The 57,671-nt window shown below is 62.9% G+C and carries 48 protein-coding genes (2 of these 48 cut by a window edge); 28 read left to right on the forward strand and 20 right to left on the reverse strand.

Annotation, left to right across the window (positions count from 1 at the left end; all coding sequences use genetic code 11):
* On the reverse strand, window positions 1-143 hold the 5' portion of the coding sequence (gene lpdA / locus MOD31_RS13830; protein ID WP_250820926.1) for a dihydrolipoyl dehydrogenase. Its footprint begins 1,240 nt before the window's first position; the window shows 143 of its 1,383 coding nt (coding positions 1-143); it begins with the start codon at window positions 141-143; its stop codon lies off the left edge, out of view.
* A 292-nt stretch (window positions 144-435) separates the two neighbouring features.
* Window positions 436-1,959, reverse strand: a complete 1,524-nt coding sequence (locus MOD31_RS13835; RefSeq protein WP_166842757.1) for a leucyl aminopeptidase — start codon at window positions 1,957-1,959, stop codon at window positions 436-438.
* 274 nt (window positions 1,960-2,233) lie between these two features.
* Between MOD31_RS13835 and MOD31_RS13840 the strand changes: the two genes are divergently transcribed.
* The 4 genes from MOD31_RS13840 to MOD31_RS13855 all read left to right on the forward strand — a co-directional run bounded on the left by MOD31_RS13840 (window position 2,234) and on the right by MOD31_RS13855 (window position 7,499).
* On the forward strand, window positions 2,234-3,172 hold the full coding sequence (locus MOD31_RS13840; protein ID WP_250820927.1) for a PAC2 family protein: 939 nt from the start codon (window positions 2,234-2,236) through the stop codon (window positions 3,170-3,172).
* 35 nt (window positions 3,173-3,207) lie between these two features.
* On the forward strand, window positions 3,208-4,563 hold the full coding sequence (locus MOD31_RS13845) for an MFS transporter (RefSeq protein WP_250820928.1): 1,356 nt from the start codon (window positions 3,208-3,210) through the stop codon (window positions 4,561-4,563).
* An 89-nt stretch (window positions 4,564-4,652) separates the two neighbouring features.
* Window positions 4,653-5,939, forward strand: a complete 1,287-nt coding sequence (locus MOD31_RS13850; RefSeq protein ID WP_250820929.1) for a DUF4192 domain-containing protein — start codon at window positions 4,653-4,655, stop codon at window positions 5,937-5,939.
* Between the two features lie 246 nt (window positions 5,940-6,185).
* Window positions 6,186-7,499: an RNA polymerase sigma factor gene (locus MOD31_RS13855; RefSeq protein WP_142939490.1), complete on the forward strand. Its 1,314-nt coding sequence runs from the start codon at window positions 6,186-6,188 to the stop codon at window positions 7,497-7,499.
* Between the two features lie 214 nt (window positions 7,500-7,713).
* On the opposite strand, the gene MOD31_RS13860 is transcribed toward MOD31_RS13855, so the two are convergent.
* Window positions 7,714-7,935 carry a hypothetical protein gene (locus MOD31_RS13860; RefSeq protein WP_018778705.1) on the reverse strand — a complete coding sequence of 74 codons (222 nt, stop codon included), beginning with the start codon at window positions 7,933-7,935 and terminating at the stop codon, window positions 7,714-7,716.
* A gap of 255 nt (window positions 7,936-8,190) precedes the next feature.
* Between MOD31_RS13860 and MOD31_RS13865 the strand changes: the two genes are divergently transcribed.
* Window positions 8,191-10,299, forward strand: coding sequence for a DNA topoisomerase IV subunit B (locus MOD31_RS13865; protein WP_166842761.1), 2,109 nt, complete (start codon window positions 8,191-8,193; stop codon window positions 10,297-10,299).
* A gap of 49 nt (window positions 10,300-10,348) precedes the next feature.
* On the opposite strand, the gene MOD31_RS13870 is transcribed toward MOD31_RS13865, so the two are convergent.
* Both MOD31_RS13870 and MOD31_RS13875 read right to left on the reverse strand, forming a co-directional pair.
* A complete protein-coding gene (locus tag MOD31_RS13870; protein WP_142939488.1) occupies window positions 10,349-11,371 on the reverse strand; it encodes a M56 family metallopeptidase in 1,023 nt (340 codons plus the stop codon).
* A 5-nt stretch (window positions 11,372-11,376) separates the two neighbouring features.
* Window positions 11,377-11,763, reverse strand: a complete 387-nt coding sequence (locus MOD31_RS13875; protein WP_142939487.1) for a BlaI/MecI/CopY family transcriptional regulator — start codon at window positions 11,761-11,763, stop codon at window positions 11,377-11,379.
* Window positions 11,764-12,044: 281 nt separating this feature from the next.
* Between MOD31_RS13875 and MOD31_RS13880 the strand changes: the two genes are divergently transcribed.
* From MOD31_RS13880 to MOD31_RS13895, 4 genes are read left to right on the forward strand one after another with little or no spacing between them, the layout of a single operon-like run.
* A complete protein-coding gene (locus MOD31_RS13880) occupies window positions 12,045-13,643 on the forward strand; it encodes a cytochrome ubiquinol oxidase subunit I (protein ID WP_142939486.1) in 1,599 nt (532 codons plus the stop codon).
* 18 nt (window positions 13,644-13,661) lie between these two features.
* Window positions 13,662-14,744, forward strand: coding sequence for a cytochrome d ubiquinol oxidase subunit II (gene cydB / locus MOD31_RS13885; protein ID WP_250820930.1), 1,083 nt, complete (start codon window positions 13,662-13,664; stop codon window positions 14,742-14,744).
* A 7-nt stretch (window positions 14,745-14,751) separates the two neighbouring features.
* Window positions 14,752-18,168, forward strand: a complete 3,417-nt coding sequence (cydD, locus tag MOD31_RS13890) for a thiol reductant ABC exporter subunit CydD (RefSeq protein ID WP_250820931.1) — start codon at window positions 14,752-14,754, stop codon at window positions 18,166-18,168.
* A 9-nt stretch (window positions 18,169-18,177) separates the two neighbouring features.
* Window positions 18,178-19,188: a GNAT family N-acetyltransferase gene (locus MOD31_RS13895; protein WP_142939483.1), complete on the forward strand. Its 1,011-nt coding sequence runs from the start codon at window positions 18,178-18,180 to the stop codon at window positions 19,186-19,188.
* 4 nt (window positions 19,189-19,192) lie between these two features.
* Here the strand turns inward: MOD31_RS13895 and MOD31_RS13900 are convergent, their stop codons facing one another.
* The gene (locus MOD31_RS13900) at window positions 19,193-19,711 is read right to left on the reverse strand and encodes a DinB family protein (RefSeq protein WP_250820932.1); all 519 of its coding nucleotides are present in this window, start codon (window positions 19,709-19,711) and stop codon (window positions 19,193-19,195) included.
* A gap of 128 nt (window positions 19,712-19,839) precedes the next feature.
* Here MOD31_RS13900 and MOD31_RS13905 point away from each other — a divergent pair, with 128 nt between their 5' ends.
* Window positions 19,840-20,223 (forward strand): VOC family protein, encoded by a 384-nt coding sequence (locus tag MOD31_RS13905; RefSeq protein ID WP_142939481.1) that lies wholly within the window; start codon window positions 19,840-19,842, stop codon window positions 20,221-20,223.
* A 127-nt stretch (window positions 20,224-20,350) separates the two neighbouring features.
* Here the strand turns inward: MOD31_RS13905 and MOD31_RS13910 are convergent, their stop codons facing one another.
* Entirely contained in the window at window positions 20,351-22,867 is a 2,517-nt protein-coding gene (locus MOD31_RS13910) for a DNA topoisomerase (ATP-hydrolyzing) subunit A (RefSeq protein ID WP_250820933.1), read from the reverse strand.
* A gap of 55 nt (window positions 22,868-22,922) precedes the next feature.
* On the opposite strand from MOD31_RS13910, the gene MOD31_RS13915 reads away from it, so the two are divergent.
* The 4 genes from MOD31_RS13915 to MOD31_RS13930 are packed head-to-tail and all read left to right on the forward strand — an operon-like array spanning window position 22,923 to window position 28,370.
* Window positions 22,923-25,610: a bifunctional GNAT family N-acetyltransferase/acetate--CoA ligase family protein gene (locus tag MOD31_RS13915; RefSeq protein WP_250820934.1), complete on the forward strand. Its 2,688-nt coding sequence runs from the start codon at window positions 22,923-22,925 to the stop codon at window positions 25,608-25,610.
* A gap of 57 nt (window positions 25,611-25,667) precedes the next feature.
* Entirely contained in the window at window positions 25,668-26,393 is a 726-nt protein-coding gene (locus MOD31_RS13920; protein ID WP_142939478.1) for a DUF5998 family protein, read from the forward strand.
* Window positions 26,390-27,619, forward strand: coding sequence for an alkaline phosphatase family protein (locus MOD31_RS13925; RefSeq protein ID WP_166842769.1), 1,230 nt, complete (start codon window positions 26,390-26,392; stop codon window positions 27,617-27,619). The genes MOD31_RS13920 and MOD31_RS13925 overlap by 4 nt, the downstream gene beginning before the upstream one ends.
* Window positions 27,612-28,370, forward strand: a complete 759-nt coding sequence (locus MOD31_RS13930; RefSeq protein WP_142939476.1) for a thymidine kinase — start codon at window positions 27,612-27,614, stop codon at window positions 28,368-28,370. The genes MOD31_RS13925 and MOD31_RS13930 overlap by 8 nt, the downstream gene beginning before the upstream one ends.
* Before the next feature lie 69 nt (window positions 28,371-28,439).
* Here the strand turns inward: MOD31_RS13930 and sepH are convergent, their stop codons facing one another.
* A complete protein-coding gene (sepH, locus tag MOD31_RS13935; protein WP_223942312.1) occupies window positions 28,440-29,777 on the reverse strand; it encodes a septation protein SepH in 1,338 nt (445 codons plus the stop codon).
* Window positions 29,778-30,078: 301 nt separating this feature from the next.
* Here sepH and MOD31_RS13940 point away from each other — a divergent pair, with 301 nt between their 5' ends.
* Window positions 30,079-30,378 (forward strand): DUF4193 domain-containing protein, encoded by a 300-nt coding sequence (locus MOD31_RS13940; protein ID WP_024820531.1) that lies wholly within the window; start codon window positions 30,079-30,081, stop codon window positions 30,376-30,378.
* Here MOD31_RS13940 and MOD31_RS13945 read toward each other — a convergent pair.
* Entirely contained in the window at window positions 30,375-30,872 is a 498-nt protein-coding gene (locus tag MOD31_RS13945; protein ID WP_142939474.1) for a DUF3093 domain-containing protein, read from the reverse strand. The genes MOD31_RS13940 and MOD31_RS13945 overlap by 4 nt on opposite strands.
* Before the next feature lie 142 nt (window positions 30,873-31,014).
* Between MOD31_RS13945 and dut the strand changes: the two genes are divergently transcribed.
* From dut to MOD31_RS13965, 4 genes are all read left to right on the forward strand, one after another.
* Window positions 31,015-31,554, forward strand: coding sequence for a dUTP diphosphatase (dut, locus tag MOD31_RS13950; RefSeq protein WP_250820935.1), 540 nt, complete (start codon window positions 31,015-31,017; stop codon window positions 31,552-31,554).
* A 116-nt stretch (window positions 31,555-31,670) separates the two neighbouring features.
* Entirely contained in the window at window positions 31,671-32,429 is a 759-nt protein-coding gene (locus MOD31_RS13955; RefSeq protein WP_250820936.1) for a DUF3710 domain-containing protein, read from the forward strand.
* Window positions 32,422-32,802, forward strand: coding sequence for a hypothetical protein (locus MOD31_RS13960; protein WP_208097145.1), 381 nt, complete (start codon window positions 32,422-32,424; stop codon window positions 32,800-32,802). Before MOD31_RS13955 ends, MOD31_RS13960 begins: the two co-directional genes overlap by 8 nt.
* Window positions 32,799-33,599 (forward strand): DUF3159 domain-containing protein, encoded by an 801-nt coding sequence (locus MOD31_RS13965; protein ID WP_250820937.1) that lies wholly within the window; start codon window positions 32,799-32,801, stop codon window positions 33,597-33,599. The genes MOD31_RS13960 and MOD31_RS13965 overlap by 4 nt, the downstream gene beginning before the upstream one ends.
* Here the strand turns inward: MOD31_RS13965 and MOD31_RS13970 are convergent.
* The gene (locus MOD31_RS13970) at window positions 33,566-34,303 is read right to left on the reverse strand and encodes a TrkA family potassium uptake protein (protein ID WP_142939469.1); all 738 of its coding nucleotides are present in this window, start codon (window positions 34,301-34,303) and stop codon (window positions 33,566-33,568) included. The genes MOD31_RS13965 and MOD31_RS13970 overlap by 34 nt on opposite strands.
* Window positions 34,303-34,974, reverse strand: coding sequence for a TrkA family potassium uptake protein (locus tag MOD31_RS13975; RefSeq protein WP_142939468.1), 672 nt, complete (start codon window positions 34,972-34,974; stop codon window positions 34,303-34,305). The genes MOD31_RS13970 and MOD31_RS13975 overlap by 1 nt, the downstream gene beginning before the upstream one ends.
* A 114-nt stretch (window positions 34,975-35,088) precedes the next feature.
* On the opposite strand from MOD31_RS13975, the gene MOD31_RS13980 reads away from it, so the two are divergent.
* From MOD31_RS13980 to MOD31_RS14015, 8 genes are all read left to right on the forward strand, one after another.
* On the forward strand, window positions 35,089-37,062 hold the full coding sequence (locus MOD31_RS13980; RefSeq protein ID WP_166842776.1) for an APC family permease: 1,974 nt from the start codon (window positions 35,089-35,091) through the stop codon (window positions 37,060-37,062).
* Window positions 37,063-38,445: a class I SAM-dependent RNA methyltransferase gene (locus MOD31_RS13985; protein ID WP_250820938.1), complete on the forward strand. Its 1,383-nt coding sequence runs from the start codon at window positions 37,063-37,065 to the stop codon at window positions 38,443-38,445. It abuts the gene before it with no gap.
* 243 nt (window positions 38,446-38,688) lie between these two features.
* Window positions 38,689-41,496, forward strand: coding sequence for an aconitate hydratase AcnA (gene acnA / locus MOD31_RS13990; protein WP_142939465.1), 2,808 nt, complete (start codon window positions 38,689-38,691; stop codon window positions 41,494-41,496).
* 200 nt (window positions 41,497-41,696) lie between these two features.
* Window positions 41,697-43,670, forward strand: a complete 1,974-nt coding sequence (gene dxs, locus MOD31_RS13995; RefSeq protein WP_142939464.1) for a 1-deoxy-D-xylulose-5-phosphate synthase — start codon at window positions 41,697-41,699, stop codon at window positions 43,668-43,670.
* Window positions 43,667-44,236, forward strand: coding sequence for a DUF402 domain-containing protein (locus MOD31_RS14000; protein ID WP_223942320.1), 570 nt, complete (start codon window positions 43,667-43,669; stop codon window positions 44,234-44,236). Before dxs ends, MOD31_RS14000 begins: the two co-directional genes overlap by 4 nt.
* The gene (locus MOD31_RS14005) at window positions 44,233-44,793 is read left to right on the forward strand and encodes a hypothetical protein (RefSeq protein WP_142939462.1); all 561 of its coding nucleotides are present in this window, start codon (window positions 44,233-44,235) and stop codon (window positions 44,791-44,793) included. Before MOD31_RS14000 ends, MOD31_RS14005 begins: the two co-directional genes overlap by 4 nt.
* Before the next feature lie 31 nt (window positions 44,794-44,824).
* The gene (locus MOD31_RS14010; protein WP_062068055.1) at window positions 44,825-45,043 is read left to right on the forward strand and encodes a hypothetical protein; all 219 of its coding nucleotides are present in this window, start codon (window positions 44,825-44,827) and stop codon (window positions 45,041-45,043) included.
* 67 nt (window positions 45,044-45,110) lie between these two features.
* A complete protein-coding gene (locus MOD31_RS14015) occupies window positions 45,111-46,088 on the forward strand; it encodes an aldo/keto reductase (protein WP_142939461.1) in 978 nt (325 codons plus the stop codon).
* Between the two features lie 136 nt (window positions 46,089-46,224).
* On the opposite strand, the gene MOD31_RS14020 is transcribed toward MOD31_RS14015, so the two are convergent.
* The 9 genes from MOD31_RS14020 to MOD31_RS14060 all read right to left on the reverse strand — a co-directional run bounded on the left by MOD31_RS14020 (window position 46,225) and on the right by MOD31_RS14060 (window position 56,394).
* Window positions 46,225-48,369: a 3-hydroxyacyl-CoA dehydrogenase NAD-binding domain-containing protein gene (locus MOD31_RS14020; protein WP_223942321.1), complete on the reverse strand. Its 2,145-nt coding sequence runs from the start codon at window positions 48,367-48,369 to the stop codon at window positions 46,225-46,227.
* Window positions 48,366-49,637: an acetyl-CoA C-acyltransferase gene (locus tag MOD31_RS14025; RefSeq protein WP_250820939.1), complete on the reverse strand. Its 1,272-nt coding sequence runs from the start codon at window positions 49,635-49,637 to the stop codon at window positions 48,366-48,368. Before MOD31_RS14025 ends, MOD31_RS14020 begins: the two co-directional genes overlap by 4 nt.
* Window positions 49,638-49,823: 186 nt before the next feature.
* Window positions 49,824-51,185, reverse strand: a complete 1,362-nt coding sequence (locus MOD31_RS14030; protein WP_250820940.1) for an HRDC domain-containing protein — start codon at window positions 51,183-51,185, stop codon at window positions 49,824-49,826.
* Between the two features lie 80 nt (window positions 51,186-51,265).
* Window positions 51,266-51,925, reverse strand: a complete 660-nt coding sequence (locus tag MOD31_RS14035; protein WP_142939448.1) for a DUF3000 domain-containing protein — start codon at window positions 51,923-51,925, stop codon at window positions 51,266-51,268.
* 67 nt (window positions 51,926-51,992) lie between these two features.
* Window positions 51,993-53,135, reverse strand: coding sequence for a low specificity L-threonine aldolase (locus tag MOD31_RS14040; protein WP_166842010.1), 1,143 nt, complete (start codon window positions 53,133-53,135; stop codon window positions 51,993-51,995).
* A gap of 30 nt (window positions 53,136-53,165) precedes the next feature.
* Complete coding sequence (locus tag MOD31_RS14045; protein ID WP_250820941.1) at window positions 53,166-53,933, reverse strand: SDR family NAD(P)-dependent oxidoreductase; 768 nt, start codon at window positions 53,931-53,933, stop codon at window positions 53,166-53,168.
* The gene (locus tag MOD31_RS14050) at window positions 53,933-55,300 is read right to left on the reverse strand and encodes a DUF6421 family protein (protein WP_166842012.1); all 1,368 of its coding nucleotides are present in this window, start codon (window positions 55,298-55,300) and stop codon (window positions 53,933-53,935) included. The genes MOD31_RS14045 and MOD31_RS14050 overlap by 1 nt, the downstream gene beginning before the upstream one ends.
* Before the next feature lie 129 nt (window positions 55,301-55,429).
* Window positions 55,430-55,888: a peptide-methionine (R)-S-oxide reductase MsrB gene (gene msrB / locus MOD31_RS14055; protein ID WP_142939444.1), complete on the reverse strand. Its 459-nt coding sequence runs from the start codon at window positions 55,886-55,888 to the stop codon at window positions 55,430-55,432.
* A gap of 14 nt (window positions 55,889-55,902) precedes the next feature.
* Entirely contained in the window at window positions 55,903-56,394 is a 492-nt protein-coding gene (locus MOD31_RS14060) for a hypothetical protein (RefSeq protein ID WP_026005514.1), read from the reverse strand.
* A 134-nt stretch (window positions 56,395-56,528) separates the two neighbouring features.
* On the opposite strand from MOD31_RS14060, the gene MOD31_RS14065 reads away from it, so the two are divergent.
* Window positions 56,529-57,671, forward strand: partial view of a S9 family peptidase gene (locus MOD31_RS14065; protein ID WP_250820942.1) — the 5' portion only. It continues 132 nt past the right edge of the window; only the first 1,143 of its 1,275 coding nucleotides appear in the window; it begins with the start codon at window positions 56,529-56,531; its stop codon lies off the right edge, out of view.

The raw sequence follows: 57,671 nt of genomic DNA on the forward strand, positions 1-57,671 counted from the left end.
AGGCAGGTTCCGCCGAGCTTTGCCTTTTCCACAAGGCCAACGGTGAACCCAAGCTGAACGGCCCGCAGGGCAGTGGCGTAGCCGCCGCTGCCGCCACCGAGTACCAGGATGTCGAATTCTTGCGCAGTTGCCTGATCGGCCACTAAAACGCTCCCTCGCGTGAATGATGACACGGGACTGCGTGCCATCTGGTCTTTGGAACTTGTTCTGCCGTGATTATGCCAGCACCTAAGTTCTCTTGCATTTGTGACTATCGAGTTCACCTTAGCGAACCACCTACCCATGCTCCACCCTCTGCGGGCGTTTTGGGGAGCGCTTGTGTCCAGACTCACGTTCACTTGTGACACAGCGCTACACCCCGCATAATTCCGGGGTTGCGCGGCCCTCGCCGGGGATCAGGCAGGGGCTCGCGCAAACCGGAGGTGCAGAGGGGTGCTATGCGGAGGCGGCCAGGAGATCCTCGGCGTAGGCAACCAGGGTGCGAACAGTGCATCCGGTACCCTGCTTGGGCGTGTAACCGTAGGGGGCTCCGTTGTTGAACGACGGTCCCGCGATGTCCACGTGGGCCCACGGGATCTGCTGGCCGGCGTCGTTCTTTCCCACGAATTCGCGGAGGAAGACCGCTGCTGTCATCATGCCGCCGTTGCGCTCACCGATGTTCGCAAGGTCGGCCACCTGGGAGTCCAGGCTGGGGCGAAGCTCCTCAGGCAGGGGCATGGGCCACACGAGTTCCCCGGCACGGTCCGCGGCACTCTTCAAGGCAGCAGTTACCGAGTCGGAACCCATGACGCCTGCAGTCCGCAGGCCCAGGGCGATCAGCTGCGCACCTGTAAGGGTAGCTACGTCGATGATGGCATCCGGCTTCTCCAGGCTGGCAGCGACGATGCCGTCAGCCATCACCAGGCGCCCTTCAGCATCCGTGTTCAGAACTTCAACTGTCTTGCCGCCGTAGATGGTGAACACGTCAGCGGGACGGGCTGCAGCGCCCGAGGGCATGTTCTCCGCGATGCAGAGCCAGGCGGTCGCCTTGAGGGGAAGCCCGAGCGATGCGATGGCCAGGACGGTGTTAAGTACGACGGCGGCACCGGCCATGTCGCTCTTCATGTCGCCCATGCCGAGGGCAGGCTTGATGGAAATGCCACCCGTGTCGAATGTGATGCCCTTGCCGACGAGGGCAATCTTCTTCGTGGCCTTCGCGGGGGCGTATTCGACTTTGACGAGGCGCGGCTGGCGGGTGGAGCCCTTGCCAACGCCGAGAATACCCCCGAAGCCTTCCTTTTCCAGGCGCTTTTCGTCCCAGACTGTGATCTTGACCGGCAGGCCCTTTGCCAGTTCCTTAGCGGACTCCGCAAAAGACTCGGGGAACAGGTGGCTCGGCGGTTGGTTGACCAACGTGCGGGTTGAGTTGACGGCACGAGCAAGCACAATGGCCCGGTCCAGCGCCGGCTGGGCGGACTTGGCATCGACATCCGTGAAAATCAGTGCCTTGGCCACGGGGGCCTTCAGCCCATCCTTGCTGGAACGGTGCTCCGTATAGGAGTACGCACCCAAGGCAGCTCCTTCGGCGACAGCCGTGACATCGGCAAGTGTCGCCGTCGGGAACGCCAAGGTCACCGAAGCGGTACCGGCGAGCTGGCGCACGGCGGATCCCGCAGCGCGTCGCAGGGCTTCTTCGCTCAGGCCGCCGTCATCGGAGAGCTTTCCTACTCCTGCAAGGACAAGAATCCCTGAGCCCGTCTCCGGCAGGCCTGGAAGCCGGTGTGCCTGATCGGCAGCGCCGGTGATCCCCAAAAGCTGCAGTGATCCTGCAACGGACTCCGCGGCTTTAGCGCTCAGCGGGTTGGACAGTAGTACCGGTCCGTCCGAGCCTTGGGCAACGCCAATCACAAGTGCGTCGCTAGGGGACTTTTTCAGGTCCTTGGCGATGATGCCCAGGATGATGTCAGTAGTCTTGACCACGAGGATGTGTCCTCACTTCTCTCTGCATTGCATGGCGGGGCCACATGTTTGGCGGCCCGCCCCGGTACGCGCCCGACGTCTTCTACGACGGCGGCCTTGGTCTTCGGGCCCAACGTCGCACAGGACGTCGGCCCGCTTCGATCGTAGTCTCTGGAAGGCCGCGGACAGCAATTAAATGAGAGCTGCGGCACATCGGGGGCAGGAATGCCTGTTGACCGTGCAGCGTTGTATGGAATAGCTCCAGAATTTTATATCTTTGCGAAAGGAACACGCCGTGTTTGAACGTATATCCGGCTCTCTCCTGGACCCCGAATCGCTGTATGCGCGAAACATTGAGACCTTTTACAGCCCTGAGCTCCGCGGGCTGAATATGGTCATGGGATTCACGGGTTTTGCCGATGCCGGTCAGGTAGTTCGGCAGATCAACGCGGAACTTCTGGATGAACTGGACGCTGAGGTGGTGGCCATGTTCGACGCCGACCAACTCATCGACTACCGCTCGCGGCGGCCGCACATCAGCTTTGTGGAAGACCATCTGCAGGACTACCAGGCACCAAAGCTCGGCCTGTACAAGCTAAACGACGGTCTCGGCCAACCCTTCCTCTTGCTTGCCGGCTTCGAGCCCGACCTGCAGTGGGAGCGCTTCTCGCGCGCGGTCGTCGGAATCGTGGAAGAGCTGGACATCAACCTGGTGACCTGGATCCATTCCATCCCCATGCCCGTTCCGCACACGCGGCCTGTCGGGGTGACGGTCCACGGCAACATGCCCGACCTCATTGAGGGAATATCGAGTTGGAAGCCCACCGTAGATGTTCCTGCCGCCATTGGGCACATCCTGGAACTCCGGCTCACCGAAGCGGAGCGCAACGTAGCCGGCTACGTTATCCACGTCCCGCATTACCTTTCCGAAGCTGAGTACCCGCCGGCCGCAGTCGCCGGCTTGGAATACCTGGGGGCGGCAACGTCCCTCATGCTGCCGACGGACAGGCTCCGGGAAGCCGGCCGTGAAGTGGGCCGCCAGATCGCCGAACAGATCGAAGCTTCCGAGGAAGTGCAGGCAGTAGTGACCAATCTGGAGACGCGCTACGACGAGAAATCCGAAGGCATTGTCCGCCGATCGCTGCTGGCTGATGAGAATGATGAGCTCCCCAACGCTGAAGACATTGGGGCTGCGGTGGAGGCCTACCTGGCTCGTAAAGACTCGCCTCAATAAATCAGCTTTGAGCCGCCGGCAGGCATAATTGTGGGGTGAATGCTCCCCGTGCCTGGCTGATTTGGACGATCGGCGTATTCGCCTACCTGGTGGCCGTGGCGCAGCGAACCTCGTTTGGCGTCGCAGGCTTGGAGGCCACTGACAGATTCCACGCCAGTGCCTCCGCCATCTCGTTTTTCACGGTGCTGCAACTTCTGGTGTACGCCGGCTTGCAGATTCCCGTGGGCGTCCTGGTGGACAGGTTTGGTTCGCGGGCCATGATTGCCGGTGGTGCCGTGCTCATGGGCTTGGGACAGCTGCAGCTGGCTTTTGCGGACAGTGTTCCCGGGGGCGTGCTGGGCCGGGTCCTGGTGGGGGCAGGGGACGCGATGACCTTTATTTCGGTGATCCGTCTGGTCCCTTTGTGGTTTGCCCCCGCCAAGGTTCCACTGGTCACCCAGCTGACGGGCATGTCTGGTCAGCTTGGTCAGCTCTTCAGTGTTGTGCCGTTCGCGCTGCTTCTCCATACCGCCGGATGGACCCCGGCTTTCCTCACTTTGGCAGCGATGTCAGTGCTGGCAGTGGTACTGGTCCTGGCGGTGCTCCGCGACGCCCCGCCCGGACACCCACCGCGGGAAGCCGGTCAGGGCCTGCGTGCCACCGGCATCTCCCTGTCCCGGGCTTGGAAACAACCCGGAACCCGTCTGGGCCTCTGGAGCCACTTCACCGTTCAGTTCAGCGGGAACCTGTTTGCGATGACCTGGGGGTACCCCTTCCTGTTGTCCGCCCAGGGACTGGATGCTGCAACCGTTTCCGGCCTCATGGCGCTGTTCGTGGCCACCGCAATAGTTGCCGGGCCAGGGTTCGGCCGATTCGTTTCCAAACACCCCATGCGTAGATCCGCCATGGTCCTGCTCATTGCGCTGGGGACGGCCCTGGCCTGGGCTGCTGTGCTCATTCTTCCCGACCGCGCGCCCTTGTGGCTCCTGGTGCTTTTGGTGGTGGTGCTGGCTGTGGGCGGGCCCGGATCCATGATCGGATTCGACTTTGCCCGGACCTTCAATCCCTCGCACCGGATCGGTACAGCCACGGGTATTGTCAACGTCGGCGGCTTCATTGCGGCGCTCATTGCCATCTACCTCATCGGCCTTGCGCTTGACCTTCTGTACGCCAGTGGTTTTTCCGGCGGTGATCTCTACGGTCTCGCGCCGTTCCGCATCGCCCTCAGCGTTCAGTTCGTACTGCTGGGCCTTGGTACGGTGCTCATCCTGGTGACGCGGCGGAAGGTGCGCCGGCAAATGGCAACCCAAGGTATTCACGTGCAGCCGTTGCTGGCTGCCCTTGCCAGGCAGCGCCGGGAACGGATTGAACGACGCCGGGCCGCGCGGCCCGCGTCGAAGGACAACGAGTAGGCCAATCCCTCGCCGGTTTCCTGTGTCGCTTATCCACATAGGCACGATGGTCGCTGTCTCCTCCGGCCGGCGTTGAGCAGGGTGGAACCATGACTTCCAACAGAACGCTCAGCATCCACCAACCCGAAGATATTCTTGGCTACATTCCCCACATGCTGGGTTACTGGCCCGAGGACAGCCTCGTGGCCATCACCATGCAGGGGAAAGTCCTCGGAGCCACGCTTCGCGTGGACCTGCCACGCCTGGGATCCCGGCAGGCCAACAAAGATTTCGCGGACCAGATCCGCAGCTTCCTGATTGCCGACGAGTACGCCAACGGAGTAGTGCTGGCTGTTTACACCGACTCCGGATGGGAAGACGGCATGGTGGTCCGGCAGGCAATTCCCCTGCTCGAAGCGCTGCAGGTGAGCCTTGACGAGGTTGACTTATCGGTTCGGGACGCGTGGATGGTGGGTTCCGAGTACTGGCGAAGCGCCTACTGCACGGACATTGAATGTTGTCCGTTACCGGGATTGTCCGTTGATCGGATCAAGAACAGCAGACTCAGCACAGAACTGGTGTACAGGGGGAGCTTCATAGGGCCTTCGCCCGGAAGCGAGCCTGGAAAATCCCGGACCGCCCGTCCCGGGGCGCTTGATCCTCTGGTGCTGGCCGCTGAGTCACGCTACGGCAAGCAGATCCTTGGTAGATGGAGGAGCGAGTATTGTCTGGACGCCGTGCTTGCCGTGTGGCGCAATGTGTTGAAGCGGGTCGAAGCCGGCCACCCGTTGCAGCCCGGCGCCGATGCACACATCATGGGCTTCCTCAGGGCAACGCTGCGGATCCCGGCGTGGCGGGACGCTGTGGTGGTCATGGCGGCTGCAGGCGTGGAATCTGCGAAGTCCGGCGCGATGGCGTTCGGTCTCTTCGATGACGACGGCAACTACAACGACAACGACACCGACATAAACGGCCGCGACACGCCGTTCGACCCTCAGGAACTGGGAGTGGCGGGCCCGGTTCTCCCTGCTGCCAAGGGTTCATCGGAACGAAATGCCGACGGAGACGTCTTCACCTACGGAGATGTCCTGCTTGGGATGCGACCATCCATGCCGTGCTGGAGCGCCCTCGATGCACTGCAGAAAGTTTTGGCCGCGTTGTGCGTCGAGGCCGAATCGGGCGTCGTGCCTGCAGCAGCACTGACCTTGCAAGGCTGGATCGCATGGTGCAAGGGGCGCGGATCAATTGCCCACGCCTGCCTCAGTGGGGCGGAGGCCGCCCAGCCGGGCTATCGTCTTGCCGAGCTGTTCATGGGTCTGCTGGGACAAGGGACCATTTGCCCGTGGGCGCGAAGTTCCAGCACCGCTTGGCGCGGGGTCCAGGGCACGGTCGCATAGAGGGTTTGAACATTCATCCGAAGTGCGTTTCGCAAAACCGTGAGACAATGGATGCCGAGACCCGGTTGGGTCCGCGTTCGAATGCCTGTATTGGTCCCCTTGCCGGGAACAATACAGTGTCGTTGGGAGTTCTCTATAGAGACTCTGCAGACGGCGATCGCATTTGAAATTGATCGCGGACTTGACAGGGTCATAGTGGTGTTGCCCGTATGGTGATTCCACAGACCGCCGCTAGAAAGGTTTTCTGTGACCCCGTCTTCCGTCGAGAAGGAACCCGCCGCCCAGGCCGAACTGTCCGCTGAGGAAAAGAAGGCGGCAACATCGGCAAAGCGCGCAGCGACACGTGCTGCCAACAAGGCCTCAGAGGGCGACTCTGACAAGCCGGCACCCAAGAAGCGTGGACCCAAGCCAGGTGCGAAGGCCGCCGCTGAGGCCGCGAGCAAGTCCTCAGGCTCCGATGCTGAGGACGCCAGCGGCGAGGATGAAGACTTTGATCCCGCAGCTGCCGAGGAAGTCGAAGTCGGAGACGACGACGTCGAGGACGGCGCCACGGCCACCAAGGACAAGGCTGCGCCGTCCGGAACGGGATTCGTTTACTCGGATGCCGACGACGACGACGCACCGGTCCAGCAGGTCATGTCGGCCGGCGCTACTGCCGACCCCGTCAAGGACTACCTCAAGCAGATCGGCAAGGTCGCGCTGCTGAATGCGGAGCAGGAAGTTGATCTCGCGCTTCGGATCGAGGCCGGCCTCTTTGCTGAGGAAAAGATCAACGCTGACGACGGATCCATGGATCCCAAGCTCAAGCGTGAGCTTGAATTCGTCATCCACGACGGCAAGCGCGCCAAGAACCACCTGCTCGAAGCCAACCTGCGCCTCGTCGTTTCCTTGGCAAAGCGCTATACCGGCCGTGGCATGCTCTTCCTGGACCTGATTCAGGAAGGCAACCTGGGCCTTATCCGTGCAGTGGAGAAGTTCGATTACACCAAGGGCTTCAAGTTCTCCACGTACGCAACCTGGTGGATCCGTCAGGCAATTACCCGCGCCATGGCAGACCAGGCCCGCACCATCCGTATTCCGGTGCACATGGTGGAAGTCATCAACAAGCTGGCCCGCGTACAGCGCCAAATGCTGCAGGACCTCGGCCGTGAACCGACACCTGAAGAGCTCGCACTCGAGCTGGACATGACCCCTGAGAAGGTTGTTGAGGTCCAGAAGTACGGGCGCGAGCCAATTTCACTGCACACCCCGCTGGGTGAAGACGGTGACTCGGAGTTCGGTGACCTCATTGAGGACTCGGAGGCCGTGGTTCCCGCTGACGCCGTCAGCTTCACACTCCTGCAGGAACAGCTGCACTCCGTCCTGGACACGCTGTCCGAGCGCGAGGCCGGAGTTGTGGCGATGCGCTTTGGCCTGACCGACGGCCAGCCGAAGACTTTAGACGAAATCGGCAAGGTCTACGGTGTCACGCGTGAGCGCATCCGCCAGATCGAAAGCAAGACCATGTCCAAGCTGCGGCATCCGTCCCGCTCGCAGGTCCTCCGGGACTACCTGGACTAAACAAGCAGAGTCAGGGAAAGTGGCCCGGCCGGATATCCGGCCGGGCCACTTTTTCTGTACGCCCAGCATGGGCATTCGCTTGGAGGTGTGAGTCCTCTGGAGGAGAAGGTGGGCTGACTTTCCTCGGTGCAACCAGTTATACGCAACAAGGCCCCTCCCGGATGGGAGGAGCCTTGTTATCTGATCAAAAAGGGTTTCCGGTGAGCCGGACTGCCTAGTCGACGGGGACGGGAGCCTTCTCGTTGAGGCGCTCGGTCTCATCGTGCCAGTCGGAAGTCATGGGCCGGAGCGTGGCTTCAACTGCACGGGCATGGTGGCCGCAGAAGAGCAGCTCACCGCCGGAGGACTCGAGTACAACGCGGACGTACGCTTGGGCTCCGCAACGGTCACAGCGATCAGCTGCGTTCAGCGTGCGGTCTGCAACTGCTGTTGTCATGTCGGCCTCCTTAGTAGTTCTGTACATCCATATAACCAGCATTCGATGCAGATCCATGGCAAGGATGGGTCACTTTCGCTGTCCGCGTATCACATGTCCGTAACGTCAGCGGGAAGGCTGCACCGATACTGGAGTGGCAAACGGTGCTTCGTGCCTTCCCCGGCTAGGCTGGTACGGGCAGTGTTTGCCTTGAATTACCAGCCAAACGCGGCTGGGAAGCACCCCTGAGATATACCCCGAAGGAGCACACCGCAAGTGGCACCGAGTTCTGAATACAACGCCCGGCATTTGTCCGTCCTTGAGGGCCTGGAAGCAGTCCGCAAGCGCCCGGGCATGTACATCGGCTCCACGGACTCACGCGGTCTTATGCACTGTCTTTGGGAGATCATCGACAACGCAGTCGATGAGGCCTTGGCGGGCTTTGGACATGACATCAAGGTCATCCTGCACGCGGACAACTCGGTGGAAATCCACGACGACGGGCGCGGCATTCCTGTGGACGTCGAACCCAAGACCGGTCTTTCCGGCGTTGAAGTGGTCTTCACCAAACTGCACGCCGGCGGCAAATTCGGCGGCGGTTCCTACACTGCCTCGGGTGGGTTGCATGGCGTGGGCGCCTCTGTGGTGAACGCGCTGTCCAGCCGCCTGGATGTCCAGGTGGACCGGGGCAGCAAGACGTACCAGATGTCTTTCCGGCGTGGAGAGCCGGGACGTTTCGTGGATTCCGGGGCCAAGCCAAGTCCCAACGCGCCATTTGAGCCGTTCGTGGAGAATTCGGTGCTTGATGTTGTGGGCAAGGCAAAGCGTGGTGTTACGGGAACCCGCGTGCGTTATTGGGCCGACCGCCAGATCTTCACCCCCGATGCCAAATTCTCCTATGACGACCTTGCCTCAAGGGCGCGTCAGACGTCCTTCCTTGTACCGGGCCTGAAAATCACCGTGCGCGACGAACGCAAGCTGGCTGGTACGCCGGGGGAGTCCGGTGTCCATGAGGAGGTGTTCCACCACGACGGCGGCATCTCCGAGTTTGTTGAGTTCCTCGCGGCCGATTCCGGAGTAACGGACGTTTGGCGCCTCCATGGCTCCGGGAAGTTCAAGGAAACCGTCCCCGTCCTTGACGAGAACGGCCACAGCCAGATCGCGGAAGTCGAACGCGATTGCGAAGTGGACATCGCACTGCGCTGGGGTATTGGTTATGAGACCACCATGCGCAGCTTCGTCAACATCATCGCCACACCCAAGGGCGGCACACACCAGTCCGGTTTTGAAGCTGCCCTGCTCAAGACGTTCCGTAAAGCGGTGGAGACGAATGCCCGCAAGCTCAAAGCCGGGAACGACAAGGTCGAGAAGGACGATATCCTCGCCGGCCTGACAGCCGTCTTGACTGTTCGTCTTGCTGAGCCGCAATTCGAGGGGCAAACCAAGGAGATCCTCGGCACCTCTGCCGTCCGGGCCATTGTTGCCAAGGTGGTTGAGAAGGAAATATCGGCGAGGCTGAGTTCGGCCAACCGCAACGATAAAGCCCAGTCTGCGCTCCTCTTGGAGAAGATGGTGGCCGAGATGAAATCGCGTATCTCGGCGCGTGTGCACAAGGAAACCCAGCGCCGCAAGAACGCACTGGAAACGTCATCGATGCCCACCAAGCTTGCCGATTGCCGAACGGATGACGTTGCCCGCTCCGAACTGTTCATCGTGGAGGGCGACTCGGCACTTGGAACCGCAAAGCTAGCGCGGTCCTCGGATTTCCAGGCCCTGCTGCCCATCCGGGGAAAGATCCTGAATGTCCAGAAGGCATCGGTGGGTGACATGTTGTCCAACGCGGAATGCGCGGCGTTGATCCAGGTGGTTGGGGCAGGCTCGGGTCGCAGCTTCGACCTTGACGTTGCGCGGTACGGCAAGGTGATCCTGATGACTGATGCCGACGTTGACGGCGCGCACATCCGGACTTTGCTGCTAACCCTTTTCTTCCGTTACATGCGGCCCATGGTCGAGGCGGGGCGCGTGTTTGCAGCTGTTCCCCCTCTGCACCGCGTTGAAGTCATCAACCCGGGCCAAAAGGCCAATGAGATGATCTACACGTACTCGGAAGCCGAGCTCCACGTGCTTCTGTCCAACCTGGCCAAGGAAGGCAAGCGGTACAAGGAACCCATCCAGCGGTACAAGGGCCTGGGGGAAATGGATGCGCAGCAGCTGGCTGAGACCACCATGGACCCGCGCCACCGGACTCTTCGTAAGGTGGGCATCGAAAGCGCCCAGCGCGCCGAGGAAGTTTTTGACCTCCTGATGGGCTCCGACGTCGCACCACGCAAGGAATTCATCATTGCCGGCGCTGCCACGCTTGACCGGGAGCGCATCGACGCGTAGCCCGGCCCCGCGGGACCGGGGGCATCGTCAGGGGTTGATGCTGGGGACGTTAGCCCAGCAATCCTGGAACAATGAGCAGCGCCGTGGGCACTGCAAGCAGCAGGGCCGAGGCCAAGAGGACCAGCACACGCACGGGCTTGGTGAGCGGCGGCTTGGGTGAGAGTAGGCGGCTGACGCGGGACGCCGTCGTGCGGGGTGAGTCGGCACCGCCGGTAGCGCTGACGGCATTGCCTTCCACGACGGCGCCGCCAGCGCTGAGTGCCGGGCTGCCACTGAGCGCCTGCCCGCCACTGAGCGCCGGTGTGCTGATGCCCGGCTGCGAGGTGCCGCTGGCAACAATGGCGATGGCCTTGATCAGTGTGCCTTTGCTTTCAGTGCGCAGGGCGACGTCATCGGCCAGCATCTCGATCAGTGAGTTCACGGCCGTCTGCGCCAGCCGGGTGGTGGGGAACCAGGGCAGTGCCTGACGCCAGGCAGCAAAGGCCCACAGCAGGAGATCGTGGCGCTGGGACAGGTGGGCATTTTCGTGAATGAGGACAGCCCTGAGCTCTGCCGGTTCCAGTGCTGCCATGAGGCCGTCGGATAGCACCGTTACGGATCGGGCGCCGCCGGGCAGGCAGTAGGCCACGGGAGAGTCGTGGTTGATCACCACGGTGCCCGGGCCGTCGTCGGACGGTGATGCCAGCAGGGCGAGTAGCTCGCGGTGGCGTCTCCGTTGGCGTTCAATCTTGTAGTAGGTCAGCAGCAGGGTGAAGACCAGGTGCGCGGTCAGCAGTGCTGCCGCCGAGAGCGCAAAGAGGTGCCAAAAGCCCAGGGCGGTGGTGGGTTCGTTGTTGAAGACCATCCCGGCAAGGCTCTTGAGCCCTGCTATGAGATTGTCCCCGATTGGTTCCAGTCCGTAGACGAGCATGGCCCCGATCATGGACAAGCCACCGGCAAGAGCGATCGCCTGCCACAGCACCATGGCGGTGAAAGGGGATCGTGCCGGCCACTGTGCACGGGACAGCAACACGGGTACCGGCCACGCCAGAATCAATGCCAGGACCGCAAGCAGGTATGAGGTCCAGAACATAGTGGCTAATTGTAGCCGAGCAGTTTGCGCAGGGTAGCGGCTTCACTTTCGGTGACGGAACCAATGAAGCGGGCAAGCACGGCCTCGCGGTCCGGTGCGGAGCCTAGGACCTCGTGCATGAGTTCGGCGGTGTGGTCAGCGCGGCTCGAGACTGCCTGGTAGCGGTGCGGCCGGGTTCCGCGTTCGCGTTCAACCAGACCCTTCTTCTCCAAGCGTGAGAGCACAGTGAGGACCGTAGTGACTGCCAGGTCCTTGCCCTGATGACCGGCGGTGCCGTCGCCGGCCGCGGAATCCTGCGCCAAAAGATCACGCAGTGTATTGGCGGTTGCAGCCTCCTGGCCTGCCCAGAGCAGATCCATCACTGCCCGTTCCAGTTCCCCAAGACTTGCCATCTATACGTCCCTACCTTCCGCTTCCCGGTGCAGGGTGGCTGCTGCCGGGGAGCGATGATTCAACATTCCACAATAAATCTACCGCTTTTCAGGCCTTCATTCTACGTGAGGTAGAACTATCGGCGCGCCGCGCCGCCGAGCGGACCCTTGCGCGTGGGTAAGGCCACTTGAAGAATGGGTTTTGGCGATCTCCATTTGTTCTACACTGTGTAGAAGAGAAGTTTTCTACGTGACGTAGAAGTAAGGTCATCGTACTTCGGTCCACCGCACAAAGGACAGCCATGGACGCCTTGGAAATCGCACGCTGGCAATTCGGTATCACTACCGTCTACCACTTCATGATGGTGCCGCTCACTATCGGCCTCGGCCTGGTGGTGGCCATCATCCAGACCATCTGGTACCGCACCGGCAAGCCGGAGTACCTTCGCATGACCAAGTTCTGGGGAAAGCTCTTCCTCATCAACTTCATCATGGGTGTAGCCACCGGCATCGTGCAGGAATTCCAGTTCGGCATGGCATGGAGTGAGTACAGCCGGTTCGTCGGAGACGTCTTCGGCGCACCACTGGCCCTCGAAGCCCTGTTGGCCTTCTTCGTCGAATCAACCTTCCTGGGATTGTGGATCTTCGGCTGGAAGCAGCTCAAACGCGGCGTGCACCTGGCCTGCTTGTGGATCGCCGTCATCGGCTCCGTCTTCTCCGCCTACTTCATCATTGTGGCCAACTCCTGGATGCAGCACCCCGTAGGCGTTGAGATGGTGGATGGCCGGCCCGTGATGACGGACGCCTGGGCAGTGTTTACCAACAACACGGCGCTGGTTGCCGTGCCCCACACCCTCTTTGGCGCACTGGCTGTTGCCGGCGCCTTCCTGCTGGGGATCGCCTGGTACCACCTGTGGCGTCGGCGCCACGACGGCATTGACGTCGTTGGCAAAGACGGAAAACTGATTCCCGGCGAAGCAGCCATCCCGGGCCGTGACAAGGCTGACTACACGGTCTGGATGAAATCCCTGCGGATCGGCGCTGTGGTGGCCATGATCTCCTTCGCCGGAACCGCCATCACCGGTGATCTCCAAGGCAAGCTCATGTTCGAACAGCAGCCCATGAAGATGGCCGCCGCTGAAGCTGCCTGCCACGACGGCACGGGCTTCTCGGTGCTGAGCGTTGGCAACCTGGGAGCGACCAACTGCGAGGACATCGTTGCAGTTATCGAAGTCCCCGGCATCCTCTCCTTCCTGGCCAAGGGCGACTTCACCACTGAAGTGAAGGGCGTGAACAGCCTGCTGGGCGAGTACAAGGAAAAGTACGGCACCCACCTGCCGGACAACCCGCTCTACGGTGAGCGCGCCGGACAGGAAATCCAATACGTGCCCGTCATGGAAGTCACCTACTGGGGCTTCCGCATGATGATCGGCTTCGGTGGCATCGCAGCCTTCGCCGCCCTGCTCGCGCTTTGGGTGACCCGCAAGGGCGTAGTTCCCGAATCCAAGTGGCTGATGCGCCTTGCTGTCTTTGGGATTCTCGCTCCCTTCGGCGCCAACGCCGCAGGCTGGATCTTCACCGAAATGGGCCGGCAGCCATTCGTGGTGGCGCCCAACCCGGACATGAACGGTATTGACCAGGTCTTCATGTTCACAGCTGCCGCGGTATCCCCGGGCGTCAGCGCCGGAGAACTCATGACCTCCCTGGTGGTCCTCACCGCCATCTATGCCGTGCTGTTGGTGGTGGAAGTGAAGCTCCTGGTCAAGTACATCCGCGGGGGCGTGGCCTCGGCGATGCCTGAACTGGCCCACGCCAAAGACACAGATAACCAACACGACAAGAACGACGACGGCGCCGGCCCGGACAAGTCCGGCGACGACGTCCTGGCATTCGCCTACTAAAGCCAAGGGGTACTGACAATGGAACTGTTGCCAACCATCTGGTTCGTGGCCATCGCGGTGTTGTGGACCGGTTATCTCTTCCTGGAAGGCTTTGACCTCGGGGTGGGAATGCTCATGAAGCTGTTCGCGCGCAACAACACCGACCGCCGCGTCCTGCTGAACACCATCGGCCCGGTATGGGACGGCAATGAGGTGTGGCTGCTCACCGCCGCCGGTGCCACCTTCGCTGCCTTCCCCCTCTGGTACGCCTCGCTGTTCTCCAGCCTCTACCTCCCGCTCCTGGCGGTCCTGGCTGCGCTGATCTTCCGGGCTGTCGCCTTCGAATACCGCGGCAAGGTGGACTCCGAGAGCTGGCGTAACCGCTGGGACTGGGCGATCGCCGTCGGATCCTTCGTGGCTGCTTTCGGCATCGGCGCAGCGCTGGCCCTCACCACCACGGGACTGCCCCTGAATGAGAACGGGGATCGCGTCGGTGGCCCCATGTCCTGGTTCAGCGGCTATGCACTCCTGGGTGGTTTCGGCGTGGTGGCATTCGCGCTGGTTCACGCCCTGGCGTTCCTGGCCCTGAAGACCGACGGCGACGTGCGGCACCGCGCCCGCCGCTGGTTCGTGCGATGGGTGCCGTTCGCGGTACTTCCGATGTTCGGCTGGATGGTGGCCGTCCAGTTCCTAAGCGGCAAGACCTGGACCTGGGCTTTGGTGGCAGCGGCGGTAGTCGCCGTCGTCCTGGCGTGGCGACTGGCCCGTACGGGGTCCGAAGGGCGGGCCTTCAGTGCCTTGGGTGCCTTCATTGTCTGCGCCACAGCGGCCATCTTTGGAGCGGCCTTCCCGGTAGTCATCCCCTCCACGATCGATCCTGCCTTCAATCTGACCATCTCCAACGCCTCGTCCTCGGACTACACACTGGGCCTCATGAGCATCGTCGCAGCCGTTGGACTGCCACTTGTGATTGCTTACCAGTCATGGACTTACTGGGTGTTCCGCCGACGCGTCAGCGCCGCACACATCCCGGAAGCCCACGGGTTCCTGCCCGCCATTGCTGCGAAAGTGATGGTATCCAAGGAAAGCCCCTCCGCCACGCGAAACCAAACGGGAGATTAGTCGATCCATGAAACCCGTGTTCCCCTCCGGCCCGGCAACGCGATCGGCGCTGTACGGTATCGGCCTCATGTCCGCCCTCAAGGCACTGTCCCTGGTGCTCATGGCGCAAGCCGTAGCGGGAATGCTGGCAGGGCTCGCCTCCGGATCAGGGGAGTGGCACATCGGACTTGTCTGGGGTGCGGCCGGTGCCGTTCTGCGATCGCTGACAGTGTGGGGCCAAGGCATCGCCTCCAGGCGGGCGGCCCTGGGCGTGAAAGAGGAACTGCGGGCGCGGCTGCTGAAGCGCTCACTGTCCGACGCCGGTTCATCGCCCGTGGCGGGAATGAACGACGGCGGGCTGGCGATCCTCGCGACGCGCGGACTGGACGCGCTGGACGACTACTACACCCAGTACCTGCCGGCAATAGTGAACTGCGCAACGGTCCCGCTGCTGATCGGAGCCCGGATACTCTTCGCCGACTGGGTAAGTGCCGTGGTGATCGTCCTGACGGTCCCTTTGGTGCCACTGTTCATGGTGCTGATAGGACGGCACACCGAAGACACTGTCAGGGAGGCGCAAAGCACGCTCCGGAAACTGTCCGGCCACATCCTCGAGCTCGCTAAAGGCCTTCCCGTCCTGGTGGGCCTTGGACGCGCCACCGAACAGCGCGCTGCTCTGGAAGATATCTCCGAGCAATACCGCACCCGGACCATGGGCACCCTCCGCACGGCGTTCCTCTCCGCCCTGGCATTGGAACTCATCGCAACCATCTCAGTGGCCGTGGTGGCGGTCTTCATTGGTGTCCGGCTGGTGCATGGCGACATGCCCCTCGAAGCCGGACTCCTGGCCTTGATCCTGGCGCCGGACTGCTACCTTCCCCTCCGGGAGCTTGGCACCGCCCACCACGCCAGCGATGACGGCAGGGCGGCCCTTGAGACCACCAATGCCGTGCTGGACGCTCCCTCGCATGAGCACCTCCAGCATGGGAGGACGTCCGACGCAGCCCCGGCGGGCGTGGTGGTGACCGACTTGTCGGTGACCTACAACGGACGGTCCGCTGCCGCCGTCGGGCCCCTCAGCTTCACAGCGGAGCCGGGACGTGTCACAGCCCTCGACGGCGTCAGCGGCTCCGGGAAGAGCACAGTCCTGGGCGTCCTTGCCGGGCTTATCGGTCCAGGGCCAGGCGCGGCGGTTACCGGGACGGTCAACGGTGCGTCGCCAGGGACAATCGCGTGGGTTCCGCAACACCCGGTCATGACCAACAAAACGGTGCAGCAGGAAATTGAGCTCTATCTGCACGGATATGCGGGGAACACAGCCGAGGCAGCCACCCGTGTTCTCCGGCAAGCCTCAGCCGGCCACCTGGCGGCCAAGCATCCCGCGGAACTGAGCCCAGGCGAACTGCGCCGAATAGCACTTGCCCGTGGATTGGCACGGGTGGAAGCCGGGGCTACCACCCTGCTGCTCGACGAACCAACCGCCCATCTGGACCAATACTCGGCAAGCGTGGTCCGCCGCGCCATAGAGGCGGTCCGCGGCAACGTGACCGTGATCCTGGTGGCCCACGACGCCGCCACCCGGGCGCTCGCCGACCACGTGGTACCGGTAGGAAGCCGGCATCAGAACCAACACTCAGCGTCCTCAGTTGCAAGCGCAGGGGCAGTTGTGGTCCCCCCTAAGGGCGCCGCCCAACACCAAGACCTCCCAACACCTCCCTCCACCAGCAGCCTGGGGGCTCTTCTCCGGGCCCTGAAACCCGTGCGCTGGAAGTTCGCCGCCGCCGGCGCGGTGGCCGTCCTGGCCGCCCTCTTCGCAGTCGCGTTGTCCGGCCTGTCCGGATGGCTCATCATCCGGGCCAGCGAGCAGCCGCCCATTCTCTACCTGCTCGGCGCGATCGTCGGAGTGAGGTTCTTCGGCATCGGAAGGGCCGTTCTGCGCTACTGCGAGCGGCTTTTGACCCATGATGTAGTCTTCGCCGCCATGACCCGCCTCCGCGGCGCACTCTGGGCATCGCTAAGCCGCAGGGCCCTTTCCCTCCGGCGCCTCCTCCAAGGCGGCAACGTGTTGGGCTCAATCGTGGACGACGTAGACACCCTCCGGGACCTTCTTCCCCGGGTTGTCCTACCGCCCGTGACCGCCGTCGGAGTCGGAGCTGCGGCCATCCTCGCCACTTCCATCGTTTTACCCGATGCATTGCCGGCGATTGTTGTGGCCGCCGTGGCAGGCCTGCTCGCAGCGCCGATCCTGGCCGTCCTGGCTGACAGGAACGCCGCCAGTGCCGAACAAAAGCTGCGGTCAGTGGTGCTGCGGGGAGTGGCTGCCGCCCTTGACGCCCGTGCCGAACTCAACGCCAACGGGGTGGGGGAGCCGGTCCTTGAAGCACTGCGTGCCAAGGACCGCAGCGCCACCCTCTCTGCCCAGCGCTCTGCGTGGGCCGAAGGACTCGGGCAGGCCGTGATCGTCCTTGCGTGCTCTCTGGCCGCCCTCTGGGCCGGAGCCCTGAGCGCACCCGCCGTGCTCAATGGCACTATTGCTCCCGAACTCGCGGCCGTCATTGTCCTGATGCAACTGGCCCTGGTGGAACCCTTCGGTGGAATCGTCTCAGCTGTGCGCCAAGCCCCGGCGCTCGCGGCCGTCCTGGACCGGGTGGCATCATCCGGTGCTTTGGATACCCCTGGCACCACCGACCCTGCAGAAGCGAACCTTGCGAAAGAACACGACGGCGGCACGCGGCAACTGCCTGATCGTCCGGATAAGGCTGGACTGGAGCTGAAGGGCGCCTCGGCGGCGTGGCCAGGTGGCCCGCAAGTGTTCGCCGGCGTCAACGCTGAGGCAGAACCCGGCCGTTGGCTTGCCGTGACCGGCCCCTCCGGGGCCGGTAAGTCCACCCTGCTTTCGGTGCTACTGGGATTCCTACCCCTGGCGGAAGGCACTGTGAAGCTTTCCGGCACGGCGGCATGGTGCCCCCAGGAAGCACACCTGTTCGACTCCACAATCCGAGGCAACCTCCTCCTGAGCCGGCCGGCTGCCGCAAAGCCCAGCGAGGCCGAAATGCACAAGGCACTGGCCGACGTCGGGCTTGATTCCGTGGTTGAAGCGTTGCCGGACGGACTCGACGCCCGGATCGGACCAGGCGGCTCTTTCCTCAGCGGCGGTGAACGCCAGCGCCTGGCCATGGCCAGGACACTCCTGACCGGAGCCTCCGTGCTGCTGCTTGACGAACCGACTGCGCATTTGGATGCGGGCTCGGCGCGGGAAATGATGGCCATCCTGCGCAACGGACTCAAGGACGTCACCGTTGTGCTGGTTACCCACAATCCTGAGGACATTGATCCCTCAGACTCGCGGCTGGAAATGCCTGGGGGTCAGGTTTCCGCGGAGCAACGTGACGGACTCACGGCGCAGGGCGCGGCGGAACTGGTGGGAAGGCCTACTCCTCAGTAGCCTGTTGGCATGCCGTTTGAATCCTCAAGCCAAGCCCTGCCTGATGCCGTTGCCACCGGTCTGAGCTGGCGGCCAGCCACTATGGAGGACCTCGATAACTGGGCGGGCCTGATCGCCCGTACGGCCGCCGTCGAACATCCCGTTTGGTACGAAAAGCGTGGCGACCTGCTCCACGTCATGGAGTCCTCCAAGAACCCGGCTGAGACAAGCACGCTCCTGGGCCTGGACGCAGGCGGAGTAGCCCGTGCCTATGGACGCATCGCCAAGAACCCGGACGGGGACAAAGCCACCGGCATGGCGTGCGTTGACCCGGAATGGCAGCAACGGGGGATCGGCTCCGCAATCCTGATGTGGCAGGAAGGACAAGTGCGCAACAGGTTTCACGCCGATGAGGCGGCCGGTCACACCAGTGCGCCGCCCCGCCTCCGGATCCAGACCGAGGAACAGCACGAGCACCAGGCGAAGCTTCTGATGGGCCATGGCTACGGTGCTGTGCGCTGGTTCAACGAAATGCACCGGCCTCTTTCGGACGAGCTGCCCCGGGCCGCCCTGAGAGCAGGGCTTGAGCTTAGGACGCTGGAGCCTTCGCTTTTTGAACCCGTACGCCAGGCCCACAACGACGCGTTCAGGGACCATTGGGGGAGCGAGCCACGGGACGAAGAATCGTGGCGCTTCACCATCGAGGAACCCACTGCCCGGCCCGATCTCAGTGCAGTGGTCATTGATTCGTCCACCGGCGAGGTGGCCGGCTATCAGCTCACCAGCTTCGATCCCGACTCTGCTGCGGAGCGCGGCTTCAAGGAAGGCTACACCGAGCTCCTTGGCGTGCGGCGTGCCTACCGGGGCCGGGGCATAGCCCAAGCACTGCTCGCCGATGCCATGCAGCGCTACGCCTCAGCCGGAATGGAGGTGGCATCACTGGACGTGGACTCAGCCAATCCCACCGGGGCGCTGGAACTCTACCTGGGCATGGGCTACACGCCCGTGAACCGCAGCATGACGTGGGAGAAAATGCTCTAGCTTCCTAGCCGTCCACATCATGAAGATGGTGAACAACATCGTGGAGGAAATACTGGGAGAACGTCAGCACGGTAAATGAGGATCCATTGCTGCGCGTTCCGGTCCGCTGCCAGTCATCCTCGGTGACTCTGGCGAAGGATTCCGCAATCTCCTTCCCCTCGGCTTCGAGTTGATCGGCCACCGTCCGTGGGTCCGCCGAGCCGTACTCGCCATCTATCGCGGCCTGGTCCTGGTCCCAGTTGGCGAACCGGGCGTCATCCTCCGTGAGCATGAGGTTCAGGCGCTGGTCGAACAGGCTGAAGACGTCGCGGACGTGGCCTGCGTACTCAAGGTTGGACCAGGTGTGGTCATTGGGGCGGGTGGCCACGTCCTCCCTGCGCAGCACGGCCCGCCACCGCGGGAGCATGTTCAGGACGATGCCGGGCACCGTGGAAGGAGTCACCGTTACGGGGTCGAACCCGCACTCGGGGCAGGGCTCAGAGAGCACCCAGGTCCAGTCTTTTTCATCAGGGATGATCGGCATGCGGCTAGTCTAAGCCGCCCGGCAAACACCTTCGAACAGGCCGGGAAAGTTGGTGTCATTTTTGGATTACGGATGGACTCTCCCGGGAGTAAAGTTCGTTCCGGGGGGAGAGCCGGAAAGAGAAAGCAATGCTCAAGGATCAGCAGGTTGGTGCCGTCCTACCGGCACACGACATAGCCCGGGCACGCGCGTATTACAGCGAGAAACTCGGTCTGGAACCCGAAAATCCGGATGATGAGGACAACCTTCAGTACAAATGCGGCGACGGAACGGGATTCTTCATCTATCAGACACCGAATGCAGGGACTGCCAAGAACACCCAGATCGGCTGGATGGTCAGTGACCTAAAAGCCGCCGTGCAGGAGCTCCGGGGCAAGGGAGTTGTGTTTGAAGACTACGACTTCCCCGGTTTAAAGACCGAGGACGGAGTGGCCACCATGCCCGACGGTAGCGCCGCGGCCTGGTTCCTGGACAGCGAGGGAAACATACTGAGCCTTAACCAAAGCGGCTAGCCCACGCGGTGGCCCTAACGCCACGGCATCGCAAAGGCCGGGGGTTTCATGACCCCCGGCCTTTGATGTGCCTGGCAGATTTGTTGCGCCTGGCAGTTTTGTTGCGCCTGGCGGAGAGTCCCTCCGGTTATTCTGCTGCGTCAGCCCATGCCATGCTCGGGCCGATTGCTTCCACGGGCTGGGACAGCGGGACGCCGGATCCATCCCTGCGACCATGCTCGTGGGGGAGTGCCCGGGCCACGCCTGCGGCGGATGAAGCCTTGGCCGGACCGTGCCCGGCCCAGGCCAGAAGCAGGGTGTCTTCGCCCTTGAGGAAGCGGTGGACCCGGACGCCGCCGGTGGCCCGGCCTTTCGCGGGATACTCCTCAAAAGCGGTTACCTTCGCGGTTCCGGGGGCCGTGCCGGGAAGGGCGCCAGTGGTTCCGGCAATAGTCACCACGACGGCGGCAGGATCGTTCGCGCGAACGGTACCGAAGTGGATCACTTCGTCGCCGGCAGCCAGCTTGATGCCGGCCATGCCACCGGCTGTGCGTCCCTGCGGGCGAACGTTCGATGCACTGAATCGAAGCAACTGTCCCTGCCGTGTCACGAACACCAGATCGACGTTCTCTTCCTGCGCCGGTTCCACCGCCAGGACCGAGTCTTTGTCCTTCAGGGCGATGATCTCCCAGTCTTCACGGTTCAGGGGGTAATCCGGCTGAACACGCTTCACGACGCCCTGAACCGTGCCAATGGCCAGGACGGCGTCCAGAGGCACGAACGCCACCAGGGTTTCGCCCTTAAGCAACGTGATGAAGTCCTTGGCCGGAACGCCGCCGGCCAGGTTGGGCAGGCCTGAGACCGGCGGCAACGCGGGCATGTCCATCACCTGGAGCCGTAGCATGCGCCCCTGCGATGTGACTGCACCGATTTCGCCCCGGGCGCTGGTCTTCACCACCGAGCGGAACACATCATGCTTGGTCCGGGGGCCCGCTTCGGCCAGCGGTTCCTGGTTGGAAGTCCTGGCGATTTGGCCCGAGGCACTGAGTAAGGCCCAGCAGGGGTCGTCGGGGATTTCCAAGGGCAGGGCTGCGGCTTTGCCCTTGGGGCCGGGTGCTGATGCTGCCAATGCTGCGGCAACGGTGGGTGAGACTGCTTCCGACTCCAGGAGCACAGTGCGCCGGGGTGTGCCGTACTTGTCCGCTATCACGGCCAACTCGCCGGAGACGAGATCGCGGAGCAACGCATCAGAGGCAAGGATGGCTTCCAGTGCCTCGATCTCGCGGCGGAGTTCGTCCTGCTCCTTCTCCAGTTCAAGACGTGAGTATTTGGTCAACTGCCGCAGGCGCAGTTCCAGGATGTAATTGGCCTGGATCTCGGTGAGGTCGTAGATGGACATGAGGCGTTCACGCGCTGCTGAGGCTTCGTCGGAGGAACGAATGATCTGGATGACTTCGTCGATGTCCACGATTGCGATCAGCAAGCCCTCCACCAGGTGGAGACGATCCTTCTTCTTGCCAAGGCGGAAGGAGGTACGGCGGCGCACCACATTGAGGCGGTGTTCGACGTACACCTGCAGCAACTGCAGCAGGCCCAGCGTCTGCGGCTGGCCGTCCACCAGGGTGACATTGTTGATGCCGAAGGAATCTTCCATGGGCGAGTAGCGGTACAGCTGCTGCAGTACGGCGTTGGGATTGAAGCCGTTCTTCAGTTCGATGACCAGGCGTAGGCCATGATTACGGTCCGTGAGGTCAACCACATCGCTGATGCCCGTGAGCTTCTTGGCGTTGACGGCGTCCTTGATCTTCTCGATCACCTTCTCCGGACCCACCATGTAAGGCAGTTCGGTCACTACCAGCCCGGTGCGTCGGGCCGAAAGCTGCTCCACCTCCACCTTGGCGCGGGTCTTGAAGGATCCGCGACCTGTGGCGTAGGCGTCGCGGATTCCATCCAAGCCCACGATCCGGCCACCGGTGGGAAGGTCGGGCCCCGGGATGAACCTCATGATGTCATCCAACGTGGCGTCGGGGCTGGCGATCAGGTGGCGTGCAGCGGCAATTACCTCAACAAGGTTGTGTGGAGGCATGTTCGTCGCCATGCCCACTGCGATGCCAGTGGTGCCGTTAACCAGCAGGTTGGGGAAAGCGGCAGGGAGGACATCGGGCTGCGTCAGCTGGTTGTCGTAGTTGGGGACGAAGTCCACTACGTCTTCGTCCAAGTGGTCTGTCATGGTCAGGGCGGCTGCCGCCAACCGTGCCTCTGTATAACGCGGTGCTGCCGGTCCGTCGTCGAGCGATCCGAAGTTGCCGTGGCCATCAATCAACGGAAGGCGGAGGGAAAAATCCTGCGCCATGCGCACCATGGCGTCATAGATCGCGGTGTCGCCGTGCGGGTGGAGCTTGCCCATGACCTCGCCCACCACGCGCGCGCTCTTGACGTGTCCGCGATCCGGGCGGAGGCCCATGTCGGACATCATGTACAGGATGCGCCGTTGAACAGGCTTCAGTCCGTCGCGGGCGTCCGGGAGAGCACGCGAATAAATCACCGAGTAGGCGTACTCCAGGAAGGAGCCTTCCATCTCTGACGTGACGTCGATGTCCACGATATTCTCGGTGAAATCGCCGAGGGGTTCGGCTGTGCGTGCTGATTTTTGGCTGCGGGCCATGGGGTCGGTAAATCCTCGAAAGTTGTACTGCGGATGTTTTAGCTAGGCTAAGCCTATGGTGGATCAGCCCGGCGTCGGCATTTATCCGGAATATTGGGAAGCTGATGTCGTGCTGCGCGACGGCGGGACAGCCCACCTTCGCCCAATACGACCTGAAGATGCGGACGCTTTGCAGGCGTTCCATGCCGGCCAGTCGCAGGCATCCATCTATATGCGGTTTTTCTCATTCAAACCCAAGCTCTCCGGTAAGGAAGTCCGGCGTTTCACGGAAGTGGACCACATCAACCGCGTCGCGTTCGTCATTACCATCGGCGGCGAAATCATGGGGATCGGCCGCTACGACCGTCTTGACGATCCAACAGAGGCCGAGGTGGCCTTCAACATTTCCGACGCCCATCAAGGGCGCGGGATCGGGTCCATCCTCCTGGAACACCTGGCCGTTGCTGCCCGGGAAAACGGCATTCGCCGCTTCACGGCGGAAGTCCTGCCGGACAACCGGAAGATGCTGATGGTCTTCGCCGACGCCGGCTATGACGTCAAACGCCAATTCGACGACGGCGTGGTGAGTGTTGAATTCAATATCGATCCCACGGAGAAATCGCGGGCCGTCATGGAGTCACGCGAACACCGCGCGGAGGCGCGCAGCGTGCGCGACCTCTTGTCGCCGTCGTCGGTGGCCGTCATCGGTGCCAGCCGCAAGTGGGGGACCGTGGGCTACCAACTTCTGGAACACATCATTGAAGGCGGCTTCAAGGGGCCGGTCTACGCCGTCAACCCGGAAGCGTTCGAACTCGCCGGAATGGTCTCCTTCGGAAAGTTGTCCGAGATCCCGGGACCGGTGCAGCTGGCCATCATCGCTGTTCCCTATGAAGAAGTACCCAAGGTGGTGGACGACTGCGCCGCCGCCGGCGTCAAGGGGATCGTGGTGGCCACGGCCGGATTTGCCGACGACGGCGAGCGGGGACTCGCGCGTCAACATGAGTTGGTACGGCGGGCCAGGGCAAACGGGATGCGCGTCATTGGGCCCGAGTCCCTCGGCATCCTCAATACGCACCCGGCGGTGTCCCTGAACGCTTCCATGGCCCCCACCATGCCGCCCAGGGGCAGCCTGGGCTTGTTCAGCCAGTCCGCTGCCGTGGGTGTGGCGGTTTACGCGGCTGCCAGCCGCCGCCGGCTCGGATTGTCCTCGTTCATGTCGGCTGGAAACCGCGCGGATGTATCCGGCAACGATGCCATGCAGTATTGGGAAGACGACGCCGATACTTCCGCCGTTGGCCTCTATCTTGAGTCCATCGGCAATCCCCGCAAGTTCTCCCGACTGGCCCGAAGGTTGTCGCGCAGTAAACCCGTGATCGTCGCCAAGTCCGACGTCACGGGCCTGAGCCTGCCTCCCGGGCACGAGGTCCGCACCACCCAGGCGCCGGCAGCGGCAGTGGACGCGATGATGCGCCAGGCTGGCGTGATCCGTGTTGAGACGATCGAACAACTCATGGATATCGCCCAAATAGCGTCCTCGCAGGCGCTGCCCAAGGGACCGGGTGTAGCCGTCTACTCCAATTCCGTGGCGCTGGCCAAAGTGGTTGCCGATACCGCCGTGCCGTACGGGCTGGAGGTGATCAAGCAGGTGACGGACATCGACCTCGATGCCGGAATGTCTGTGGCACTTCCGGCATTGAGGGCCAGCCTCAAGGAAAGCCTCGCGGACGAGTCCGTGCATGCTGTGGTGGCCGCACTTCTCCCGGCGCGCGGGCTGACCGTGGAGTCGCTCGCCGGCGTTTTTGCCGAGTGTGCTGCCGAGGCCGGCAAACCCGTCGTTGCGGCGTTCACCGGGATTCTGGATCCCTCCGTGCAGGTTGAGGGCATGGTGGGCGCTGCAGGTACCCCCGTGCTGCCGTGCTACTCCAATGCCGGTGCCGCCGTGGCCGCCCTTGCGGCGATCGTGCGGTACGCGCAGTGGCGCGACCGGGACCAAGGGCTCTTTGTGGAGCCCGAGGACTGCGACGTCGACGGCACCAAGGACATGCTGACCTCGATGTTGGCCGGTGTTACCGGCGAGAAGATCAGGAAGCTCGACGCCGATGCTGCCGCGGCGCTGCTGTCAGGCTACGGAATCCATGTGGTGCCGACGCTCGGATTTGGAACCGCTGATGAGGCCGTGCAGGCCGCGGAAACTGTGGGCTGGCCGGTGGTCCTCAAAACCACCGACCCGGCGCTGCGGCACCGACTGGATCTGGGCGGTGTGCGACTGGATATTCAGGACGCCGAATCCCTGCGGCAGAACGTCGCCCAAATGCGCCGCGCCTTGGAGCCTTATGGATCGCCGTCGCTCGAAGTCCAGGCAATGGCGCCGGTTGGGCAGGCATGCACCTTCCGAGCCATGGAAGACCCCCTCCTGGGGCCGGTATTGTCCTTTGGGCTGGCCGGCGATGCCGTCAACCTGCTCGATGACTGGGCGCATCGGGTGCCGCCGCTGGCCGCTGCCGACCTCCATGACGTCATCCGTTCACCCCGGGCGTCCAGGAAGCTCTTTGGGTACCAAGGACTCCCTGCCGTTGATGTGGCAGCACTGGAGGACATCGCGGCCCGGCTTGCCAAGCTCAAGGACGACCACCCCGGGATCGCTCTGGTGGAGTTCAACCCAGTCCTGGCGGGTCCCACCGGGGCCACCATCCTGGGGGCGGATGTGTGGATCGGCAACGCAGCGCAGCGCACTGACAGTGCCCGCCGCGCGATGCGGAGTTAGCCACAGGAGCGCGCCGCACAGTTAGGTACTCACCAAGCGATCTGTGAAAATGGGGGAATGAGCACCCAGTCTCCGACGCCTCAATCCCGCCCGTCCAATGCCGGGCCCCACACCGCCCACCATCACAGCTCGCAGGGACAGAGCCTGGACCAGGCGCTGCAGCAGGCAGCTTTCTACCCGCGGTTGGTGGCCGACGTCGTTGATGACGCCCTGGACGGCCGGGAGTGCCTCTCCCACTTGGTCCACCTGGAGACCCATTTTGATCGGGCCGAGGTCCGTAGGCACATCACTGTGCTGGTTCTCACCGAAGACATGCTGGTGATTACCCACGTGGACGACCAGCAGCTGGATGAAGCCGGAGAGCAGATCGTTGCCCAGGTTTCCACGGAGTCGGTGCCGGTGGCACAGATCCGCTCAGTGGTCCTCAGCTACATGTATGCCCAACCCCAGGACTACAAGCCCTCTGATCCTGTCCGTGAAATGACGTTGTCCATTGCCTGGTCGGGCGGCCAACGCCTGGACATGGGGCCGGCAAGTTGCGGGGATCCCCAGTGCGAAGCCGATCACGGTTACAGCGGAACCATCGCCCAGGAAGACATCGTCCTGCGGATCAGCGCAGAGGCAGACGGGCTCCAGGCAGTTCAGGACGCCAAGATCTTTGCCCGTGCACTGCGTGCGGTCAATACGGGCAACCCGTCACCGGCCCAACATGCCGGCATCCCGGCACCAAGGCCGCGCTCGGGCGTCTTCAGCAACCGCCTCAGCCGCGGACACCAGCGTTGAAGGAAACCGCACAGAACCCGGTAAATACCTCCATGATCGGCGCTCCGGCCGTTGACCTCCCATCGCCCCCGCTTTTCGGCAGCAAATCCATTGCAGAAGTCCTCACCAGCTCTGCCGCATCCCTGGGCGTGTCCGGATTTACCAACCACTTACAGCTGCCATCAGCGCAGCGTGTTTGCGTGGTCCTTGCCGATGGCCTCGGCCGCAACCTCTTGAAGCAGAAGTCCTCACACACGCCTTTCCTTCGCACGGTTATGGCTGCGGGACAAGGCAACATCCCCACGTGGATCGACGCCGCCTTCCCCAGCACTACGGCGGCGTCCTTGGCGAGCCTCGGCACCGGCTTACCGGCAGGGCAGCACGGCATGGTGGGGTACGACGTCCTCGATCCCGCCCAGGACAAAGTAGTCAACCTCTTGGGTAATTGGGATGCCAACGTGGATCCTGCACAGTGGCAGCCTCACACGACGGTCTTCGAACGGCTGGCCGGAGAACTGGACGTCGTAACCGTCAGCCTGCCGCAGTTCGGAAATTCCCCGATGACCCAGGCAGCACTCCGCGGCAGCCGCTTTGTTGGTGGCACCACGCTCCATGCCCGGACCGCCGCGGCCGCCGAGGCAATGTCCGGCGGTGGCCGTTCCCTGATGTACTTCTACGCCAACGAGCTGGACAAGGCGGGTCACCGCTACGGCTGCCAGTCGGACCGCTGGGAGCACCAACTCGAAGAACTCGACTCCACCGTCAAGAGGCTCTCAGCAACCCTGCCAGCCGGCACCACCATCCTGGTAACCGGTGACCACGGCATGCTGGACGTCCCTGAATCCCAGAGGATCGACTACTCCGCTGACGAAGCCCTGGTGGCCGGAGTCCGCCATACTGCCGGGGAACCCCGCATGGTGCATCTCTACCTTGAACCGGACACCACCCCGGCCCATAGGGAATCCCTGATTGCGGCCTGGCGTTCGCGCTTTGGTGAAAGGATCTGGGCCTTTACACGGGAGCAGGCCGTTAATGCAGGGTTGTTCGGCCCGGTACGGCCCGAGGTCGCTCCCCGGATTGGCGACGTCATGATCGCGGCGCGGGACACCTTGGCCCTTTACGACACGCGAAGGGCACGCCCGTCCTCGATGGAAGTGGTGGGGCAACACGGATCCCTGACCAAAGCCGAACGCGAAGTACCGTTGCTGTGCTTCACAGCTGCAGGTAGAAAGGGCAAACGTGGCTGAGCTGGTCTTCTTCTCGGGCACCATGGACTGCGGCAAGTCCACGCTTGCCCTCCAAATGGACCACAACCACCGGGCGCGGGGACGCGGAGGCGTGCGGTTCAGCTGTAACGACCGCGCCGGTGATTCAACAATCTCCAGCAGGCTTGGCCTTCAAACCGATGCCGTGGAAGTTGTGGACGGCACCGACTTCTGGGACGAAGTGGTAGCCCGGCGAACCACCGGGCTCCGCGTGGACTACCTCATCTGTGACGAGGCCCAGTTCTACTCGCCGCTCCAAGTGGAGCAACTGGCAAGGGTTGTAGATGAGATGGACGTGGATGTCTTCGCTTTCGGCATCACCTCAGACTTCCGCACCCGCTTGTTCCCAGGCTCTCAGCGGCTCATTGAACTGGCCGACAAAGTCCAGGTACTCCAGGTTGAAGCTTTGTGCTGGTGCGGCCGCCGTGCAACGCAAAACGCCCGCACCGTGGACGGCATTATGGTGGTGGAGGGTGACCAGGTGATGGTGGGCGACGTCGCGCCGCAAAACAGTGGCGACGCTGCGCATACGGAGACGGTGCACGTCCAGGAGGCACTACCGATGGAGACGCTGCCCGCACAGGTGGTGGGGTACGAGACTTTGTGCCGTCGCCACTACATGCGGCGTGTAACGGCCCATGGCGCCAATGTGATGGCCGGGGCGGACCAGACACTGCCGTTCGACATTGATGCCTGCCTCTGGCCCGGCGCAGGGGCCCTTCGGCAGAGCTAAGCGATTCGACCGGCCAGGAAACAGCCTGGCAAGGTTCCTACCAACCGGCGTGTCCACCAGCTCCTGGAGCTAGTCGCCGCGGGCCCCGAAGACGATCTCGTCCCAGCTCGGGATGCTGGAACGCTTGGGGCGGGACGGCTGCCGTTCGGCAGGTGCATCAACGTCCTTGCGCGCTTCCGCATCTACCTGTTCCTCCGGCGGCGCCACGTCCTGATGGAGGTCCCGGGCAGAGGGTGCGCCGGCGGACTGGTCTTCCGCGTGTGGTTGCGGGGTGCCGCCGCCACCCAGAAGTTCGTCCAGCCCTGCGGGCTTCCGCCCCGTCAGCGGCGTCACCGGCCGCAGCGGACTGGCTACCACCGTTATTTCACGGGTGTCGGTGCTGACCCCATTGTGGAGCTTGAGGGAGTCATCGTCGTCGTGGGACTCGACGTGCCGCGGAGCAAGGCTGAGCCGGGACAACATCGAAGGGCGGCCGTCTTTACGGGTGGGCTCTTCCACGCCGGTGGCCAGGGGCTCAGCGTCTGCGAGGCTGGTATCCGCGGCTGCCTGGTCCACTTCTTCACCGGGCCGGGGGTGGGCTGCGGGAACGTTGCTCAGCAGTACGGCCAAGGCGTCGTCGCCGTCTTCGTCCACGCCCAGGCGTTGGCCGCGCCGTGAACGGAGCATTTCCAAAAGGCTGTCTGATTCCTTCGCGGACGCACGCGCCGCAGTTTCGGCGTCGGTCTCGAAGTCGAACGGCCTGTCCGAGACGGCAGCAAGCCGCCGGGCGGGGACCGGACCGTCCATGGGCTCAAGTTCGCTGAGCTGCTGGGCCCAACGGTTGGCGTTCTGCAGCGATTTGCGTTGGGGGCTGAAGGTCCACATGGCCGGCGGTTCCTCGCCGATGCTTCCGTGAGCGCCGGGAACAGTTTCGAAGCGTGCGACCACCGTCCAGGTGCCGTCCGGACGTCGCCATGAATCCCAGTCCACCGTAGAGGAATCAATACCGTGCGCCGAGAGCCTGTAGTCAACCATGTCGCCCAGAGTGGCCGGGGTGTCGCCAAACGCCGAGCGGTAGATGTCATGTCCGGGAGCAGGGGAGGCGACTTCGATATTGCGGGCCTGGCGCACCACGTACTCACGCTCGGCAAGCACAGGGCCCTCGTAGCGTTGGACGTTGGCAAGGGGGAGGCCGGAAAGCTCGGCCACCTCGGTAGCCGTGGCACCGCTGCGGATCCTGGCCTGGATGTCGCGGGGCGACATGGCAATAGCTGTGTTGGACGCGCGTGCGGCCACCTGGGCAGGGGTGCGGCTCGCCGCGGCCCTTAAGGCTTCGTCGATCGGAAGCTGGAACATCGCACCACCGGGCCCGCTCAAGAGCAGATGCCCGCCGTCGTCGTGGACGCCTACCAGTCGTAGATCCTGCATAACACCCTCCACCACATGGCATAACTGACATTCGAAACTCTGCCACCCGCGGGGGTCTTTTCCTACTAGGACAAAGGGCGTGCCGTGATATTCCGCAGAAAACAGGTTACGTCCGGAGGGCTGTTGGCCAACGGGCACCCAAGAAAGAGGGCCTATGGACATTGAGGGCCAGGGGGAGGACAATCTGGCCGAGATCGGGCACAAATCCGGGGCTTCCGGCGTTTGAACCCTTAATCCGGTGGCAGGGAGTTCCTGCGATCCGGTATTCCACCCGGAACAGGTATGGAGGACAAAAAGGACCATGGCCACGGACTATGATGCCCCTCGAAAAACCGAGGAAGATGTCAGCGAGGATTCCCTGGAAGAACTCAAGACCCGTCAGTCGGGGAAGCAGTCCTCGGCGGTGGATGTGGACGAGACCGACCTCGCCGATGGCTTTGAGTTGCCGGGGGCGGATCTCTCCGGTGAAGAACTCCTCATCCAGGTCATGCCGCCGCAGCCTGACGAATTTACGTGCTTCAACTGTTTCCTGGTCAAGCACAAGTCCCAGATCGCCGCGGAAAGGGGCGGGCACCAATACTGCAAGGAGTGTGAGAGCTAGCTCCGGGAAGCGGTCAATGCTGCAACGAGTTCATCCGGACGACGCGAGGACGCCAGCCAGTAAGGAGTGCGGTCTGCGGGGTCGGTGATCTCAATCTTGACCACGGCGTCGATCCAGCCGCGGAAGCACATATAAGCCAGTCCGTTCAGGCGCGGGCCACGTTCAGCAGTGGCCTCCTCTTTTCTGAACGCCTGGACAGAACCTACGAATGCGCGGTCTATGCTCGCCCGCCCAACCCGTACGGTGTCGGCAGTGACCGTGATGGTGGGCGTGGAAAGCACCAACATGATGGTCATGATCGCCAGCAGGACCAAAGCGGCGATGATGCCCGTGGCGGCGCTGATGGGCCCAAACATCAGGACGCCCGCGCCGGACAATCCAACAACCACAATCCAGATCCAGACGGACGGCCATAGCTTCTCGGTGTACAGGACCTCGGAGGCCGAAGGGGTGTTCCGGGCAGGAACGGGGGAGGACTGGTCAGGCGTAGGCATGGATCCAGCTTATCGGGCATCGGCACCGGGCTCCGCCCTCCTTCATGGATGGCCACAGCCTGCCCCACCTGCCCGGCCCCGCCAGCCAGGCCCGCCGGGCTGAACGACTCGGGTGAACCGGGTCCCGGTAGAATGAACCACTGTGAGCAATGAGACCGCAGTATTCAGTCCAGACGCCGCTTCCGCAGTTGCGGACAGCAGCGAAACCACCGCAGCGTACGGCGCCCCCACTTTGGAGGTGCAGTTGAAAATGCTCGACGCCGGCTTGGAAGCTCCCTCTTATGCGCACCCTGGAGACGCGGGTGCCGATCTCCGCGCCCGCGAAGATGTGCATCTCGCCCCCGGTGAGCGGAAACTCGTTCCAACTGGTGTCTCCATTGCGTTGCCGAACGGATATGTCGCCCTGATCCATCCCCGCTCCGGGCTGGCCACCAAGCACGGACTGACGGTGGTCAATGCCCCCGGTACTGTGGACGCCGGCTACCGTGGCGAAATCGCTGTCACGCTCCTGAACACCGACCAAAACACTGCCATTGACCTCAAACGCGGCGATAGAATTGCACAAATGGTGATTCAGCGCGTTGAATACGCGCAGTTCATTGCTGTTGACCAACTATCGGATTCCGTTCGGGGAACCGGCGGCTTCGGGTCCACGGGCGGCTTCAACGCACCGAAGGCCTGAGAAACTACTGAACCTTGTTTACCGGCCTCCCACGCCTGACGCATTGGAGCGGTTTAGTGAGGTTTAACGTGGTTGCGGTTTACTTGGGGATAGACCACTACTAAGGAGAAAACCCAATGCTTTTTGGGCGCGGCAAAAAGTCCAAGGACGAGAAGCCGGAAACCGCCGGCACCGTCGAGGAGTCCGGTACCGGGGCATCAACTTCCGAGCCAGGCGGGTCCGGCACCCCCGGAGATTTCCGGCTCGGCAAGGGTCCCTTGGACATCGACGAAATCGAGAACCGCGATGGCTACGTGGACCTCGGTGCACTGCTGATCGCACCAGCCGAGGGTCTCCAGCTGCGGCTTGAGGTCGAGGAAGCCACGCAACGCGTGGTTGCGGTGACCATGGACCTCAACGGTTCCAGCTTGCAGCTTCAGGCCTTTGCTGCGCCGCGTTCCGAGGGACTTTGGGATGAGATCCGTGAACAGATCACCCAGTCCGTAGCGAGCCAAGGCGGGGAAACCGAAGAAGTTTCCGGAAGTTTCGGCACGGAGCTGGTAGCCAAACTTCCCGCTGAAGCGGCAGGCGGCAGCAGAGGTTTCCGGGCAGCCCGTTTCATGGGTGTGGATGGGCCGCGATGGTTCCTGCGCGGTGTCTTGGGCGGACAGGCCGCCCTCGAACGTGATGCCGCAGCAGGACTGGAAGAGCTCTTCCGTAAGGTTGTTGTGGTCCGCGGTGATAACCCGATGCCACCGCGCGAACTGCTGCAGCTGCGCCTGCCCAAGGATGCTGCAGTGCCGGGCCAGGCCGGCGCCCCCCAAGGTGCGGTTCCCCCCGCGGACCCCGCCATGCGGCAACCGGAGCGAGGGCCGGAGATCACCCAGATTGGCTGATGCATCGGGCCGCTATGGGGTTGCCGGCCAAGGTCCCGAAGGGCAGGGAGTACGTGATCTCCCTGTCCGGGGCCGCGCAGTGTGCACGGGCTTCATTGAGTCCGTCACGCACCAGCCGCCCAGCGAGCAGCCATTCTTCTCTGCCGTGGTGGTTGATTCCGTGCGGCCCGGCGGAGGTGTGCCGAACATGGGAGCCGGCGGAGTCCGGAAGCCCTATGAGCGCCTCCGTGTGATTTGGCTGGGCAGGACCCGGGTTCCAGGCATTGAAGCCGGCGTGGAACTCCGCTTGAAGGGCATGGTCACTCAGGTTGATGGCCTTCCGGCCATGTTCAATCCCCGCTACGAAATACTTTCCCGTCAGGAGCACCTATGACCGTGGCCAACGGTTCCGAACCGAAGGACGCAGGGCGTCAGACGCCCGGCGAGAACGTTTCGTCCCACGTAAACGATGAACCGCAGGCGGACGCCCCACAGTCCGGTGCGGAAGGGCCCACTGTGTCCGACCTCGCTGCAGGGTATGCCCAGAAGGCCGGACTCCACCGTAACAGCGCCGGCCACGTGGATATGCTCAAGTCCGCCGGCGGCGTGCAGGGCATTGCCGAAAGCATCCTTCCGGGTTTGGTGTTCCTTGTGGCTTTTACCGTCACGCGCGACCTCACTCCGGCCCTCATCGCAGCGTTGGCTGCAGCCGCCGTCTTCACAGTGGTTCGTTTGATCCAGCGCCGTCCGTTAACGCAGGCATTGGCGGGAGTGGTGGGGGTGGGCATTTCTGCCTGGCTGGCGAACACCACAGGCAAGGCCGAGGACTTCTACGTGCTCGGCTTCTTCACCAACATCGCTTACATCGCGGCCATGGTGCTGTCCATCGTCTTCAAGTGGCCGGTAGCCGGACTTCTCTTCGGCTTCGTGCGCAATGAAGGACTGGAGTGGCGCAAGGATCCGGAGCGGCTCCGGGCCTACTCCTTGGGCACGTGGATTGTGGTTGCGGTGCTGACCCTGCGCTTGGTGGTTCAGGTTCCCTTGTACTACATGGGCGAGGCCGGACTGACAGCGTTGGCTACCACCAGGCTTCTGATGGGCGCCCCGCTGTACATCCTGGGCCTTTGGGTGGCCTGGTTGGTTACCAAGCCGGCACCTCAGCCGTCGAAGCCATCGTCCTCAGCGGACTGATCTGCCGGTTCTGACGTTCCCTCGCGGGGTTCCTTGGCGTCATCGGACGCTGGTGACAACAGAGCCCGCAAGCCGTCCTCAGCTGCGATGGTGGTGACGAAAAACAGCTCGTCACCGCCGTCCAGAACATCATCACGCGTGGGCGTAATGGGTGCTTGATCACGCAGGATGGCAACCAGGGTGGCGTCTTCGGGCCACTCAATGCCCCCCACTGTGCTGCCAATGACGTGGGAGTCGTGAGGAACGGTGAATTCCACGATCGAGGCCACGCCCGTCTGGAGGGTCAACAGGCGCACGATGTCGCCGATTTCCACCGCTTCTTCCACCAACGCTGTCATAAGCTGCGGTGTGTTGACGGCAACGTCCACCCCCCAGGAGTCATTGAACATCCAGTCGTTCTTGGGATTGTTCACGCGCCCCACGGTGCGGCCTACTCCGAACTCGGTCTTGGCGAGCAAGGACACCACCAGATTCACTTTGTCGTCGCCGGTGGCAGAAACCACCACGTCCGCATCCTCAAGTTTCGCGTCCTGCAGGGTGCTGAGTTCGCAGGCATCGCCCACCAGCCAGCGTGCCCCTCGCAGCCCGCTGCGCCCAATCACTTCAGGCTTCAAATCAATCAGGAGAATCTCGTGCTTGTGAGCCAGGAGCTCACGTGCAATGGACGAGCCGACGCTGCCCGCGCCAACAATGACAACTTTCACTAAGACTCCTTGGCGGGTGCTTTGGCGAGAATTCGGCTGATCTCGGATGTTCTGTCAAGGCTCACCATCGCGTGGACGGTATCACCTTCCTGATATGCAGTCCCGGCCTGGGGCAACAGGCCCTCGCCGAACCTGGTGAGGAAAGCGATGCGGATTCCGGCCGCGGACTCGATGGAATCCATGCTGTGTCCGATCCATGCCTCGTGCAGATCCACTTCGGCCAGCACCAAGCGGCCCGAAGGTTCGCGGTAGTCGCCGGCCAGGTGCTGCTCCGGAAGTATCCGCCGGAGAACCTGGTCGGCACTCCAGCGCACGGCTGCCACTGTGGGGATACCGAGCCGCTGGTAGATTTCGGCGCGGCCGGGGTCGTAGATCCGTGCCACCACATGGGAGACATGGAAGGTCTCACGGGCAACGCGCGTGGCCAGGATGTTTGAATTGTCGCCGCTGGAGACAGCGGCGAAGGCGTAGGCCTCTTCGACGCCGGCCTGCTTGAGGGTGTCACGGTCGAAGCCGACACCGGTGACCTTGCGCCCCGTGAAAGTGTTGCGCAATCGGCGGAAGGCCCGCTCGTCCTGGTCGATGATGGCCACGGAGTGACCGGCATCCTCCAAAGTGTGTGCCAAGGTTGCGCCAACACGGCCGCAACCCATGATCACGAAGTGAGCCACCGTGTCTCCTTATGTGTGTAGTCCGTCCCGCTCGGTATGACTTTACCGGTGCAGCGGGGGTATGCCGGTGACAACCGTCATGACATCCCTGGGGATTCAGAGTAGCTTTGCGGAGTGCTGACAATTCTGAATGCCGCCAAGCGGGTGTTGGTGGGCCGGCCGGTCAGGAATGACCGCCTGTCCCACACGTTGTTGCCCAAACGCATCGCTTTGCCGATCTTCGCCTCGGATGCCCTGTCCTCAGTGGCTTACGCCCCGGACGAAATCCTGCTGACGCTCGCCCTTGCCGGCGTCAGTGCCGTGGCTTTCTCTCCGCTGGTTGGCCTTGCGGTCATGGTGGTGTTGCTCACAGTTGTGGCTTCCTATCGTCAGAACGTCCACGCCTATCCCTCCGGGGGCGGCGACTATGAGATTGCCAACGTCAACCTCGGCAAGTATGCCGGATTGACCGTGGCTTCTGCCTTGCTGGTGGACTACGTGCTCACGGTTGCCGTGTCCATGTCCTCGGCGGCGACGTACCTCACCACGGCCATCCCGGCGCTGCATGGCCAGCAGGCGCTGATAGCCACTGTAGGCGTGATCATCCTCGCGCTGGTCAACCTCCGCGGTGTCAAGGAGGCCGGGACGCTGTTCGCAGTACCGACGTACATCTTCATGGCATCCATTCTTGGGATGACCGCTGTGGGCATCTTCCAGGCCGCCACCGGCACGTTGGGGGAGGCGCCTTCGGCCAATTTCACCATTGTTCCCGAGCCTGGATTTGATGAGGGCCTGGTGGGGCTGGCCGGAGCCTTCCTGCTTCTGCGTGCCTTCTCCTCGGGAGCCGCTGCACTGACAGGTGTTGAAGCCATCAGCAACGGGGTGCCCAATTTCCAGAAGCCCAAGAGCAAGAATGCGGCAACAACCCTGCTCCTGCTGGGCGTCATAGCCGCTTCCATGCTGGCAGGCATCCTCTACTTGGCCAACGCCACCAAGGTGCACATTGTCCTTGACCCGGCCCGCGAGTTCCTGGTGGACGGCAAGCCGCTGCCTGAGGGCTACATCCAGACTCCGGCCATCAGCCAGATAGCCGACACCATTTTCGGCTCCGGCTCCATCCTCTTCTACGTAGTAGTTGCTGCCACCGGCGTCATCCTGGTGTTTGCTTCCAACACGGCGTTCAACGGCTTCCCCGTGCTGGGTTCGATTCTGGCCCAGGACGGCTACCTGCCCAGGCAGCTGCGTACTCGAGGCGACAGGCTTGCCTTCAGTAATGGTGTCCTTGCGCTGGCAGCGGGGGCTCTGGTCCTGATTCTCGCCTTCAACGCCGATGTCACCAAACTGATCCAGCTCTACATTGTGGGCGTCTTCATCTCCTTCACCGCAAGTCAACTGGGAATGATCAGGCACTGGGGCCGTGAACTGAAACTCGCGCGGGACAAAGCTGTCCGGCGTCGCATCATCAAGTCCCGGACCATCAATATGCTGGGCTTCGGGATGACGGCCCTGGTCCTTGTCATTGTCCTCATCACCAAGTTCGAGCAAGGCGCCTGGATAGCCTTGCTCGCCATGTTCGTCCTCTTCCTCATTATGTGGAGCATCCGCGCGCACTATGACAACGTGGCCCGGGAGTTGGCGGTGGATGAGGACTCCTCGCCCCGTGCATTGCCCACCAGGGTCCACGCTGTTCTCCTGGTCTCACATGTCCGCAAGCCGGTCCTTCGCGCACTGGCCTATGCGCGGGCGTCGAGGCCTTCGCGCCTGGACGCCGTGACCGTGGACATCAGCGCCGAAGAAACGGCCCAGACCGTCCGCGATTGGGAGAAGCTGGAAATTCCGGTTCCCCTGACCGTCCTGGCCAGTCCCTACCGTGAAACCGTGACGCCCATCATGGACTACATCAAGAACATGCGCCGGGACTCACCGCGGGACCTGATCGTGGTGTACATCCCCGAATATGTGGTGGGCAAATGGTGGGAGCAACTCGTCCATAACCAAACAGCACTCAGAATCAAGACGAGGCTCCACTTTGAACCTGGAGTCATGGTTGCCAGCGTCCCGTGGCAGTTGAAATCGTCCGAAGAAGCAAAGGCACTGCAGGATACCTAAATGACCTCCCACAGCAATTCCCCCCAACACCATCACACCGGTGACCACCATTCCGCGGACCAGGCCACGCCCGGTGCTGAACTGGTGGTGGACATCGGCCCCATCGCCCATGGAGGGCACTTCGTCGCCCGGCACGAAGGCCGCGTCATCTTCGTCCGGCACGGCATCCCGGGAGAGAAAGTCCGGATCCGGTTGACCGACTCCGGTGACTCGTCGCGCTTCTGGCGTGCCGACGTCGTCGAGGTCCTTGAAGCCTCACCCGACCGCGTTCCGCACTTCTGGAAGCAGGCGGATTCGCTGAGTTCCTGGAGCCGCGGGACACCGCCGGTGGGCGGCGCGGAGCTTGGACACATTTCCTTGCAGCGCCAGCGTGCACTGAAAGCCGAAGTGCTGGCGGAGCAGCTCAAGCGCCTTGCCGACCTGGACCTCGCCACCGAGGTGGAAGCCGTGGGAGAAAATCACGACGGCGGACTCGGCTGGCGTACGCGGGCCAGCTTCGCGGTGACTCCCAAAGGCCGGTTGGGCATGCACGCACACCGTTCAGATGTGGTGCTTCCCATCAAGGAGATGCCGTTGGCGCTTGCGGGCGTCAATGAGCTGAAGCTGTGGGACCTTGACCTGTCCGGCATCGCCCGTGTGGAAGTTGCCGTGCCCGCCAACGGTTCGCGGCCCCTGATCCTGCTGGCCCCGGAAGAGTCCACCAGCCCCAAGAGATTGCACAGCATCCTTTCGCAGCTGCCGCACGATGTCTCGGTTGCCAGTTTCGATCCCGGCAAGGGCGAAGTCCTGCAGCTTCGGGGGAGGACCTGGGTGCAGGAAACCGCAGCAGGCCATGAGTACCGTGTAACCGGTGAGGGTTTCTGGCAGATCCACAAGGACGCCCCGGACACGCTGGTGGACGCTGTAGCGGGCTATCTTTCCCGCGGTGGGTACTTACAGCCCGGTGCGACGGTGGCCGACCTCTACGCCGGCGCCGGCCTGTTTACGGCACCTTTGGCGGACGCCGTCGGAGTGACCGGTTCGGTACTGTCCGTTGAAGGCGCGCCGGGCACCAGCCGTGACGCCCGAAAAAACCTGCATGGTCAATCCCAGGTGGAAATCGTGCAGGGGCGTGTGGAGAAGGTGCTGCACCAACGCGCCCGCAGCTTCGACTCGCTGGTGTTGGATCCACCGCGTGCAGGGGCGGGCAAGGCCGTGGTCAAGCAATTGATGGCCACCGGACCCCGCGCAATCGCCTATGTGTCATGCGATCCCGCATCCTTTGCGCGTGATCTGGGTTACTTCCATCAAGGCGGCTGGCGGCTTGAGTCGCTGCGGGCCTTCGACCTTTACCCGAACACCCATCACCTGGAAACGGTGGGATTGATCGTCCCCGGACCGTAACTGCGGCGCAGTCCGCGTTCCGTGGTGCCACTGGTGAAACTGCCTGTTTCCCCGGAGGCAACTGATCAGTGACGCAACACCGAAGTATGCCATTACGATGGCAGTAGTAGCCCCGGTCAACGGAAATCAACGCCGCTGACCGGGGTGACCAAGAGAGATGCCGCCCGGCTAAGTAAGGTGCGCCTAACTGGCTAGCGGCCAACCACGCGACAAAGATGAAACTGTTGCGAGAGGAGTCCTGCCATGAGCACTGTGGACAGCTTCGGTTCCAAAGGCGTACTGAATGTAGCCGGCACCGACTATGAAATTTTCCGGTTGAACTCCGTAGAGGGCGCAGACAGCCTTCCGTTCAGCCTTAAGGTATTGCTTGAAAACCTCCTGCGGACTGAGGATGGCGCCAATATAACGGCTGACCATGTCCGCGCGCTGGCCGGTTGGGATCCCAATGCGGAGCCCGACACGGAAATCCAGTTCACCCCCGCCCGCGTCATCATGCAGGACTTCACCGGCGTTCCCTGCGTCGTGGACCTGGCTACCATGCGTGAAGCCGTCAAGGAGCTCGGCGGTGACCCCAAGCGCGTCAACCCGTTGGCGCCTGCAGAAATGGTGATCGACCACTCCGTCCAGATCGATGCCTTCGGTAACTCCGGCGCACTGGAGCGCAACATGGAGATCGAATACCAGCGCAACGGTGAGCGCTACCAGTTCCTTCGCTGGGGCCAGACCGCGTTCGACGACTTCAAGGTTGTCCCCCCGGGAACCGGCATCGTCCACCAGGTCAACATCGAATACCTGGCACGCACGGTCATGACCCGCGAGGTAGACGGCGTTGTCCGCGCCTACCCCGACACCTGTGTTGGCACCGACTCGCACACCACCATGGTCAACGGCCTGGGCATCCTGGGTTGGGGCGTTGGCGGCATCGAAGCCGAGGCTGCAATGCTCGGCCAGCCCGTCTCCATGCTGATTCCCCGCGTTGTGGGCTTCAAGCTCAAGGGCAGCATCCCCGCCGGCGCCACCGCTACCGACGTCGTGCTGACCATCACCGAAATGCTGCGCAAGCACGGTGTTGTTGGCAAGTTCGTTGAGTTCTACGGCGAAGGCGTTGCCGCCGTGCCGCTGGCCAACCGCGCCACCATCGGCAACATGAGCCCCGAGTTCGGTTCCACGGCTGCGATGTTCCCGATCGACGACGTCACCCTGGACTACCTGCGCCTGACCGGCCGCTCCGAAGCAAATGTTGCCTTGGTTGAGGCCTACAGCAAGGAACAGGGCCTCTGGCACGATCCTTCCCGCGAACTGCGCTTCTCCGAGTTCCTGGAGCTGGACCTGTCCACCGTTGTTCCTTCCATCTCCGGCCCCAAGCGTCCCCAGGACCGCATTGAGCTCACGGATGCCAAGGAGCAGTTCCGCAAGGACATCCACAACTACGTCGCCATTGAAGACGGCAGCGTTGACGAGTCCCTGGACGAATCGTTCCCGGCTTCGGATGCACCGTCCTTCACGCACGCCGATTCGCACACCACGGAAACGGACCGCGTTTACTCTGCCGCCAACGGTGCCCACGGCCGCCCGTCGTCGCCGGTCAAGGTCAAGACCGCCGATGGCCGCGAGTTCGAGCTGGACCACGGCGCAGTGTCGATCGCTTCGATCACGTCCTGCACCAACACGTCCAACCCGTCCGTCATGCTGGCTGCGGCCCTCCTTGCACGCAACGCCGTGGACAAGGGCCTGACCTCCAAGCCGTGGGTCAAGACCTCTGTGGCACCGGGCTCAAAGGTTGTCACTGACTACTACGAGAAGTCCGGCCTGACTCCCTACCTGGAGAAACTCGGCTTCTACATTGTGGGCTATGGCTGCGCCACCTGCATCGGTAACTCCGGCCCGCTTGAGCCGGAAATCTCCGAGGCAATCCAGGCCAACGACCTCTCCGTCACTGCCGTCCTCTCCGGCAACCGCAACTTCGAAGGCCGCATCAACCCGGACGTAAAGATGAACTACCTGGCTTCGCCGCCGCTGGTCATCGCTTACGCCCTGGCAGGAAGCATGGACTTCGACTTCGAAACCGATGCGCTGGGCACGGACTCCGAGGGCAACGAGGTCTTCCTCAAGGACATCTGGCCGAACCCCACCGAGGTGCAGGAAGTCATTGACTCCTCCATTGACGAGGCAATGTTCGCCAAGGGTTACGAGGGCGTTTTCGACGGCGACGACCGCTGGAAGGCCCTTGACACCCCGGCGGGCGATACTTTCGCTTGGGCCGAGGACTCCACCTACGTGCGGAAGCCCCCGTACTTCGAAGGCATGAAGGCCCAGCCGGATCCCGTCAAGGACATTTCGGGCGCCCGCGTGCTCCTGAAGCTTGGCGATTCCGTCACCACGGACCACATCTCCCCGGCCGGTTCCTTCAAGTCGGACACTCCTGCGGGCCAGTACCTTCTGGCCAACGGTGTGGAGCGCAAGGACTTCAACTCCTACGGCTCACGCCGTGGCAACCACGAAGTCATGATTCGCGGTACGTTTGCCAACATCCGCATCAAGAACCAGCTCCTGGACAACGTTGAGGGTGGCTTCACCCGCGACTTCAGCCAGGAAGGTGCGCCCCAGGCTTACGTCTACGACGCAGCACAGAACTACCAGGCAGCAGGAACGCCCCTGGTTGTCCTGGCCGGCAAGGAATACGGCTCCGGCTCGTCCCGTGACTGGGCAGCCAAGGGTACGGCGCTTCTGGGCGTCAAGGCCGTCGTCGCTGAGAGCTACGAGCGCATCCACCGCTCCAACCTCATCGGCATGGGAGTCCTTCCGTTGCAGTACCCGGCCGGCGAGTCGGCAGCAACGCTGGGCCTGACGGGCACCGAAACCTTCGCGGTGGAAGGCGTCACCGAGCTCAACAACGGCACCACGCCGAAGACGCTCAAGGTCACGGCCACGGCTGAAGACGGTACCGCCAAGTCCTTCGACGCCGTTCTGCGCATCGATACCCCGGGTGAAGCGGACTACTACCGCAACGGCGGCATCCTGCAGTACGTTCTGCGCCAGATCTCGGCATAAGGAAGCGGCTGGTTCCCAGCTGATTCAGTAGCCGGACAGCCCCGGCTGGTCGCCCGACCAGCCGGGGCTGTTGGCGTCCCGGGCATCAGTCAGGGGACCGGATCGGGAGAACAATGCCAAGGCTTGAGGCCGAGGCGCACCATGCTTGCCCGGGCACGCGCTAGAGTTAACAAGCACGTCATTCACCCTAAGGAGGGCCGTTGGGACTTTTGGAAACCGTCAAGGATCCACGGGACCTGGCCACATTATCCGGCACCGAGCTGGAACAACTGGCCGGCGAAATCAGGGCGTTCCTGATCACCAACGTAGCCGCGACGGGTGGACACCTCGGGCCCAATCTGGGCGTCGTAGAGCTCACCCTCGCCGTGCACCGGAACTTTGAGTCACCGCGGGACAGCATCGTCTTCGATACGGGGCACCAGTCCTATGTGCACAAGCTGCTCACAGGACGTCAGGACTTCACCACGCTCCGCCAGCAGGGAGGGCTATCCGGCTACCCTGACCGTGCCGAGTCCGAGCACGACATCGTGGAGAGTTCACACGCATCTTCCTCACTGTCCTGGGCAGACGGCATCTCGCGTGCCCGCCAGCTGACCGGTGAAGGCGACCGGTTCGTCGTCGCCGTCGTTGGCGATGGCGCGCTGACCGGTGGCATGGCGTGGGAAGCCATCAACAACATTGCCGCCGACAAACGGCGCCGCGTGGTGATCGTGGTCAATGACAACGGACGCTCGTATGCCCCCACTGTTGGCGGTTTTGCCGATTACCTTGCCTCGCTGCGTCCCACCATTGATTCCCTGCGCACCACGCCGGCTTACGAGCGCATGCTGGACTGGTGGAAGAAGAAGCTCCAGGACGGCGGCCCGGCGGGTCAGTTCACTTATAAGAGCCTGCATGCCATGAAGAAGGGCATCAAGGACTGGTGGGCCCCGCAGGGTATGTTCGAGGACCTTGGCATGAAGTACATCGGCCCGGTTGACGGACACAACCTCCAAGCCATGGAACATGCGCTCAACACCGCAAAGGCCTACGGTGGACCCGTCATTGTGCATGCCATGACGGAGAAGGGCCACGGCTATGCGCCGGCTTTGGCCAATGAAGCAGACCAGTTCCACGCGGTAGGCATCATTGACCCCGAAACGGGTGAGCCCACGGAAATGCCGGGAGCAAGGTCCTGGACCTCCGTTTTCGCTGAAGAGATCGCGGATATCGCGGATGAGCGCCCGGATATCGTCGGTATTACCGGCGCCATGCTGATTCCCGTGGGATTGCACAAGTTTGCTGAGCGCCACCCCGAACGGGTGATCGATGTCGGTATTGCCGAGCAGCACGCGCTGACGTCCGCCGCTGGAATGGCCTTCGGTGGGCTTCACCCCGTGGTGGCGGTTTACGCCACGTTCCTGAATCGCGCTTTTGACCAACTCCTAATGGATGTTGCACTGCATAAAGCCGGTGTGACCATCGTCCTGGACCGTGCCGGCGTGACCGGCCCGGATGGCCCCAGCCACCACGGCATGTGGGACATGGCGATGGTTCAGATCGTGCCCGGTCTCCATTTGGCGGCTCCCCGTGACGCCACCAGGCTCCGCGAAGAACTGCGTGAAGCAGTCGCCATCAACGATGCCCCCACAGTGGTCCGATTCTCGAAGGGCAGCGTTGGTTCCGAAATTGAAGCGATAGACAGGCTTCACGACGGCGTGGACATCCTCGCACGGCGTCCGGAAGGCTCCACCGAGAACGATGTCCTGATTGTCAGCGTCGGCGCTATGTCCGAACTCGCTCTGGATGTTGCTTCCCGACTGGGCGCCCAAGGCATCAGTTCCACGGTGGTGGATCCGCGGTGGGTCCTTCCCGTCCGTAAATCCATCATTGCCCTTGCTGCCCGTCACCGCCTGGTGATCTGCATAGAAGACGGCGTCCGCGCAGGTGGCGTGGGGTCCCGTATCCGACAGGAAATGCGCGCCGCTGGCGTGGACACCGCGCTGAACGAAGTGGGCCTGCCGGTGGAGTTCCTGGTGCACGGCTCCCGCAGCCAGGTCCTGGAGCGCGTTGGCCTGACGGCTCAGAAGATAACGCACGACGTCGTAGCCCAGGTTTTGGGGACGAAGGTCCCCTTCGCCAGGCCTCTCCCGGGCCAGGAGCACCCCACCACCGGCAGCCTGCCAACGCTGTGACGGACGAGCGCGCGCCGGGCGCAGTGCAGCCCGGTGACCTCGTGGTGTCGAGGAACAGGAAATGGGACGGCAAGGCCCACTGGGTGGTGCCTGGACGTTACCTTGGTGAAGACATCCACGGTTGGTGGATATTTCAGGGGGCAGGGGAGTTCTGTGCCCGCCCGGGAGCAGCTTTCTACACAGCATCGGACGCCTTGTTGCTGGTCCCGCGGGCAGGCGAGTTTGTGGCAACCTTCTACGACGACAGTTATCCGGGGGACTTCAGGATCTATGTTGACCTGGCCACCGGTCATGACTGGAATCCCATCAAGCCGGGCGTTTGGGAATTTCACATGATTGATATGGATCTGGACGTGATCCGTTCCACTAAGCATGGGGTGTTCGTAGACGATGAGGACGAATTTGAGCATCATCGGATGGCCATGGGCTATCCGCAACAGACGGTGGACTCAATGCTCACAGAATGCGCAGCGCTCTTTGAGGCAGTGGACACCATGAAAGCGCCTTTCGACGTCAACGGAGCCACCAGCACCAGCGCCGAGTGGTTCAGGAAAGGACGAGCATGAGCGGCATTATCCGCGCGTACAAGCGCGACGACGACGGAGTACTTCACTTCCGTGAGGCCTGGTATGACGACGAAGACCAGCAGTTCGTTGTTAATCACGGTGTAGTGGGTCACCAGAGCAAGACCGACGAGGCAGACGTTGACGACGAATCTGCCGTGGATGGCCTGATGGCTGCCTTTGCTGCGCAATGCGAGGAAGACGGCTATGCCGAGATCCCTGAGTCTGAACAGTTTTGGGTAGTTGCCCAGATTGCGTTGAAGTCAAAGGACGGCACTGAACGCGACCGTCACCTTGAGCGTAAAGCCAAAGCTGCCCTCACCGGTGAATTGGCGTGGCGCGGGCTGGGAGTAGTGGACCGTTCGGAAATCGGCAACGGCCACCTGAACATCTTCTGCCTTTGCCCGGACGTCAACAAGGCCGTGAACGCCATCAAAATCTGCGTCCGTGGTGAGGACCTGGACTTCACCAAGCTCACGGTTGCGGCAGCTCCCCACAGTGACCCCACGGCATTCCGTGTGAAGCACTCGCCCAAGCAGGGTGTGGGCTTTACTCTCTAAGTAGCACCCCAACGCACCAGGAGGTATCCCCATGGCGTCCAAGAGCAACTGGCCCGGACATACGCCCCTGCCCAAAGGGCTGGCCGCTCCGGCCAGACGGGCGCTAGCGCATGAGGGGATAGAGACGTTGGAGCAGTTGGCCGAGTTCGGCGAGGCCGGGCTGTCCAAGCTCCACGGGATGGGGCCGGTGGCTGTAGCGCAGCTTGAGGATGCCATGGAGGAATCCGGGATCTCGTACGGAACCGGCTAACTGTTCTGCCGAGGAGTTTGTTGCCTTGGGTGACAATCAGCGCCGGGACGCGTATTAGGCTGAATTCATGACTGAATACCGACGCCTTGGCCATTCCGGACTCACTGTCTCAGCTGTAGGGCTGGGCTGCAACAACCTGGGCCGCGCCAATACTCCCACCGAGTCCCAGGAAGGCACGGACGCTGTTGTCCACGCCGCACTCGATGCCGGGGTCACTTTCTTTGACGTCGCCGATGTTTACGGTCGGGAGCCGGGGCTGAGCGAAGTCATGCTGGGCAAGGCGCTGAAGGGGCGCCGTGATGACGTGGTCATCGGCACCAAGTTCGGCATGGACATGCGTGGAGTCAACGGCAACGACTTCGATGCCCGAGGCTCGCGCCGTTACATCGTCAAAGCCGTGGAAGCTTCCCTGCGACGCTTGGACACAGACTGGATCGATCTCTACCAGTTCCACACCCCGGACCCGCGGACGCCCATTGAAGAGACGCTGGGCGCCTTGGATGACCTGGTGTCCAGCGGCAAGGTGCGGTACATCGGCCATTCCAATTTTGCCGGATGGCAGATCGCTGAAGCCGAATATGTGGGGCGGCAGTCAGGTGGCGTCCGTTTCATTTCCACTCAGAACCACTACAACCTCCTGGACCGCCGTGCCGAACTCGAAGTGCTCCCGGCGGCAGGAGCTTTCTCCTTGGGCGTCCTTCCTTACTTCCCTTTGGCTAACGGGCTTCTCACCGGAAAATACTCAGCGGGCAAGGCCCCTGAAGGTTCCCGGTTGAGCCACACGCGCACCAACCTGGTGCACGACGCCGATTGGGAGCAGTTGGGCCGCTTCGGCCAGTTTGCCAAGGAACGGGATATCAGCGAGCTTCAGTTGGCCTTCTCCTGGTTGGCTGCCCAGCCCGGGGTCAGCAGCGTGATCGCAGGCGCCACCCGTCCGGAGCAGATCCGCGAAAACGCCGAGGCCGTGCGCTGGGTACCTGACCAGGAGGATCGCGCGGAGTTGGACGAGATCTTCCCGCGGGCGCCGAAGGTTGCACTCTTCTAGCTCGCTCTGCCATCCCGCCCAGCTACAGGCGTCCCTCTCTCACAAAACAGCCCTTAAACCGGAACGCTCTCTCACTTGCTTGAGGCAAGTGGGAGAGCGTTCCGGTTTAAGGCGCGGGATGTGAGAGAGGGACGGATCAGGCAGGTGCTGATGCGACGCCGGGGGCAAGGAATCGCTTGCCGTTCACCCGCTCGGAAGCGCCCACCCTATCCAGGTACGGCGTGATGCCGCCCAGGAACATTGGCCATCCGGCGCCCATAATGACGCAAAGGTCAATGTCCTCAGGGCCCGCTACGACGCCTTCTTCCAGCATGAGCCCGATTTCTTCGGCCAGAGCGTCCTGCGTACGCCGCAGAACTTCCTCGCCAGTGGACGGGGTGTCGCCGAAGGACATGAGGGCCAGCGTCTCGGCAGGGATGACAGGGGTTCCATCCGGTCCCGGAGCCCAGAGGCTCTTCACACCGTTGTCGATGAGTTTCTGCAGGTTTTGCGAGACCGGGAACCGCTCGCCGAACGCGGCATGCAAGGACTCCTGGACGTGTTGTGCCACCGGCAGGCCGACCATGGCGCTCAGGGTGAACGGCGACATTGGCAGGCCCATGGGACGCAGTGCACTGTCAGCCACCTCTGCCGGGGTGCCTTCGTCGAACGCGGCGATGACTTCCCCCATGAGGCGGAGCAGGATGCGGTTGACGACGAAGGCGGCAGCATCCTTGACCAGCACGGCAGTCTTCTTGAGCCCCTTAGCCAGTTCGAATGCCGTGGCCAGGACGGCGTCGTCGGTCTTGGGCGCCCTAACGATCTCCAGGAGTGGCATGACGGCTACGGGGTTGAAGAAGTGGAAGCCCACCAGGCGTTCCGGGTGCTTCAAATCCTCTGCCATGGCTGTCACCGACAACGAGGACGTGTTGGTGGCCAGAATGCATTCGGGAGAAACAATGGCTTCAACCTCGGCGAAGACCTGCTTCTTGATGTGCAGTTCTTCGAAGACGGCCTCGATCACGAAGTCGGCGTCGGCAAAGGCTTCCTTGGAGACGGATCCGGTAATGAGCGCCTTGGTCCTGTTGGCGGCGTCGGGCTTGATCCGCTTCTTGGCCAGCATCTTGTCGACTTCGGCGTGGACGTAGGCGACGCCCTTGTCCACCCGTGCCTGATCAATGTCCGTCATAACGACGGGAACTTTCAGCTGCCGGGCGAACAGCAGTGCCAGCTGGCTGGCCATGAGCCCTGCACCCACCACGCCGATTTTGGTGACCGGGCGGGCAAGCTTACGGTCAGGCGCGCCTGCAGGACGCTTGGAGCGTTTCTGGACGAGGTCCAGGAACGCGTACACCGTGGAGCGGAACTCGTCGGTTTGCATGAGCCCCGCGAGGGTCTCGCACTCGAGTTCAGCCGACTCGGCTTGGGTCATGGTGCGGTTGGCCTCCATGACGTCCAGGACCTTGGCCGGGGCGGGAGAGGCGTTGGAGGTCTTGGACTCCACAAAGGCTCGTCCCGCGGTGACCGCCGCAGCCCACCGGCCGGAGACTGCGTCATCGGCGGCATCAACGGCGTTCTTCCTCTCCGGCGTGACGTCGCCGGAGATAACCCGTGCCGCCCACGCCAGCGACTGTTCCACGAAATCGGCGGGTTCGAACATGGCATCGGCCACGCCGAGCTCGAACGCCTGCGGGCCGGTGAGAGTCCGATTGTTGCTGAGGGGGTTCTCGATCATGACCTTGACGGCATTCTCCGGGCCGATCAGGCGCGGCAGGATGTAGACGCCGCCCCATCCGGGCACCAGGCCAATGAACGCTTCCGGCAGGGCCAGGGCGCCGGCACCCGTCGAGACGGTTCGGTAGGTGGACTGCAGGGCGATCTCCAAGCCACCGCCCAAAGCCAGCCCGTTGATGAAGGCAAAGCTAGGAACGCCCAGGTTCGCGAGGGTGCTGTAGACGGCATGGCCAAGCTGTGCCATCCAAAGCCCGTGCTCGCGTTCCTTGAGAGTCTTAACAGCTGAGAGGTCTGCCCCGGCCACCAGGAAGTAGGGCTTGCCCGTGACGCCGACGCCAACGATTTCTCCCCGTGAGGCCCGCTCCTTGAGGTTGTCCAACACCCCTCCGAGTTCCACCAACGTGTTGGGCCCCAGAGTTGTGGGCTTGGAGTGGTCCAAGCCGTTGTCCAAGGTGATCAGTGCGAAGGTGCCGGCACCGCCCGGGAGGGAGATGTCCTGCACGTAGGAGTGGGTCACCACTTCATCGGGGAAGAGAGCGGCGAGTTTCTGGAATTCGGCGGCGCTCATGCGGCGGCTCCTTCGGTGATGGCCGTGGTGGCCTGGTCAGCAGTGAAAGATTGGTATGCGGCGTGGTGGGGGTTTTCCCAGATGACGGTGGCACCCATGCCCAATCCGATGCACATGGTGGTGATGCCATAGCGAACCGAGTGGTCTTCCTCAAACTGCCGAGCGAGCTGGTTCATCAAACGGACGCCCGAGGAAGCAAGTGGATGTCCGACGGCGATCGCCCCGCCATAGCGGTTGACCCGGGGATCGTCATCGGCGATGCCGAAGTGGTCCAGGAAGCTCAGGACCTGGACGGCGAAGGCTTCGTTGATTTCGAAGAGCCCAATGTCCTCGATGCCAAGTCCTGCGTTTTTCAGCGCCTTTTCGGTGGCCGGTACCGGACCGATGCCCATGACCTCGGGTTCAACACCGGCGAAGGCGTAAGAGACGAGGCGCATTTTGACCGGGAGCCCCAGTTCCTCAGCGGCGTCGGCGGAAGCAAGAACAGCCGCTGTAGCGCCGTCGTTCAAGCCAGCGGCATTGCCTGCGGTGACCCGGCCGTGGGCGCGGAAGGGCGTGCGCAATTCGGCCAGGTCCGCAACGGTGGTGCCCGGACGGGGTGGTTCGTCCGTGGTGTGCAGGGCCCAGCCCTGGCCGGGCTTCATGGTGGCTACGGGGACGAGGTCTTGCTGGATCTGCTCATTGGAATACGCGGCGGCGAGCTTGGCCTGGGAGGCGGCGGCGTAGGCGTCTGTGCGGTCTTTGGTGATGGCCGGGAAGCGGTCATGCAGGTTCTCCGCGGTGTTACCCATGTTCAGCGCCGCGGGATCCACCAGGCGCTCGGACATGAACCGAGGATTGGGATCGGCGCCTGCGCCCATGGGGTGGTTGCCCATGTGCTCCACGCCGCCTGCGATGACGACGTCGTAAGCGCCGAAGCCGATGCCGCTCGCCGTCGTCGTTACTGCCGTCATGGCACCTGCGCACATGCGGTCGATCGCGAATCCGGGTACTGAGCGGGGGAGTCCGGCCAAGAGTGCCGCTGTGCGGCCGATGGTGAGGCCCTGGTCCCCGGTCTGGGTGGTGGCGGCGATGGCGACCTCGTCGATCCGGTCCGCGGGAAGAGAGGGATTGCGTCGCATCAGCTCGCGGATGCACTTCACCACGAGGTCATCGGCGCGGGTACCCGCGTAGATGCCTTTCTCGCCGGCTTTGCCGAAGGGTGTACGCACGCCATCGACGAAGACGACATCGCGGACGTTTCTCTGAGCACTGCGGGATGAACTCATGTATTAACTCCTCGTTGAGACATGGCGCCGAATCCCGCATCGCGGGCCCTTCGGCTGGCATTGATGCAATGTTACTCGTGGGTAACTTAGCATGCAAGGTCCGCCCGGGTCCGTGTCCTTGGGACGCGAAAGGCCTGCCGCCACGAACCACGGTTCGCGGGGGCAGGCCTCACATCGGGAAGGAGCTTAGCCGGCATTGCCGGAAGAGTGCGCGTCCGTGGGCGCTTTGGCTTCCTTGGCCTTGCTCTCTTTGGCGGGAAGCGGGGCGGGGTTCAAGCACGCTTCAGTGAGTAGGGGAGCCGCGAAGGAGATCTGCCATTCCCGGGCGCCCAGGGACCGCAGTTCCTCAGCGACGGATTCCAGGGAGATGTCGGCCGGAGGACGCCAGGTGACCCGCCGCAAATAATCCGGTGTCAGCAGGTTCTCCACCGGCAGCTTCAGCTCATCGGCCTTGGCCTGAAGGGCCGGCCTGGCGGTGGCAAGACGAGCCGCAGCCTCGGGATCCCGATCCACCCAGACCCTGGGTGGGGGCGGAGCGTTGGTGGGCAGGTGGAGGGGCGGGAGGTCAGTGAGTGTCCGGGCATTGGTGATGCAGCGCAGCCAGCGTGGGGCTTCCCTTTGAGCTGAGCGTCCGTGGAAGCCCTTGGTGGCCAGCAGTTGAGGCACCGTGGTGGGCATGGCCTTGGCTGCGGCCACCAGTGCGGAGTCCGGGATGAGGCGGCCGGGCGCTACGTCGCGTTTGCGCGCCAGTTGGTCCCGCTCCAGCCACAATTCACGGACAGCGGCCAGTTGCCTGCGGTCGCGTATCTGGTGGAGACCGGAGGTTTTCCGCCAAGGATCCACGCGCGGGGCCGACAGGCCAGCGGCAAGTATTCCTGCGAACTCCTGTTCGGCGTATTCGAGCTTGCCGTCGGCTTCCAGTAACTCGATGAGTTCCTCCCGGAGCTCCGCGAGGACTTCGACGTCGAGGGCTGCGTAACGCAGCCAGGGCTCCGGCAAGGGGCGCGTGGACCAATCGGCCGCGGAGTGTTCCTTGGCCAGGCCAAAGCCGAGGAGTTGTTCAATAACTGCGGCAAGTCCAACCCGGGGGAGTCCCGCAAGGCGGGCGGCTAGTTCGGTATCGAAGAGTTTGTCAGGCCACATGCCGAGTTCCGAGAGGCAAGGGAGATCCTGGGAGGCCGCGTGCAGGATCCATTCGACGCCGCGGAGGGCGTCATTGATGATGTTCAGGTTCTCGAAGGGCTCTGGATCTATGAGCCAGGTTCCGGCACCTTCGCGACGGATCTGTACCAGGAAAGCCCGCTGGCCGTAACGGAACCCGGATGCGCGTTCCGCGTCCACTCCGGCAGGACCCGTTCCGGCCGCGATGGCGGCTGCGCACCGCTCCAGCCCTGACAGGGTGTCGATGACCACGGGTACCCCTTCGCGGGGAGTATCGAGATCGATAATTTCAGGGACGTGGCTGTCGAAGCCGTCTACCTTGATGTGGGTGGTGGGATCAGCAACCGGATCGCCGGCCGTGGTGTTTTCCGGATATTCAGGGGTCATGGTGGCTTAAGCTTACCGATTCCGGCCGCAGCAGGGCGTTGCCGGTCCATTGGGGGTACCCGATGATGCGTTTGTCACAGTCAATTGAGTCTCCTGTTGGGCAATCCGGTGACCCCTGGTGGCAGGGGTGGCAAGCCCGCGAAGGTGCAGACCATGTCGGACCAGGCTTCGAGGTGGGCTTGGACATCCTGGCTGGCGGGTGTCCAGGATGCCCGCAGTTCAATGTCTATGGTGTCCGGCCGCTCAGCCAGGGTGCCGAAGCTTTCGGAAAGAATTCTTGTCGCCGTGCCACCGGCAGCGCGGTAGGGCGCGGCGTGGTTCTCCAAGGCGTCCACCAGCCACGTCCAGGCAACGGAGCCAAGCATGGAGTCGTTTCCCATCTCAGCGTCCATTTGGGCCCGAATGTACGTGACGATGCGGAACTCCCCTTCCCAAACGGCGGAACCGTCGGGGTCGTAGAGGAGGATGAAGCGGCCGGTAGCGAGTTCGTCGTCCTCTTCGCTTGAGGGGCTGGTGCCCTGGCTCGCAGCGAAGGCCTTGGCTGCTGGTCCGTGCACGGGAACCCGGCGGGTGGCGGCAGTAGGGCTGAATACCTCAGCTCCCAGTGCAACTGCGTAGGGAGCCAGCCGGGCAGGAGCGGGGATCTCGTCAAGCCGCAGCTCGCTACGGCATTGTGCTTTTCGTAGTGATCCCAAGGCGAAGAGAAACTCCGAGGGAACCTGTGCGAGGGCGTTCACCATCGCAGATTATGCGTCCGGGGCGGCGAATCTGTGCAGGCTCGCCGCCCCGGGTTGCAGGTGTTATGTGTTAGGCCAGCTCGCGTCGGATCGCCGCTACGAAGGCATCGATGTCCGCCTCCGTGGTGTCGAACGAACACATCCACCGCACTTCGCGGCGGGCAGCGTCCCAGTCGTAGAAGGCGAAGGACTCCCGCAGCTTGTCCGCCACGCCTTCGGGAAGTATGGCGAAGACCCCGTTGGACTGTGTTGCCTGGGTTGGCTCCACGCCGTCGATTTCCTCAACAGCTGTCCTTAGGCGGGCGGCCATGGCGTTGGCGTGGGCGGCGGAACGCAACCACAGGCCATCCTCCAGGAGGGCGATGAACTGGGCTGAGATGAAGCGCATCTTCGAGGCCAGCTGCATGTTCATTTTGCGCAGGAACTTCAATCCGTCGGCGGCTTCCGGGTTCAGTGCCACCACCACTTCGCCGAAAAGCAGGCCGTTCTTGGTGCCGCCGAAAGAGAGGATGTCCACGCCGGCATCGCGGGTGAAAGCGCGAAGGGGGACATCCAGGTGGGCGGCAGCGTTCGCCAGCCGGGCACCGTCCATGTGAAGCTTCATGCCCTTCGAGTGCGCATGGTCGGCGATGGCCCGCACTTCATCCGGCGTATAGCAGGTCCCGAGTTCAGTGGTTTGGGTGATGGAGACCACCAGCGGCTGGGCGCGGTGTTCGTCGCCCCAGCCCCAGGCCTCACGGTCGATCAGCTCAGGAGTGAGTTTGCCGTCGCCGGTGGGAACCTGCAGGAGCTTGATGCCGCCCACCCGCTCCGGTGCACCGTTTTCATCCATGTTGATGTGCGCTGTGGAGGCGCAGATCACTGCACCCCAACGGGGGAGGAGGGATTGCAGGGCAAGGACGTTGGCACCGGTGCCGTTGAAGACCGGGAACGTCTCGATGCCGGGGCCGAACTGCTGCTCCAGCACCTCCTGCAGCCGTGCCGTGTACACATCCTCGCCGTAGGAGACCTGATGTCCGCCGTTGGCGGTTGCCAGCGCTGCGAGGATCTCCGGGTGCACGCCGGAATAGTTGTCGGATGCGAATCCGCGAACAGCAGGATCATGCAGTTGAACCGGATCATGCAGTTGAGCAGGTTCATGCAGTTGAACCGGGCCCGGGGTGTCCGTGGCGCCGTGGATTGCCTCTGTTGTGCTCGTCACTTGTTCATTCACGCTTTCAAGTCTATTTGGGCCGGCAGGATTCTATGTGGCCAGCAGGATGCGCTGGCCGTTGAGGGCTGCGGCCGGTTGTTCAAAGAGTCCGACGGCGGCAGTCGCCAATTCTTCAACATCAGTGAAGCCCGGGAACCGCCTTTCGGGATGGGCCTGCCGCATGGCGGCGTCAACGAGGGCTTTCACCACAAAAATCACCGCTGCACTGTGCTGCTCGGTACTGTGCTGCTCGGTGCTGTGCTGCTCGGTGGGAGCACCAGTGTTTCCGGTGTTGCCGCTTTGCGCCCGCCCGAAGCCGTCGGCTATGGCAAGGGTCCAGGCTTCCGCGGCTGCCTTTGCCGCAGCGTAGCTTGCGGCCGCAGCTGTGGGGGAAGCTGCGGTAGTTGATGACACTATGGCCAGCCGGCCGTGTGCAGATGCTTCTAGTTGGCTGTAGAAGACCCGGGAGACGTTCCGCAGCGTGGTTACAGCGCTGCGCTCCATGGCCTCCCAATCCTCGTCGGTTTGGTCTTCGATGCCCTTTGCTCCGCGCCAACCGCCCACCAAGTGGATGACGCCGTCGACGCCTTCAACACCGAGCCCGGTGAGAGTGGCCGCGAGGTCCCTTACGGACTCCAGGTTGGCGAGATCGCAGACCAAAGGTAGCGCCGCATTGCCTGCTTCGGCGGCAGCGGCCTTGATACGGGCTTCGTCCGAGCCCACAGTGAGCACCCTGTGACCGGCGGCCCCCAAAGCGCGCGTCACGGCGATGCCGGAAGCGCTGCTTCCGCCGGTCACAAGGATAGTCAGTGTGGTCATCAGGCCGCAGTCGCGCCCGTGATGCCCGTGGTGGAGTCAATGATGGGGCGCATTTTCTTCTCCAGTGCTTCATAGAACATGGACAGGGGGAATTCGTCGTCCAGCACCTGGTCCGTGAGGCCGCGGGGCGGGCCATCCAAAGGAAGTGCTTCCGGACCCTTGGCCCATACGGACGCCGGGTGGGGAGTCACAGTGCTCGAAATGAGCTCGTATGCCGCAAGCCAGTGGGCAGCCTTCGGGCGGTCGATGGAGCGCCAGTACAGCTCTTCGATTTTGGCGCCGAGTTCCACCACCACCGCGGCAGCTTCGTCCCAGTCGATAGAGAGTTTGCTGTCCGTCCAGTGGAGAACGTGGTGCTGGTGCATCCAAGCGAAAAGGAGCTGGCCGCCCAGGCCGTCGTAGTTGCGCACACGGCTGCCGGTGATGGCAAACCGGAAGATGCGGTCGAAGATCACTGCATACTGGACCAGCTTCGCATGCTTGCGGGCATCGGGATCGGCCTCTTCGTCCTTTTCAATGCGCACGGATTCACGGAACGCGGTCAGGTCGCAGCGCAGCTCCTCGAGGGAGTACAGGAAGAACGGCATGCGCTGCTTGATCATGAACGGATCGAAGGGGAGGTCGCCGCGCATATGGGTGCGGTCGTGGATCAGGTCCCACATGACGAACGTACGCTGGGTCAGTTCCTGATCCTCGATCAGCTCCGCTGCGTCCCCGGGAAGTTCCAAGGACGTGGTTGCCGCAGCGGCCTTGAGTACCCGGCGGAACCGGGCGGCTTCACGATCGGCGAAGATGGCACCCCACGTGAACGTAGGCGTCTCACGGACTGCCACCGTCTCCGGGAAGAGCACGGCCGAGTTGGTGTCGTAGCCCGGAGTGAAGTCCACAAAGCGGATGGGGACGAACAGCCTGTTGGAGTATTCGCCTGCTTCCAGGCCGCCAATGAACTCGGGCCAGATGACCTCGATCAGGACTGCTTCGACCAACCTGTTGGTGCTGCCGTTCTGTGTGTACATGGGGAAAACAACCAGGTGTTGCAGGCCGTCAACGCGCTGCTCCTGGGGCTGGAACGCCTGAAGGGAGTCCAGGAAGTCCGGTACCCCGAAGCCTCCTTGAACCCAGCGGCCGAAGTCTTCCACCAGGAGTTCCAGGTAGCGGGCATCGTGAGGGAAATGCGGTGCCAGGGCCGAGATGGAGTCTGTAATAGTGGACACCAGGCTTGCCGCCTCGGGGTGCACTGCGGAATCGGCGATGGAGCCGTCCTGTTCCTGGAGCGCCTGGAGGGCGGTGGCTGCTGCCTTCAAGGACATCCACTCAGCGTCGTCGGCGGTGACGCGCTGGGCGATAACGGTGGTGATAGTGGTCATGGAGCTCGGCCCTTTCGAAGAGGTAATTGCTTCTGGGCCGAGCGTAGCAAGCGGGAAGCGTTGCTAATCCAAGAATGGCTTGAGCGTAAGAAACTCTTGGCCATTGGGTGGGTCGGGGCCGGTTGAGGCCTAGTTCTCTTCCGGCGTCACCAGACGCAACGAGACGGAGTTGATGCAGAATCGCTGGTCCGTAGGCGTTCCATAGCCCTCACCCTCGAAAACGTGTCCCAAGTGTGAATCACAATTAGCGCAGCGCACTTCCACCCGATCCATACCCATGGTGCGGTCGTGAAGATACCGGACGGTGCCCTCTGCCAGTGGGGCCCAGAACGACGGCCAGCCGCAATGGGAATCAAACTTCTCCCGGCTGGTAAACAACCGGCTGCCACAGGCGCGACACTGGTAGACCCCTTCGGTGTGGGTATCCCAGTACTCACCCGTGTACGGCCGCTCGGTGCCTGCCTGCCGAAGCACCCGGTACTCTTCGGGCGTCAACTCCTCGCGCCACTGGGCATCGCTCTTTTCCACGGGAACGGCAGCCCCCTCGGGCGCGGAAGTTGTGTTGCTGGTGTTCTCAGGAGTGTTCATGTCTAATGCAACGCTTACGAGTCGCCGATAAATCCCGAGCCCGCATACAAGTGCAGGACCGGAAGGCCCAGCTGGTCCTGTGCCTTATTGGCCCAGTCAGTGTGGAACGTGTCCGCAATCGCATGGGGCCGGGTAATGACCACAGCCTGGGCAGCATCCACCGCCCGGACTTTTGCCACCAAGCCGGCCACGGCACCGCCGTCGACGACCTCGCCGGTAACGCCTCCACCCAAGCCGGCCAGCGCCGCAAGCGATGCTGCCAGTGTCTCGGAGGCCTCCGCACGTTCAGCCTCAGGATCCGGGTGCTGCGCAGTGAGCTCCCGGAACGCCTTGGCAATATCCAGCAGCGACAGATTTTCCAGGAAATCCACCAGAAGGTGCCGTTCAGTATTGGAGGGAACCAAGACAATAAGGGGCGCATCACCGCCGTCGAGCAGTTTGGCGATGTTAACGCGGTCGTCGGGGCCGAGGGGCTCTTCAGTCAGGATGACGATGGGATCACTCATGACTACAGCGTAGTCCCGGCGAACCGCAGACCGCAGACTTTGCAACGCTGACTCGCGCGAATCAATCCCCTCACGGAACGCCGCGCTACCCACACCTGCACCACGCCGCGCCGGGGACCAGCAACAATGGAACCATGGCATCGACTACCCCGCCAGCGAGCGACGCTGCAGACAAGAAACTTTCTCTCCGCACCAAATGGGCCATCGCCGGCTTCCTGGCGGGCGGCACCCTCGCCAGCCTGGTGGGGGCGGGGTCCTCCGCGCTCGCGGTGTATTTCGCCCGCCGCGTCATCACCCCTGCCGCCCGGCACGAAGACCAGGAAGTCCTGGCCGTGATCCGTGGCGACAAGGGGCAAGGCGACAAAGGACAACAGGTTATCCTGGCCGCCACGCCGGACAGCACTATTGACGGCGTGTTCAGCCTGTTCTTCTCCGGTGGCAAAGGCCACGCCAGGATAGGCCGGATCGTGTCCTATTCGCCCGCCGAACAGACCGTGCTGCGCGAGGTTGAGGAAGTTTACAGCGGCAACATCTCGGAGGCGCGCCGTGCATGGTGGAGCGGGGCTACGTATCCGGATCCTGCCGCGATCGGTCTGGCGGCCGAGGATGTGGACATAGAGATCGACGGCGGGGCGGCACCTGCCTGGCTGATCCGCGCCGAAGCGTCGGCAGCGGCGCCGGTCTGCGCCATCATGGTCCATGGTCGCGGAGCAACGCGCCTTGAGGGCCTCCGTGCCGTCCGCACCGCGCGCGAACTCGGCATGGACAGCCTGCTGATCTCCTACCGCAACGACGGCCTGGCTCCTTCCGCGCCGGACGGGCGGTATGGCTTGGGCTCTACGGAATGGCGCGACGTTGAGGCCGCCATCGAGTACGCGCTGGACCGGGGTGCCCAGGAGATCGTTCTGTTCGGCTGGTCCATGGGTGGGGCCATCAGCCTGCAAACAGCGGACCTGTCCAAGCACCGTCACCTCATCCGTGCCCTGGTGCTGGACGCGCCGGTCATTAATTGGGTCAACGTGATGGCCCATCACGCTGAGATGAACAAAATTCCCTACAACGTGGGCCGCTACGGGCAGATGATGCTAAGCCACCCCCTGGGGCGCAGGCTGACCGGGCTATCGGCACCTGTGGACTTGAAAGCCATGGACTGGGAAGCCCGCGCAGTTGAGCTGCGGACTCCCACCCTGCTGATCCATAGCGTGGACGACGACTACGTGCTCTTTGGCCCGTCCGCCAGTCTCGCGGAAAAGAACCCCGAGATGGTCACGTTTGAA

It is taken from the genome of Paenarthrobacter sp. TYUT067 (genome assembly GCF_023656375.1).
Taxonomy (GTDB): domain Bacteria; phylum Actinomycetota; class Actinomycetes; order Actinomycetales; family Micrococcaceae; genus Arthrobacter.

What these genes read in the sequence shown, in the direction of transcription:
- MOD31_RS13850 (WP_250820929.1), top strand. Translation starts at nt 4,653, where the DNA reads ATGACTTCCAACAGAACGCTCAGCATCCACCAACCCGAAGATATTCTT.
- MOD31_RS13860 (WP_018778705.1), bottom strand. Translation starts at nt 7,935, where the DNA reads ATGACAACAGCAGTTGCAGACCGCACGCTGAACGCAGCTGATCGCTGT.
- MOD31_RS13870 (WP_142939488.1), bottom strand. Translation starts at nt 11,371, where the DNA reads ATGTTCTGGACCTCATACCTGCTTGCGGTCCTGGCATTGATTCTGGCG.
- MOD31_RS13875 (WP_142939487.1), bottom strand. Translation starts at nt 11,763, where the DNA reads ATGGCAAGTCTTGGGGAACTGGAACGGGCAGTGATGGATCTGCTCTGG.
- MOD31_RS13880 (WP_142939486.1), top strand. Translation starts at nt 12,045, where the DNA reads ATGGACGCCTTGGAAATCGCACGCTGGCAATTCGGTATCACTACCGTC.
- cydB (WP_250820930.1), top strand. Translation starts at nt 13,662, where the DNA reads ATGGAACTGTTGCCAACCATCTGGTTCGTGGCCATCGCGGTGTTGTGG.
- cydD (WP_250820931.1), top strand. Translation starts at nt 14,752, where the DNA reads ATGAAACCCGTGTTCCCCTCCGGCCCGGCAACGCGATCGGCGCTGTAC.
- MOD31_RS13895 (WP_142939483.1), top strand. Translation starts at nt 18,178, where the DNA reads ATGCCGTTTGAATCCTCAAGCCAAGCCCTGCCTGATGCCGTTGCCACC.
- MOD31_RS13900 (WP_250820932.1), bottom strand. Translation starts at nt 19,711, where the DNA reads ATGCCGATCATCCCTGATGAAAAAGACTGGACCTGGGTGCTCTCTGAG.
- MOD31_RS13905 (WP_142939481.1), top strand. Translation starts at nt 19,840, where the DNA reads ATGCTCAAGGATCAGCAGGTTGGTGCCGTCCTACCGGCACACGACATA.
- MOD31_RS13910 (WP_250820933.1), bottom strand. Translation starts at nt 22,867, where the DNA reads ATGGCCCGCAGCCAAAAATCAGCACGCACAGCCGAACCCCTCGGCGAT.
- MOD31_RS13915 (WP_250820934.1), top strand. Translation starts at nt 22,923, where the DNA reads ATGGTGGATCAGCCCGGCGTCGGCATTTATCCGGAATATTGGGAAGCT.
- MOD31_RS13920 (WP_142939478.1), top strand. Translation starts at nt 25,668, where the DNA reads ATGAGCACCCAGTCTCCGACGCCTCAATCCCGCCCGTCCAATGCCGGG.
- sepH (WP_223942312.1), bottom strand. Translation starts at nt 29,777, where the DNA reads ATGCAGGATCTACGACTGGTAGGCGTCCACGACGACGGCGGGCATCTG.
- MOD31_RS13940 (WP_024820531.1), top strand. Translation starts at nt 30,079, where the DNA reads ATGGCCACGGACTATGATGCCCCTCGAAAAACCGAGGAAGATGTCAGC.
- MOD31_RS13945 (WP_142939474.1), bottom strand. Translation starts at nt 30,872, where the DNA reads ATGCCTACGCCTGACCAGTCCTCCCCCGTTCCTGCCCGGAACACCCCT.
- MOD31_RS13955 (WP_250820936.1), top strand. Translation starts at nt 31,671, where the DNA reads ATGCTTTTTGGGCGCGGCAAAAAGTCCAAGGACGAGAAGCCGGAAACC.
- MOD31_RS13965 (WP_250820937.1), top strand. Translation starts at nt 32,799, where the DNA reads ATGACCGTGGCCAACGGTTCCGAACCGAAGGACGCAGGGCGTCAGACG.
- MOD31_RS13985 (WP_250820938.1), top strand. Translation starts at nt 37,063, where the DNA reads ATGACCTCCCACAGCAATTCCCCCCAACACCATCACACCGGTGACCAC.
- acnA (WP_142939465.1), top strand. Translation starts at nt 38,689, where the DNA reads ATGAGCACTGTGGACAGCTTCGGTTCCAAAGGCGTACTGAATGTAGCC.
- MOD31_RS14005 (WP_142939462.1), top strand. Translation starts at nt 44,233, where the DNA reads ATGAGCGGCATTATCCGCGCGTACAAGCGCGACGACGACGGAGTACTT.
- MOD31_RS14010 (WP_062068055.1), top strand. Translation starts at nt 44,825, where the DNA reads ATGGCGTCCAAGAGCAACTGGCCCGGACATACGCCCCTGCCCAAAGGG.
- MOD31_RS14015 (WP_142939461.1), top strand. Translation starts at nt 45,111, where the DNA reads ATGACTGAATACCGACGCCTTGGCCATTCCGGACTCACTGTCTCAGCT.
- MOD31_RS14020 (WP_223942321.1), bottom strand. Translation starts at nt 48,369, where the DNA reads ATGAGCGCCGCCGAATTCCAGAAACTCGCCGCTCTCTTCCCCGATGAA.
- MOD31_RS14025 (WP_250820939.1), bottom strand. Translation starts at nt 49,637, where the DNA reads ATGAGTTCATCCCGCAGTGCTCAGAGAAACGTCCGCGATGTCGTCTTC.
- MOD31_RS14030 (WP_250820940.1), bottom strand. Translation starts at nt 51,185, where the DNA reads ATGACCCCTGAATATCCGGAAAACACCACGGCCGGCGATCCGGTTGCT.
- MOD31_RS14035 (WP_142939448.1), bottom strand. Translation starts at nt 51,925, where the DNA reads ATGGTGAACGCCCTCGCACAGGTTCCCTCGGAGTTTCTCTTCGCCTTG.
- MOD31_RS14045 (WP_250820941.1), bottom strand. Translation starts at nt 53,933, where the DNA reads ATGACCACACTGACTATCCTTGTGACCGGCGGAAGCAGCGCTTCCGGC.
- MOD31_RS14050 (WP_166842012.1), bottom strand. Translation starts at nt 55,300, where the DNA reads ATGACCACTATCACCACCGTTATCGCCCAGCGCGTCACCGCCGACGAC.
- msrB (WP_142939444.1), bottom strand. Translation starts at nt 55,888, where the DNA reads ATGAACACTCCTGAGAACACCAGCAACACAACTTCCGCGCCCGAGGGG.
- MOD31_RS14060 (WP_026005514.1), bottom strand. Translation starts at nt 56,394, where the DNA reads ATGAGTGATCCCATCGTCATCCTGACTGAAGAGCCCCTCGGCCCCGAC.